Here is a 56156-nt window from a genome sequence, read left to right as displayed (position 1 = left end):
CGCCCGAACCCACCGACGACTGGGGCCAACCACTCAACCGCACGACCTGGGATGAACCACCCACACCCCCGACATGGGCAGAGTCGCCCACACCCTCGACATGGGCAGAGTCGCCCAAGCACACCGACGACCGGGACCAGCGTTACGCCGTTGCCCCTGAACCCGAAGACGACCCCTGGCACCCGCACGCCTGGGGACCAGCCGAACCCCGAGCCGGATGAACCCCCGGCCGGTTGAGCCCGGCCCCGCGCGACGCGGTTGAGTCGGCCCCTGCTGTTGGTTGAGCCGGGCCGTGAGCGCCAGCGAACGCCCGTGTCGAAACCATCGTGACGTTCTGGGTGCCTCTCCAAGGCGCTGTGCTCGGGATTCTGCACCGTGGGTCAGGTGGTACGCCCACGCCTGCTCGCAGAGCTCGCTGGGCGGCTCAACCGGCCGGGGGTCTGAGGCGGCTGCCGCTCGGCCTATCGGTAGCCTGGAAGCCATGACGCAACGCGACGAGGCACTCAGGGCCGCGATGGCGGAGGCGGACCCATCCTCGCTCGGCGCGGGGGAGCGGCTCCGACGGCGGTTCGGCCCGGACGACGCGGCGTGGGCGCTCGGGCAGACCGTCCTGCGGCGGGCGGCAGCATCGAAGTTTTCCCGGCCCGACGAGATGCTGTTCACCCGCGACGGTCTTGAACAGGCCAGTCGGGAATCCGTGGCACGCTGGCGCGCCGCGAGGTTCGTCGAGGCCGGCGTAGAGGAGGTCTGGGATCTGGGGTGTGGGATCGGCTCGGACGCGATGGCGTTCTCGGAGGCAGGCCTCCGGGTGGTGGCGGTCGATGCCGATGCCGAGACCGCAGCCGTGGCCGCACACAACCTCGCGCTCGTCGGCCGCGGCGACGTCCGGGTCGGTCTCGCCGAGGAGTCGGAGCCTCCTCCGGGTGCGGCGATCTTCCTCGACCCGGCCCGGCGCACAGCCAAAGGCCGGACCTGGAACGTAGCCGACTTCACACCGCCTTGGGAGTTCGTCCTCGACCAACTGGCCTCCGACCGCTTCGTTGCGGTCAAGCTGGGGCCAGGCGTGCCGAAGGAACTGATCCCCCAAGGGGTGCTTGCGGGCTGGGTGAGCGAACATGGCGACGTCGTGGAGGCGACCCTCTGGAACCGCCTGGGCCCGGGTACCGAGGCCGTCGTGCTGCCACACGTTCTGCATCCAGGCGCGACGGCACCGCTCGACGTCAGACCCCTCGGCCAGTACCTGATCGAACCCGACGGCGCCGTGATCCGGTCAGGTCTGATCGCGGACGTAGCCCCAGAGGCCGACGTGTGGCTGCTTGACCCGCACACCGCCTACCTGTCCTCGGACGAGCCGGTCGACTCACCTTTCGCCACCACGTTCAAGGTGCTCGATGTGCTCGGTTTCGACGTTCGGGCACTTCGACGCTACGTCGCCGAACACGGCATCGGCACGCTTGAGATCAAGAAGCGTGCCATCGACGTGGACCCGGCGCTCCTACGCAGGCAACTGAAACCCAGGGGACGGGGCTCAGCAACGATCATCCTGGCACGCACGCTCATGGGAACGCGGGCCGTCATCGCCGCTCGGATCTGAGTGGCCCACGCGGCGTACGTCCTGTGGTCGGGGTGGACGGTGTGTCGGTCTATCATGGGACTGATTGATTCCCCAGGGGAACAAGGGAGTGTGCAATGGAACAGTCGGACGGTGCCCCGGCTGAAGCTGCCCTGCTCGCGCGCTGCCGATCTGGCGACCGCGCCGCGTTCGACACCCTGTTTCGTCAGTACTACGCCTCGGGTGTGCGCTTCGCTGCCAGCATCAGCAGTTCGCTCGACCCGGAGGACGTGACCGCCGAGGCGTTCGCCCGGATCTGGTCCGCGTTCCGCGGCGGTGGGGGGCCGGATCGGGCCTTTGCGGCCTACCTGCGCACGAGCATCCGCAACGTTGCGACCAACACCGCCACCCGCAGCCATGAGGCCTCGACAGAGGATGACCACCTCGATCACTGGATGAGGCGCGAGGCCCGGGTGACCGACGACGGCTTCAGCGCCGCGATCGCCGAACACGAACTGGTTGCCGAGGCCCTTGACACGCTGCCCGACAGATGGCGCAACGTGCTCTGGATGGTCGACGTGGAGGGACGGCGCACCGCAGACGTGGCTCGTGACCTGGGCATGACGCCCAACGGCACCACGGCTCTCACGAAGCGCGCCCGCGTTGCGTTGGGTCAAGCCTGGCTTCAAGCCCATGTCGAGACGCGCGGCGGGAACGACGAATGCGACTGGGTGCTGGCACACATGGCGCGGCACACCCGTCGCACCCTGAGCTCGGCCCAGACGGAGCGGCTCGAACGGCACCTGGACGAGTGTGACTCGTGCGAGCGCGCCTCCCACAGGCTCGCGCACCTCGCGGTTTCGTTGCGGATCGTGGCCCTCATCGGCGGCGGGTCAATGGCCGCGGCCGTGGCTGCGTCGGCGCTGGACCCGACCACTGCCGCGGCAGACGGCAGGGCTACCGAGGGTCCCAGCGGGGCGCAGGCCTCGCATCCCGCTCACGTACAAGTGACGGGCAAGAGAAGGGGGAAGCCTTCCAGGAGCGTTCAGGTCGGTGTGGTGGCTGCGGGGGCCGTGGTCGCAGGCGTGGTGATCGCCGTCGCTGCTTCCTCCTCGCCCCCGGACGCGGCAGGGCCACTACCGCAGTCGCTCACCACGTCGATCGGCCCCGGCAGCGGCGGTACTTCCACCAACAGTCCATCCCCAGGCGCCGACGCCACTGCGGGATCGCAGCCTTCGGTATCCGAGACGGAGGCTTCCGTGGCCCCGGTCGGGTCGACACCCACCGCGACGTCGACGGCGACTTCGAACCGCCAGCCGGGCAGCGGGCCTTCCTACCGGCGACCCGGGCAATCCACCACCACCGGTTCCCGACCGTCGGCCACCACAGCACCGACCCTACGACCGGTCGTTCCGATTCCTCCAGCCATCACTGTCACGCCGAGCACCACGCCCACCTCGGATCCCACCCCCACGTCGAACCCCACCCCCACGTCGAACCCCACCCCCACGTCGAACCCCACCCAGGCTTCTCCGACGCCTAGCCTCACGCCGAGCGCGAGGCCAACCCCCGCACCGACGCCTACGCCCACGCCCACGCCGACACCGACACCGACGCCTACGCCTACGCCCACGCCGACGCCAACGCCTACGCCGACGCCGACACCGACGCCGACGCCGACACCGACGCCCACCACCGACCCATCGGCACGGCCCGTGATCGGGGTCACCGTCACCGACAGCCTCGATCCCAGCCGTCCGGGCGCCGTCGTCGTTTCTGTCCGTTTCGGGTCGCCCGCGCAGGTGGCCGGGTTGCGCACCGGGGACGTGATCACGGCCGTGGACGGCGCACCGATCACCGATGCTGCCGGGGCCGTCGCGAGGATCCGGGAAGGTCGGGTCGGTGAATCCATGACCTTGGGCGTGCTGCGCGGCGACGAGGCCCTCACGATCGTGGTCGTCCCCGAGGCCGGCTGACGCCTGATAGGGATGAGAAAAAGAAATTCTGGAAATTTCTCGTCGGTCGCGTCACATTCCGTCAGGTGCCGTGTCTGTTTAGTCAGGTGACCTTGGCAACGTAGATGCAATTGGGGGATCAGCGAGGCAAAGGCACTCAAGAGGAGAGTCGCCGTGACGGCCCGGGGCAGGTGCCCCGGGCCGTCGACCAGTTCCAGCCAAGGAAGTCCACATCAGCGGAAGGGCAGCGGCGCCCGCGTACTATCGTCTGGGCATGCCCTACGCGCCCGAACTCACCACGCTGGCCTACGTCACCTCACCCGACCGTTCGAAGGTCCTGCTCGTGCATCGCATCGCCCGCGACTCAGACGAACAGCTGGGCAAGTACAACGGTCTCGGCGGCAAGGTCGAGCGCGACGAGGACGTGGTGGCCGCCATCCGTCGCGAATTGCGCGAGGAGGCTGGCATCGAGGCGACCGCGCTCACCATGCGAGGCACGCTCTCCTGGCCAGGGTTCAACGGCCGAGACGTGTTCGGTTTCGTTTTCCTTGTCACGGCCTTCACAGGCGACGTCCCGGCATCCAACGACGAGGGGACCCTCGCATGGCACGACGTCACCACCATGATGGAACTGCCGATGTGGGACGGCGACCGTCACTTCCTGCCCCTCGTGTTCGACGAGACGATCGGCCAGTTCCACGCTCTGCTGCCCTACGACGGCGGCCACAACACAGGGTGGCAGGTGAGCGTCCTCTGAGCGGGCTCAGGCCGCCTCTGTGAAGTTTCCGCGACGGTTCGCGCGGCGCAGGATCCGCAGCATCGGCAGCCCGATGACGCACAGGGTCAAGATGGTGGTCAGTGCCCGGCCAAGGTTCCAGCCCATCCCAGTGGCCAGGCTGAACAGCACGAAGCGGTGCAGATTTTCAAGGAACGGGGCGCCCGCCACGTAGCTCAGATCCGTGGCCAGGCCCAGGTTGAACGGCCAGAAGGACAGGTCGACCAGGCTTCCGTACAAGATCGTGGAGACCCCCGCATAGCAGCTGAGCACCGCGATCTCGGCCCAGCCGGTCGCCCGTGGCAGGAACCCGGCCCCCATTGCGACGAAGGACGCCGCCAGGAGCTGATAGGGAAGCCAAGGGCCCACCCCGCCCGTGAGTAGGGCCGAGGTGAACAACGTGGTGCTGCCCAGCAGGAACCCGAAGGTCGGGCCGAACACCCGTCCACCGAGGATCAGCGGCACGAACACAAACTCGATGCCGGCGGTCCCCGCGCCCAACGGCCTGGCCAGCGCGCCGAGCGCGGACAGAACCCCGAGCATCGCCAGGGATTTGACGTCGATGGTGCCGCGGCTCAGTTCGGACACGACGATACCGAGGAGCACAGGAAGCAACACCGCGAAGATGAACGGAGACTGGCTGTTGCCGTCCAGCGTCGCAGCGGGCGCGACGATCAGTGGCCAGATGAAGGCGAGCAGGCCTGCGAGCCCGGCAATCGTCAGCATCGCAACTGAGACCCGGTCGGGTCGACCGTTGTTCACGGCCTGACCGCCTGCAAAGCCAGTGCCTTCTTGACCTCCGCCACCGTCAGCACGTCGTGCGGATAGAACACCTTGGCGACCTGTGGCGAGTTACTGGGGGAGGCACAGCACACCGTCCGGGTCGGTCCGTCGGCGACGACCTCGCCTTCCGCCAGGACGATGCACCGCTCGGTCGTCTGTGCCGCGAACTCGACGTCGTGGGTTGAGATGACGACGCAGGCACCCTGCTCGGCGAGCCGCCTGACGATGCCGGTCAGCTCGGCCTTCATCTGATAGTCGAGGCCACGGGTCGGCTCATCGAGACAGATCACGGCCGGGGAGGCCGCCAGTTGGATGGCTAGCACGAGCGCGAGGCGCTGACCTTCGGACAGGTCGCGCGGGTTCCGGTCATCCGGCAGATCGACGCCGAGGGTGGCCAGGATCGACCTGGTGGTGCCGGGCGCCGCTTCCGATTCCCGGTCCGCCTGGTGCAGTTCCTCGCCGACGGTCGGCAGGTAGAGCAGGTCGGCGGGGGACTGGGGAACCAGGCTGACGAGGCGGCGTGCCTCCGAGTCGGAGGCGGTGCGCGGGTCGACATCCCTGACGGCGAGTCGCCCGGTGCTGGCGACCGCGCCCTGCAACGCCCACATCAACGACGACTTCCCGGACCCGTTGCGCCCCATCAACGCGACGATGCTGCCCGCGTGCAGCTCAAGGTCAACCTCGACGGCCCTGAGGTCGCCGTAGTGGACAGCCAGATCGCCGGCGGTCAACACCGGGGTGAGTCCTTCGGCCCGCCAGGACACCGCCAGCACCGGCAGGTTGGGGAGGTCGAGGTGTGGCCCTTCGGTGGCCACTTTGCGTCGCGCATCGCGCACGCTCGTCTCGACCTTCGGCCAGCCGAGTGCCTCCGAGATCTGGGTGAGTGGGGGCTTCACGTCGGCGATGCCGAGGATCTCTGCGGTGGGCCCGAACACCGCCCGGGCGTCGCCAGGCAGCCAGATCGCCGAATCGGCGGCGTGCATCACCCGCTCAAGTCGGTGCTCGGCCAGCACCACGGTGAGGCCGACGTCGTGGACCAGCGTCGTGATCGCCGCGAGCACGTCCTGCGCGGCGGTGGGGTCGAGCGCCGACGTCGGCTCATCCAGCACCAGCACCCGAGGTTGGGCTGCCAGCACCGCGGCGATCGCGACCCGCTGCTGCTGCCCACCGGACAACTCGACGAGTGCGCGGCGACGCAGATCGGCGATGCCCATCAGATCGAGCGTCTCCTCGACCCTCTTGCGCATGGTGACGGGATCGAGGCCCAGTTGCTCCATCCCGTAGGCGACCTCATCTTCGACGACGTCGGTGCAGAAACCTGAGAGCGGGTTCTGGCCGACGTAGCCGACCAGGTCGGCCAGTTCCCGGGGGCGACGGCCGGTGACGTCCACGCCGCCGATCCGCACCCGACCGGCCATCGTGGCGCCCGTGGTCATCGGGACCAGAGCGTTGATGCAGCCGAGCAGCGTCGACTTTCCCGTGCCCGTGCGGCCGACGACGACGCAGAGGTCCGACTCCCGGATGGTGCCGGTCACGTCGGAGAGCACCGGGCTGGTTGCCTCGGGCTGGGTGATGGACACGTGGTCGAACTCGATCATGGCGACTTCCTGGGGGCTGGGGTGGTGAAGCCGGGGACGACCAGCGCGAGTGCGGCGACGACGGCGAGCGGGGGGAGCGTCGGCCAGCGCACTGGCGTCTGCATCGAGTTCATCTCACCGGGAACCCCGAGGCTGGAGATCAGCCACAAGATGACCAGGAGTGCGACTCCGCCGCATGCGACGGTCACATTCTCCGGCGACCCCCACGGTGCGGGGCGGTAGCGCGTCACGCCCAGCTGTCGACCCGAGACGCGAAGCCCCCAGACCGCGAGCGCCACCGCAGACCCGATCAGGACGACGGCCAGCCAGGCTGCGGTGCTCAACCCTAACCAGCCCGGTGTCGTCCCTGGGACCGCGAGCAGCACGTAGGTGCCGAACAGGACTGCCAACAGCGCGCCGAGCAACTGCCGACGGCCACGCCGCTGCTCGCCCGTTGTGCGGGTGCGACCGTACCCCCGTGCCTCCATGGAGGTGGCAAGCTGCAACGAAGCCTCGACGGCGTCCTCGATGACCGGCAGCACGGTGCCAGGCAGGGCGCTGAGGCCCCGACGCCGCCCACCGCGCAACCGTTGCCCGCGCCGCACGCGGTGGATCGAGGCGATCATCTGCGGTATCAGGGCCAGCGCGATCACCACGGCGGTCGAGATGTCACGCAGCGCGGCCGGCACCGACTTCAAGGCGGTGCGCGGGTTGGCCAGCGAGTTCGCGGCACCAACGCACAGCAGCATGACGGCTATCCGGACGGCGTCGAACAGGGCGACCGCCAGCCCGTCGAGCGTGACTGGGCCACCCAGAGTGATCCCGGCCGCCCAGGCGGGCAACTCGACCGACGGCAGGGTGAAAAGCACGGTGCCGGTGCGTACTCCTCCGATGACGATCTGGAAGAACAGCCTCATCACCACGATCACCAGCGCCAGGAACAGGTAGACCTTGAGGGAACGCGCCCAGGGCGCGTCGGTGCGACGCAGCAGCACCACCACCACGACGGAGGCGGCGATCAGGGCGATCACGATCGGGTTGGTGGTGAGGCTGACGGCGGCGCTCGCGCAGATGGCCCACCCCCACCACGCCCAAGGGTGGAGTTGACGCACCGGCCGGTGTTCCCACTCGTGTGGGACGGCCGGGTCGGCCTGGGCGACGCGCGGAACCAGACGGGGCACGGCTCAGCGGCCGCCCGTGGCCTTCGGGCCGGCGGAGCGGCGCCTGCGCTGCACGACGACGAGGGCGGTGACGACCAGGACGACCGCCACGCCTGTGGTGATCAGGGCCCAGGGGGTCCCGCCTGGAATGCTGACTGCAGCATTCTGCGTGACTGGAAGGTCGGTGACGGTCGTGCCGGTGGGCGGGGCCACCTGCTGGCCACCCTGCACGATGTTCAGTTGAGGGGGGGTGCACTCCTTGGCCTCGGCGGTCGCGAAACACCAGGCCTCGATGGCGCCGCCCTCAGGCTTGGAGGCCTGCGGTCCCAACTCCGAGTAGGTGTACTCCTGCCCGGGCGCACCCTGGAAGTAGGCCCAGTAGGAGCCGTCGAAGGTTGCGGGGCACGTCTCGGGATGATCCGACATGGAGCAGATCATGCGGCCCTTGCCGAACTGCATCCTGATTCCACCGTCGGCCAGCGCCTGCTCCCCGCTCGGGGGATTGCCGACGCACTGGTTGGCGAGGGGCTCGCCCTCTTCGGTGACCACGAGGAGCCACACCTGCCCCTGGGCCAGGCAGGTGCCGATCTCGTTGTCGACGTCGTCGGCCTGGGATGGCGCGGCACCGAGGCCGACGAAGGCCATGAGGGTGAAGGTGATGAGGGCGAGCACTTTGCGCATACCGATTCTCCTTTACAGAACCTGCCAAGAATAAGCGGTGGGCACCGGTTCGGTGCCCACCGCGAGCCGGTGCATCAGTTGAAGCGCACCATGTTGTTGAAGATCTCCTTGGTCGTCCACCTGAAGGCACGACTGCCGTTGGAGGTGGTGTAGGACTCGATGATTCGGGCGGTGGCGAAGCTGCGGCAGCCGTTGGCTCCGGTCAGGGCCGTGTCGCATTCGGTGCGCCACGTGCGGCCGTCGGACGCAGTCCAGCTGATCTTCGCACCCCGCTTGCCATACCCGCCGAGCGGGTTGGTGGTCCAGGCCGAACGGGCCGATGCCTTGTAGGTCAGGTTGTTGAAGGCCCAGCCGGTCGACTGCACGAACCGTCCGTTTACCTGCGAGACGGTGGTCGCCTGGATTTCGGTGCGGCAACGCTCGGTGACCGAGTACTTCTCACACGTGGTGCGCCAGAGGCGACCGTTGTAATTGTGCGTGCCGGGGGTGGTGTAGACGTCGAACGGCTCCGCGGCCTTCGCGACGGTGACCCTGGTGGAGGCACGCACACCCGAACCGTCGGCCGCGGTGGCGGTGACGGTCGCCGTCCCTGCTTTCACGCCGGTGACGGTGCCGTTGGTGTTGACGGTGGCGACGGCGGCGTCGCTGGTGGCCCAGGTCAGGCTCTTGTCGGTGGCGTTGGCGGGGGTCACGGTGGCGGTGAGCGCTTGCGACCTGCCCGCAGTGACGGCCAGCGTCGCCGGGAGGGTGATCCGGGTCACCTTGACGGCCGGACGCAGCTTGGCGGTCGCATAGCCGGTGCCGGTGACGGCGAAGATGGCCTGCACCGTGGCTCGCAGATCGTCTTTGCTGCCCATGCGTGTCGCGGACCAGGCGGACTGGGACCTGGTCGCGGCCTGTTCCCGTTTCATGGCCCGTCGCGGAGATTCGGTGCTGACGCCCGCCTCGTTGAGCGCGGAGGCGAGGATTCCGGTGGAGTTTGACGATGCCCCGTCGGTCCCGTTAGGGCTGGCGATCCAGAAGTGGTCACCCTGGGCGTCGGTGCGACGGTTTGCCGGGTTGGCGGCCCACGCCTTGGCCCCGTCGAGCCGGGACTGCGCCTGTACCTTTACGGTGGATGAGACCTGGTTCGAGCGGGTGAGCAGCAGCATGGCCGAGACCCCGACGCCCGTGTAGTCGGGATCGCCCTTGGCCTGGCCGGACGCCCAGCCGAAGCCCCCGTCACCACTGACGAACATCCGGCTCATCAGGTAGTCCATCCCGGCTGCGCTGACTTCGTCGAGCCGGTCGATGCGGGCCAGCGCGATGACTGAGAGGTAGCCGCCCCATGCCTGGGGGACGTTGCGGGCCTCGATGAGTGCGATGAGTTCGGTGGCCAGGTCGCGCCCGGTGCCGAGGAAGTGGGCCGGGTCGGCGACCCCTGCCATGTCGGCGGTCAGGATAAGTTTGGCGAGCCCCTGGCCACCCTGGCTGGTGACGTAGGCGGGGCCGATCTGCCTGAGGGTGGTGAGCATCTGGTCGATGGTGCCGTGGTGGGAACCCGCCGACGAGAGCGCCATCACGCCGTCGGCCAGAAGCCCGGCGTCGGTGCGGCTGTAGCGGCCGGCGTCCCACTCGCCCGCGATCCAGGTTGCGGCCCGGGTGATGGACTGCTGATCTGAGATGAGGGTGTCGGCCTTGGCGGGGGCAGCGGTGAGGAACGTGCCGAACAGCACGGCGAGCGCCGTGACAAGGGGTATAAGGATGCGTTTCGGAGACACGGGTGGGTGGACCTTTCTGCCTCGGGACTGTGAGAGCCAGGCTGAAGGCCCGGTTCATCCGTAGTCCACGACGGATGAGTAACTGGACAAGGTCAGTTCGGGTTCCCGGCTCCGGCCAGAGGGCCGTCACGGTTGCGGGTCAGCGCTGGATTCTCACCAGATTCCCCGAGAATGACGCGATCACCCTAACACCTGGCTCATCGAAGGCTTGGTCACCAGTTCTTCTCACCATCGGAGGAATCGCTCCTGGTCTGCTCATCGAGAGCCTGCTGGCGCTGTTGTTGTGCCTGGAGTTGGCGCTGGTTCAGCTGGGCGGTTTCGTCGCGCTGCTCCTGCTGCTCGTCAGGTGCCTCGGGAACGGTGGTCGAATCCGACTTGCTCTCGATCCTCTGCCTGGTCTGATTCCACTGCCCCTCAAGCTCGCCGCTCCGACCGGCTTCATCGCCTGCCGCGGCGTCGTCTGCGCCGCACGGGGCGGCCGAGAGGATGAACTGCGCCTGTTGGAGCCGGGCGACCGAACCGATCGGATCGTCCCCGGTGGCGAGGGCATCGGCTGCGGCCTCAAGCGACCAGGCCCAGTTGAGCCGGATGCGGCACTGGGCACTCGACGGGGCGAGTTCTGCTGCGCGTTCGAAACTGCCCGCGGCCGCGTCCCAAAGCCTCAGCCGGTACTGTGCGGTGCCCAGGTCGAACGGCGCGACCCAGCGTTCCACGATGGAAACGCGCTCGGCGAGAGTGAAGCTCTCCGCCGCGGCAGCGTGGTCCTCGGCCGCGCTCTGCCTTAGGCCGACCTGGACGGCTCCGAGTTGCAGGCCGAGCCACGCGGCGGCCACCAGTAGCAGGAGCGCCGGAATGGTCGTGGCCGCCAGCCAGCGGCGGGCCGCCACCTGTCTGGCAGTTCTCACTGTCGGGCCTCCTTTCGGGCGGAGCGGTAGCGTCGGGCGGCGTCGATGGTCGCCAGGCAGACGGGGACGAGCGCCACGGCGGCAGGAACCCAGGCAAGGGAGGCGCCACCGCCGGAATCGCCGAGCACCGCAGGGGCCGGGGCCGGCAGACTGGAGGAGAAGCCGCCAGGTGCGCTGCGGTGCTCGTAGACGCCGCCGACCTGCTCGGCGATGGTGCGCAGGTTCTCTTCGTCGAGGTGTGAAAGCTGCACCGCTCCGTTCCGGGTGACGAGGTCCTCTGAGTCGGGGCTCTGACGCATCTGCCCACCTTCCTCGGTGCCGTAGCCGAGCACGATTGCCGCGGAGAGCTGATCCTGGATGGAGGCGAACGATCCCGGTGGATCGGGCGAGGTCTGTTCGCCGTCGCCCAGGTAGAGAAACAGCCTGCGCGCCTCGGGACGCGCGGAGGCGGAGGCGGTGAGCAGCTCCTGGGCGAGGGGGGCGGCGTCGGCAATGTCGGAGCCGTTCCCGAAGCTCTCCTCCCGCCAGCCTAGGGTCGAGGCCAGCGAAACGACGGCTCTGGCGTCGGTGGTCCAGGGCACGGCGACGGTGGCCACGTTGTCGCTGGTGATCACCGCGAAACGGGCCGGGCCCAGGTCGGACACGAGGGCGGCGAGGTCGGCGGCGACCCCCTCCATCCTTGGGCGGTTCCCGTCATAGTCCTCGGCGCCCATCGAGGTGGTCCGGTCGACCACGATCACCACGTCGAGGCCTGCCGGTGCTTCGGAATCCTCCTCGGCGCTCCGGCCCGGCTGGAGGCTGGAGAGCCCGGTGAGTGCAAGCACGGCCGCCACCGCCCACCAGGCCGAGAGCCGGAGCACCTTCCACGAGGCGCCGAGGACCAGCCAGGCGACGAGCAGCAGGGCCGCGGAGGCGACCAACCACCAGATCGGGTCGATGGTCATCGCCAACCTCCCGCGCGTCGCCCGACGGCCCAGGCCACGCCCCACCCGGAGGCGCCCAACAACATTGCCAAAGCCCCAGGCCAGACGAATGGGGTGGCACCGGGCAGCGCCACGCCCTCCAGCGCCTTGCGCTCCTGGGAAAGGACGCGGTCCTCAATCGTCGAGACAGCCATGTCCGGGCTCAGCAGCAGCACGTCGCCACCGGTCTGGCGGAGGGCATCGGTGAGTTCGGCCGTCACACTCGGCGTGTTGTCGGACGGCACGATCCCGGCCACCAGCACCCCCCTCTCCGAGGCCTTGGCGATCGCCTGGTCGAGCGTGAAAAGCGGCTGCCCGGCGACCTGGTTGTCGGTGGCCAACACGACGGTGCGCGAGCGGTCCTGCTCGGGCACATCGAAGCGGTTGACGCAGGAGGCGAGACCGTCGCCGATCAGGGAGGTGCCCGTCCCGATCTGGGTGCCAGGCACGATGCTGCCGTCCAACAATTCGCGGGCCTGGCCCAACTGATCGGTGATGAAGGCGGCATCGTCGGTGAGCGGGAAGAGGGTGACTGCCGAAGCGTCGAAGACCACGAAACCGATGCGCTCGCCTTTGAGGTTTCCGGCCAGATCGAGATAGGCGTCGATCACCTGACGGTCGACCGGTGCCATCGACCCGGACACGTCGAGGCACAAGACGATGTCGCGGTTGCTCCGTTGCTCAGACGACGGATCGGTTCGGACCGGCAGGGCAAGGAGCCAGGCGATGCCGGTGGTGGTGATCGCCAGGCCAGCGAGCTGCAGCGCCAGAAGCCTCGCCTGGCCGCGGGCAAGGGTCCGGAACCGGGGGAGGACCCGTAGCCTCGCGGCCCCCGCGATCGGAGCGCCGTCACCGGGGCGGGGAAGCCCTCGTAGGAGGCCGAGCGCGAGGGCGGCGAGGCCGATCAGCAGCACGGCCAGGCCAAGGAGGGGATGCGTCAGCGCCATGCGAGGATCACCTCCCGTGCCCGCTCAGCCAAGGCGGCCACCTCGGCCTCGGTGGCGCTCCGGTAGGCGAGCCGGTCGACCGTCGCGGAGATCTCGAACACCTCAACCAGGTCCGGGTCCTTTGCGGCGGCGATGCGCAACTGTGCGGTGGTCTGGTAATCGGCGTCACCGTCGACGGCGACACCCGCGAACCTCCGGACGGCCCGCCCGATGAGCCTTGCCTGCTCCATCGGGTCGCCCTGGTCGGCGGCCGCAATCTCGCCGAGGGCGGCGGCGCGGAGCCGCACGAGCGAGTCGTCAACCGGCGTCTGCTCGACCCTGCTCAGCGTGCGCCAGCGCAGCAACCCAACGACGGCGAGCCCGGCCCCGACCAGGACCAGGCTCGCGAGGACGAGCCACCACCACCAGGCCTGCGGCACGGCCGGGTGCAGTTCGAGCAACTCAGCCGGCATGCCTCAGCCTCCTTGCCACCGACAGCACGTCAGCGGTTACCGAGCCCGGGTCGTTCAGTTCGGTGTGGATGACGCCCAGCCGGTTGAGCGCCTCTGCCCTCGCCTCCGAGCGCGACCGGGTCTCCGCCGCCAACTGGGCGTGCAGCTCGGCGTCGTCGAGCCACCCGGGCAGGTGGGAGCCGGTGGCGAGATCCAGCAGCGGGCCCTCCAGTCCCTCGACGGTCGGGTCGATGTCTGGCACGGTGATCCAGATCACCTGGTGCTGCGCAGCCAGGCGACGGATCCGGGCGACGCTCTGCGGGTCGATGTCCACATCGTCGGCGATCACCGCGACCAGCCCACGCCGTCGAAGCGCGGTGGCCGCGGTGGCCAGCAGGCGGTCGAGGTCGGTCGGCCCGGCCGCCGGGGAGACGACGCCCTCGATCAGGCCGAGTTGTCGCTCGAGCTCGACCAGCCTGGTCGTGGGGCGACCCGACGCGACCGCGCCGTCCTGCCACCACAGGGTGCCCGTGTAGTCGCCGAAACTGGAGGCCAGCACCCCGAGGGTCGCGGCGGCATCGAGCGCCACGTCGAGTTTCCGCGCGCCACCGGGAGCCAGGCCCGCGAGGTCGAGGCCGGTGGCGACCACCAGCAGCAGCACCAGATGTCGCTCGGCGACCTGGCGTTTGACGAGCATGGTGGTGCTTCGTGCGCTGGCGCGCCAGTCGATGTCGGCGACATCGTCTCCTTGCACGTATTCGCGCAGGTCGAAGAAGTCGAGGCTGCGGCCGACGTGCAGGGACGCATGCACGCCGTCGAGCCGTCCGGCGACCTTGTGGCGCACGGCCAACGCGACGGCCTGCCTGATCCTGCGGACGCGTGCGGTCACGGTGTGGGGACCGCCGCGAAGACATCGTCGATGAGGGACTCCGGCGCGACCCGCTCCGCGAGCGCCTCGAACGAGAGCAGCAGCCGGTGCCGAAGCACAGGGTGACGCATCCCGGTCACGTCGTCCGGGATGACGTGGTCGCGGCCGTCGAGGAGCGCCGAGGCCTTCGCCGCCAGCAGGAACGCGATCGCGCCGCGCGGGCTCGAGCCATGCTCGATCCAGCGGGCCTGTCCACTGTCCAGGAAGTCCCCCGGACGGCGGGTAACGTTGACGATCTCGACGATGTAGCGCTTGATCGGGTCGGCGACCCGCACGGCCGCGGCCAGCCTCTGCAGCTTGAGCAGGTCGTCCGTTCCGCACACCGCGGGGCCGGGGTCGGTGATCGCGCCGGTCTCCACGCGGTGCAGCACCTCGATCTCATCGTTGGGGATGGGGTAGTCGATGACCTCCTTCAGCAGGAAACGGTCGAGTTGCGCCTGGGGCAGGACGTAGGTGCCTTCCTCCTCGATCGGGTTCTGGGTGGCGAGCACCACGAACGGGTCAGGCAGCCGGTAGCTGGTGCCGCCGACGGTCGTCTGCCGCTCCTGCATCGCCTCCAACATCGCCGACTGGGTCTTGGCGCTGGACCGGTTGATCTCATCGAGCAGGATGAAGTTCGCGTGAACCGGGCCGAGTTCTGTGACGAATCCCTTGGTCGACGGATCGAAGATCTGGCTTCCGATGATGTCGCTCGGCAGCAGGTCGGGCGTGCACTGGACGCGCGCGAACGAGGCGGAAAACGAACTCGCCAATGTGCTCGCGGCGAGGGTTTTGGCAAGGCCTGGTACCGATTCGAGCAGCACATGCCCAGAGCTGAGCACGGTGGTCAGCAGCGACCTGAGCAGCCGTTCCTGCCCGACGACGACCGAGGAGAAGCGCGTGGCGAGCGCGCCGAGCGTTACCTCTGCCCATTCGAGGTCGGCTGGGCCGAGGACGGGGTTTTCAGTCATCCGGGTCTCCTTGTTTCGGGATCCATAGGTCGGTGATCGAGGCCGAGTCTGTGCGGCGCTGCATGGTTCGCGGCGAGATCCGCCGCGCCGGTGTGACGGCGACCTCGCCGGGAAGATGCCTGGTGTCGAACCCCTGCCGCAACCACCAGAGCATTGGCCCTCCCACGATGGAGAAGACCACCGCGGAACTGATGCCGCGGGTGAGGTCGTAGCCGAACGAGGTTGCCCACGAGTACTGGAGGAGCCGGGTGAGCGCGTCGAGCGGGGGCGCGCCGGAGACGAACGCGCCGACGTCGGCGCCTGTCTCACCGGCCCACCCGGTCAGGTTCAGCAGCAGGCCGCTCAGCACCCCCAGGGGGAGGCAGAGCAGGGCCCCGAGCAGCCAGGCGGTTCGCGTCGACAGTGGGCGCACGGCAGCCCCGGCCAGGCCCCACAACCCCCAGACGAGGACCTGCCCGACCAGCTGCGGCGCGATGGTGCCACCCGCAGCGGCCGAGATGAGCGCGGCGGCAGAGCCGGTCAGGAAGCCGGTGGGGCCACCGAGCAGCGCTCCCGCGACCAACGGGAAGACGAAGGCAAACTCAACACCGCTGGCCCCGGGATGCAGGAAGGCCGACGACGTGACGGCGCAGGCGACGAGCAGCGGCACCGGGGCGTAGGGGCTAAGCGTCCGCCCGGCCTTCAGCCACAAGGTGTAGCCGAGGAGGATGAGCAGGCAGACCTGCGCGCCGAGCAGCCACGGGGCCTCCGCCGAGGCCGTGGCCCGGTCCGCGACGGTTCCCGAAGACCACACCGGCCAGCCCAACCACACCAGGGTGAGTGCGGCGGTGAGGAGCGTCACCAGCCAGCCGGTCACCGCGCCACCGCCAGGGCTTCGATGACGTCGCCCAGCCGGATGGCCGACAACCCGGGGAAGGCGCGCGAGACGAGCGGACGTTCCGGCAGGTGGGGCAGGACGGCCCTTGGCGAGCCGAAGGACACGAGGCGGGCGCCGTCGACGATCAGGATGCGGTGGCAGGAGCGGACGAGGAACTCCACGTCGCGCGTCGTGACGATCCGGATGCCCGACGAGCCGCGGGCCAGCTCGCCCTGGGCACGGATCTGCCCGGCCTGGTCGAGGCCGAGTTGGGGATGGGGCAACCAGAGCGGGAGCGTCGTGTCGTGGGCGAGGAGAAGCCGGAGTGCGGCCACCTCACCGTCGCTGTGGGTCGCGATGGGGCTGCGCGGGCGGATCCCGTCGACCTGGCTGAGCCTCGACCTCGTGTCGGTGCGATGAGCACGGTCCCATTGCAGGCAGAGCGACTCGGGCGTCAACTCCGACGGCAGCAGGCTGGGCACCCGCACCCCTTTCAAGGCCTGCGTCAGCCGTCGGGCCACCGGCTCGGACCTGCCTGCCAGGTTGACCACCCCGACGCTCTCCCCGGGGCGGATGTCCAGCCCGCCGTCGCTCTCGAGCCCCAGCATCTGCAGCGTCACCCGGCGACCCTGCCCGCTGAACCGTGGCTGGCCGATCGGGGTGACTCTTTCGATGTGGGGGAGTGCCCCGATCAGGCTTTCCGGTGTCCGTGGGGCCGGGGGAGCGACCCGGGCCAGCCTGGAGAGGGTGGCCAGCGTCGGCTCACGCACGCTTCCCGGCCTCCAGCCGGCGACGGTGACGGATGCGGTGTCGGGCTCGACGATGGCGTCGGCGAACTCCCACACGCAGTCGAGTCGGTGCTCGGCCCAGAGCACGTGCGCGCCGAGCCGGGCGCGGTCGCGAAGCGCCCTCCCGAGACGTTCCCGCCATTTGGCCGACAAGGCCCCGGCGGGCTGGTCGGCCAGGACGATGGGTCGACTTGGACCGTGTTCCAGGACCGCCACGCCCAGTTGCCCGGCCAGATCGGGGGGCAGGGACGAGACCGGCCAGTCGACGTGGTCGTCGAGCCCGTACCCGACCGCCGACACGCGGTGAGCCGCAAGCACCTCCGCGACGCTCCGGGGGTCTTCGGGGAACTGCGCCACATAGAGTTGCCTGGCCAACACCTCGTCGAGGTTGCCCGTCAGCAGGCTGCGCCCATCCAGCAGCACGTCCCCAGTCGTGCGTGCCCCCGGAGGCAGGCAACGGTTGATCAGACGGAGGAGGGAGGTCGTTCCGGTACCCGACGGCCCGACCAGTGCGGTGACGGTGCCGGCCTCGGATCGGAAACCGGGGTGCCGGTGAGCCACCCCACGCCGCGGCAGCCACACCGACGGATTGCGCAACTCAAGCATCGGCCATCCCCCGCGGTTCGAGCACGGCAGCGACGGGCAGGACCAGCGTGGCCACCACCCAGACATAGGGCACCTCGCCCCAGCCGTCGGCCGGTGACCACGTGAGGCCGATCCCCGGAACCCATGCCCTCGCCGACACGACGGCCAGCAGAGCGAAGCCGATCAAGGTCGTCGACCACTGGCCAGGTGCCTTGGCCTGGGCGGCCACCAGCAGCGGCAGGCAGGCCAGAACCGCTAGGTCGAATGCAGACAACCCGCTGGTCAGCCAGCCGGGGAGCACATCGGTGAGCATCACGACGGGTAGGGCGAGCAGGCAGGTGAGCGTAGCGCCGCGCAGCACCGCGAACGGGGCCGGGCCCTCGTCCCGGTCGACCAGCGCCGCGCCACGGATCGCCCCCGCCCAACGCTCGGCGGGAGTCGAACGTGAGCCCTGGCCCCGCTGGATCCCGGCCCGGAGCCAGGCGGCCTCAAGGGATTCGCCGAGGTGACACCAAGGCGCCACGATCGTTGCACCCCGCCCCAGGAATGAGCGCGCCAGCGTCGTCCACCGGGACGCGGCCACCGCCTGGTAGCCGACGCCGATCAGCCCGATGAAAGCGAAGACCCGTGCTCCCGCGGTGAGGCCGACGATCAGGGCGTCGGTCGTGAGGGGCCCGCCCAACGAGACGCCCGGGGCCGGTTGCCAGCTCGGCCGATCCAGCAGGACGAGGCCTCCCTGCTCGCCGGATAGCACGAGCGCGAGGCAGATTCGGAAGAGCGCGACCAACGTGGCGATCGACAAGAACTCCCGGTGGACGTGGCGTCGTGGCCCGCCGACAAGTTGGCCGGTGACCGCCACCCCGAGGGCGGCCGCAGCGACCACCACCGGGTTGTTGGTCGCGAGCAGGAGCGAACCGAGCCCGGCCAGCAGAGCGGCCCACCCCGCGGCGTTGCCTGAGACGATGTGCTGGACGGTGGGCTCCGCGCGTCGCGCGGCCTGGGTCTCAGTCATCGAGTCGCCCCCTCCGTCGTGCGGCCGGAACGCCGAGCACCACGGTCAGGAGGGCCGCCCCGCCGATGGCTCCGGCGACGGCTTTCACCGCGGTGCTGGGGCGTGGGGAAACCGTGACCGCCCCGCCGACCTGCTTGCCGGGCGGGGCCGGCTCGATCCAGGCCGTGCGCGCCTGCTCCTGCCCGGTGGCGCTGGGGATGGCCTCCCACGTGATCTCCGCCGTGCCCGACGTCAGGTTGCGTAGCCGGAACGTGTACGGCTCGGCACTGAGCCCCCGGGGGATGACGTAGCGCACGATGGCGGCCTCGTCCGGGCGCCTGGCAGGTTCGTTGGCGTCGTCGGCGGCGGTGGCATCGTGCCAGGCGCCCGCGTCGTCCAGATAGTCCACGGCGAACTTCGATCCCGGGATGGTCCCCATGATCGCCAACTCAAGCGTCCTCCCGACGGGCTTCTGGTCCCCGTAGCCGTCACCGAGCAGCGTGGGGATTCGGCTACCGAAGGGAACCCAGCCGCCGACAGCGTCTGGCAGGGTGGCAAGCGTCACGCCGTCGAGGCTGATCAGGGCCCAGCCGCCGGCCAGGTCGTCGTCGACGGGAGGGACCCCGAGACTGGTGCTGACGCTGCCAGCCGAGCCGACGAACACATCATCGCTCAGCCCGATGGGCGTGAGCGCCGTCACCTGGGAGCCCTCCATGGTCGCCGCGTACAGCACCACCTGGACCCGTGCGCCCGGGTTGCCTTTGACGGTGACCGGGAAGGTCGCGCCTTCCCGCATCCAGGAGTCGGAACGGACCGCGCACCCGTCGGGGGCGTTGTCACACAAAGCGGAGACCTGCTCCGGCGGGGCCGCGGCGGCAAGCATTGCAGGACAGAGCAGGAGGATGGCCGCAAGGAGGGCGGTGAGTCGGAGCCTCATTCGTCCTCAATTCCGGCGGGGGCGGGAGGACGCAGGCCCCTCACAGTGAAGCCCACGCCTCCGACGGCGAGCATCGCCAAGGCGGCGATGGTCGCCAGGGGCGACCATCCGGGCACCGCGGCCCCCGACTGATCCTGCGCGCGTGTGCGCGCGGCGTTCTCCTGCCCCCAGACCGGTGAGGGATCGGGCGTCGGGGGCTGGGGGGAAGGCGCGGCGGATACAGGTGGAGGCGTGGCCGTGGCCGGGTCGGGTGTGGGGGCCTGGCTGGGCGACGAGGCCCTGGCCTGGGTCTGGCTGGGTGACGAGGCCCTGGCCTGGGTCTGGCTGGGCGACGAGGCCCTGGCCTGGGTCTGGCTGGGCGACGAGGCCCTGGCCGGAGTCCGCCTCGGCGAGGTGGTACGGGTGGCAGGAGGAGGTCCTGCGGTGGTCGGTACCGAGGTCGGTTCGGACGTGGGCCGAGGCGGGCCCGAGGTCGAGGGACCGCTCGGTGCGGCGGAGGGCGACCCCGGAGCCGTCGCGCTGGCTGATGGGTTCGGCGGGGCCGAACTGCTCGGCGGGGTGGAGGGGGTCGGCGACTGGCTCGGGGACGGGGTCACCGGTGGAAGGAGCTCGGGGTTGGTTCTCGGCTTCGTCAGCTCCGGGTCGGACTCGGGGAAGAAATAGGTCACCCCGAACGCCTTGTCGATGTAGGGCGGCTGGACCATCCAACTGCTGCCCCACAACCCGGTCGTGGCGTCGCCGTCGGTGGTCACCCACCAGGGGTCATCGCCGCCCATTCCGAAGCCCTGGATGCCGTTGATCGTGTCGACGATCGAGGCCCCCGTCGCCTCGATGCCGGCCGAGTTGAGGATCGACGCAATCTCGTTTCCCGGCACGTCCACCGGCAGGGTTTCGCCGTCGCCGGACAGCGGGATGCAACGCACGAGGATGGAATTGCCGTCGGGGGAGTCGATGATGGGGGTGGGGTCGACGGCCGCGGTCCAGTCGAGCACCACGGTCAGGCCCTCGCCCTCATGGCACCACCCGGTACGGGGCCCATCATCGCCTGAGGCGGGGAGCGTCGTCGTGGCGAGCACGGCCAGAAGTGCGCAGGTGACTGCGACGGCCGGTGGCTTCCTCACCCTGCTCTCCCCCCTGCGGAATGCAGGGTGCGACGGCTGCCCGCACCACAGCGCAGTCCGCGACGCCAGTGTTTCTCGAAACTGCTGGTTGAGGTTCCCGGCTCGGCTCACGCCTCACGGTTGCGGGTCAGCGCCGGAATCTCACCGGACTTCCCTCTGGCCAACGAGGCCAAGAGTACCCACTAATCAGGGGCGGAGCAGTGTCGTCGCCAGCCGCAACTCGTCGCGCAGGAACGAGACGACCACATCCACCTCTTCTTCTGTGCAGTCGAGGAGGATCTTCAGCTCGCCGTCGCGCTTGTGGAGGTCGACCGTCGCGGCCACCGCGGCCACCCCGCGCAGCGATGCCGACCCGCGGAAGACGTCGATGCCGGAGCCGTCGCCCCCCGTGGTGCCGTCGAGATAGCCGTAGTCGATCGGGTATTCGGCGTCGGTGAAGCGGGGATGCCGGGTCCCCTTCGGCCGGTCCACCACCATGGCGTGCGAGGCCACCAACTGATTCACGGTGGAAAAGAAGTCCGACATGGACAAAATGATGCCCGCTGACCGCGACTGGTCGCCGCGCTGCCCAGCGATGGGCTCTCCCTTGATTGGAGGGGCTCAATCGGCTACGCAGACGACGACGCCCGCCGCTCGGTCGGGCGGCGGGCGTCGGTTCGGCTGGTCAGCTGAAGCGGACGATGCCGTTGAACAGCCAGCCGTTGCTGGTCACGAACTTCCAGGACCCGTCGGCCTGGCGCTGGGCCCCGACGGTGGTGGCCCAGATGAAGTTGCGGCAGCCGTTGCGGCCGGTCAGGTCGTTGTCGCACTGCGTCGACCACCGGCGCCCCTCAGCGCTGGTCCAGGTGCCCGCGTTGCCGAGCGGGTTGTCCTTCCACAGCTTGCGCGGGGAGGGCAGGTAGGTCTGGTTGTTGAACGCCCAGCCGTTGGTCTGGACGTAGCGCCCGCTCTTCAAGGCAACGGTGGTGGCCCAGATGTCGGTGCGGCACCGCGTGGTCTGCGAGTACTTCTCACAGGTGGTGGACCAGCGTCGACCATTGACGTTGTGAATGCCCGGTGTGGTGTAGACGTCGACCACACCTGGCTGGGTCGGTGTGGCGGTCGGGCTGGGCGTCCTGGTGGGAGTGGGGGCAGGGGTGGTCGGTGTCGGTGTCGGTGTCGGCGTGGGGGTGGGCGTCGGGGTCGGCGTGGGCGTCGGCTTCGGCTGTCCGACGCGGACCTCCGCGACGTGGGAGAAGGAACTGCCTGCGGCGTTGGTGCTAGTCAACCGGTACTCCCCGGTGGTCTCCTCCGTGACGGTGACAGCCAGGGTGGCCGCGGTGGCGCCTTCGACGTCGACCCATTCTCCGTCGGTGAACCGCTGCCACTGGAACGAGTCGGCGCCCGCAACCGCGGAGGTGAGGATTGCGGTGTCGCCGATGGGCTCAGAGACTGAGCCGGGCTGCGCGGTCACCGATGGCGGCTGTGCGCAGGTCAGCGCCGGGCCCCCGCTGGCGTCGGCCTTCCCGTAGCCCTTACCGGCCACCGCGAGGATCCCCTGCGTGGTGGCCATGGCGTTGGACCTGGTGGCGTTGAGCGTGCTGCCCCAGGCGCCGGTGCCGATCAGGGCCTGCTGGGCCAACATGAAGGCCTGTGGCGATTCGACGTTCGTGCCGGCTTCCGCCAGCGCGCTGGCCACCAGGCCGGTGGAGTTGGCCGGTGAGTAGGTCATCCAGAAGTAGTTACCGTCCTGCGTCCGGCGCACATCGTCGCGTGCGGTCCAGGCGATGCCCCGTTCCATGGCTGCCTTGGCGGTGGCCCGGGTCTCTGCCGACTCGACCGGAGAGTCGCCGATCAGGTTGAGCGCCGAGATGGCCATGCCCGTGTCGTCGGGCTGGGCCGTGAAGCCGGCGCCTGTGCCGTAGCCCCAGGCGCCCTCCGCCGATTGGGAGTTGAGGAGCCGGTTCAGCGCGTTGGCGGGGACTGGCTCACCCATCCTGGCGAGGGCGATGGCGACCAGGTGGGGTGCCCAGTAGGTGGTCAGCTTGTCGGCATCCGCGTCGGCGCGCAGTTGCGTTGCCCAGTTGGCCTCGCAGTCGGCCTGGGCGTAGAAGCGGGCGTCCAGGTTCGCCGCGTCGGCGGCGATCATCCGCTTGGCGTTCAGGGCGACGCTGGCGGCTGTCGGGGCGGGCAGCAGCGCGGCGAGTTCGGCCAGTTTCGCCGGTTGGGTGTCGGCTGCGGCGAGGGCGATGAGGGCGTCGGGGCTGTCCGTGCTGGTGTTGTCGGCGATCCACTGCGCTGCGGCGGCGACGCTGTCGGAGCGGGCGTCGGCCGTGGCTGAGAGTGGGAGCGAGGACAGTGTGAGCGCGGCGACGCAGCCGAGGGCTACGAGGGGTTTTCTTGGGTGGACCACGAGGGACCTCTCTGTTTTGAGGTCGGCGCGGCGCAACTCCGGCGTCCCCGCAGACCTCGACGGGTGTGTCATCAGCTTCACGGCGGGTGTTCCGGCTTTGGCCCTGGTGGGCCGTCACGGTTGCGGGTCAGCTCTGGAGTCGAACCAGATTCCCCCGGGTGGTGAAGTCGGGCACGAGGCTATCAGACGGCACGTCCCGGCTGGCCAGACCCGAAAATCCCCCGTCCGGCGCGACGGCGCTCCACAAGCGGTCCGGGGGAATAGAGCCTTGGCCGCCACGCGGATATATCGTTGGGCCATGTGCAGCAATACCGCCCTTTTCGGCGGGAAGGGCGCCAACCTCATCAGGCTCCGGGAGGCAGGGTTTCCCGTGCCGCCGTTCGCGGTGCTGGGGACCTCCGACTACGCCGAGTTCGTCGCCGAGCATCACCTGGAAAGCGAGATCGCGGCCGCGCTCAAGGAAGGCGCCGAGCCGGCCTCGCTCCGCATCAGGGCAGCGTTCCGGCAACCGATCTCCGAGGAACAGAGGGCACGCCTGATCGCCGCCGTCGGCCCGCTGGTGGAGGGGCCGGTCGCCGTCCGAAGCTCCGCGACCGCTGAGGACCTGGTCGACGCGTCCTTCGCCGGGCAGCAGGACACCTTCCTCGACGTGTGCGGGGTCGACGCGGTGCTCGGCGCCATCGTCGAGTGTTGGTCGAGCCTCTGGACCGCGCGTGCCATCACCTACCGGCAGAGCCACAGCGTCGACCCCGGCACGGTGCGCCTCGCGGTCGTCGTCCAGGAGATGGTGCCGGCCGAGGCCTCCGGCGTGCTGTTCACGGTCGACCCGTTGAGCGGGCGCCGCGACACCACCGTCATCGACGCGGTCCTTGGCCTCGGCGAGCAACTCGTTTCCGGGCAGGTGATCCCCGACCACTTCGAGGTCGATGGCCGAGGTGTGGTCACGAAGTGGCAGGTGCAGGGGGAGCGGGCGGCGCTGACCCGGCCGCAGGCATTGGAGCTGGCCGCCCTCGGCCGACGGGTCGAGGCCGCCATGGGCGCACCGCAAGACATCGAATGGACCAGGGTCGGCGACGTGCTGCAAGTGGTTCAGGCACGCCCAGTCACCAGCCTGTTCCCGTTGCCAGACGGCCCCTCGACGGCGATCTGGTTCAACTTCGGCGCCTTCCAAGGCATGTTGGAGCCGCTGACCCCACTCGGGCAGGACGCTCTGAGGTCGATCGTGAGCGGTGCGGGCACGTTGTTCGGCGGATCGGGCGACTTCCGTCGAAATGCCTACGTCAAGCCCGCGGCGGAGCGGTTGTGGATCCGACTCGACGGCGTGCTACGCACCCGTGTCGGGCGGCGGCTGGCCCCGACCCTTCTGAAGGCCGGTGACCCCAACGCCGCCGCTGCCCTGGCGGAGTTGGGCGGTGAAGGGGAGACGCCCCCCAGATCGCGTGGCAAAGCAAGCTTCCTGCGCCGGGTCGGGGGTTTCGCCCGGCGGGCGACCCCCAACCTGGTTCTGGCCGCCAGACGGCCGCAGGCGTTGCGCCGTCGAATCGATGAGGCCGGAGAGGTGCTGCTCGCCAGCCTGGACCACGACCTCCTGCGCGCCGCGAACTTACCCGATCGGGAGGGCCGCCTGCGCGGCCGGGTCGCCGCGCTCGAGGCGTTTGCTCGGGCCGCGCTCCCGACGCTGCTCCCGCTCTTCGCCCCGGTGATGGCCTTCGGAGCACTCGGCACCTTGAGGGTCCGGGCATTGGCCCGACGCTCGGGTCTGGCAGACCCGGACCAGGTGGCGCTCGGAGCGTTCCGGGCGCTGCCTGGCAATGTGACCACCGAGATGGATCTGGCGCTCTGGAAGGTCGCCGCGGTCGTGAAGTCGGACCTGGAATCGGCTCGCGCCTTCGCCGCGGAGACCCCGGCTGCGTTGGCCGACCTCTGCCGGGAGGGGCGGCTGCCGACGGCCGCGCAGCGGGCCCTGGACGCCTTCCTGAGCCGCTACGGCATGCGCGGTGTCGGTGAGATCGACCTCGGCGTACCGCGTTGGAGGGACCGGCCGGAGGGCCTGCTGAAGAGCGTCGTCGGGTATCTGGAACTCCCTGCCGAGGCCGGACCTGACGTCGTGTACGAGAGGTCGAGGCGCAGTGCCGAGGCCGACCTTGATCGACTCGCCCTGGCGGTCGGCCCGCTGCACGCCTGGCAGGTGCGGTTCCTGGGCGGGCGGGTGCGTCAGCTCTTCGGTGCCAGGGAGACGCCGAAGTTCGTCCTGGTCAGGGGACTGGGGCTCTGCCGGGAGGCGCTCCTGGCAAGCGGCGTCGACCTTGCCGGGCAGGGCATCATCCAGGCGGCAGAGGAGATCTTCCTACTGCACCTCGACGAACTCCGGGGCGCCTTCGAAGGGCCACCTCGGGTCGACGAGGTGCGCCAGCGGGCCGCGGTGAGGGAGCGCGAGCAGCGCCGCGTCCGACTCCCGATCATGGTCATGGGTGACGGCCGCGCCCGCTACGAGGGTCATGCCGGTACCGACCTGGTCGGAATGGGCGTCTCCCCAGGGGTGGTGGAGGGGATCGCGCGGGTCGTCGACCACCCGGACAACTCCGGCTTGCTGCCAGGCGAGATCCTCGTCTGCCGGGGGACCGACCCCGCATGGACACCACTGTTCCTGACGGCGGTAGGCCTCATCACCGAGGTCGGCGGGCTGATGACGCACGGCTCGGTCGTGGCACGCGAGTACGGGTTGCCCGCCGTGGTCGGCGTGGTTGGCGCGACCGGCAGGATCGCGACCGGACGCCGCATCCGGCTGGACGGCAGCACGGGCAGCGTCGAGTTGCTGTGACCTTGGGCGGAGCGTCGGCGGTGCAGGGTTCGACCTCGCGCAGATCCGTTGGCACTCGGCTTGATTGAGTGCTAACAGCGCGATAAGTTTAGGGCATTGGCACTCGACCACCTCGGGTGCTAACCGGCTGGGCGGCACCCGCGACGACGCCCAACCACCCGAAAACGAATTGGAACCGGGTAACCGGAACTTGAAAGAAAGGTGTTTGACGTGGCAACCACGATCAAGCCGCTCGAGGACCGTATCCTCATTCAGCCCCTCGAGGCCGTTCAGACCACCGCCTCCGGCCTCGTCATTCCTGACACCGCCAAGGAGAAGCCCCAGGAGGGCAAGGTCATCGCCACCGGCCCCGGCCGCATCGACGACAAGGGCAACCGCGTCCCGCTCGACGTCGCCGAGGGAGACGTCGTCATCTTCTCGAAGTACGGCGGCACCGAGGTCAAGTACGACGGCCAGGAGTACCTCCTGCTGAACGCCCGCGACATCCTCGCCGTCGTCAGCAAGTAAGGACCCTCAATGCCTAAGATTCTCGCATTCGACGAGGAAGCCCGCCGCGCGCTTGAGCGCGGTGTCGACGCCCTCGCCAACACCGTCAAGGTGACGCTCGGCCCCAAGGGTCGCTACGTCGTCCTCGACCAGAAGTGGGGCGCGCCGACCATCACCAACGACGGCGTCACCGTCGCCAAGGAGGTCGACCTGGAGGATCCTTACGAGGATCTCGGCGCCCAGTTGGCCAAGGAGGTCGCCACCAAGACCAACGATGTCGCCGGTGACGGCACCACCACCGCAACCGTGCTGGCCCAGGCCATGGTCCACACGGGTCTTCGTGCCGTGGCCGCCGGTGCCAACCCGATCGGCCTCAAGCGTGGCATCGACCAGGCCGTCCAGGCCGTCGAGGCCAAGCTGCTCGAAATCGCCCGCCCCGTCGACACCACCGCCGACATGGCGTCCGTCGCCACCATCTCCTCGCGCGACGAGCAGATCGGCGACCTGATCGCCGAGGCCTTCGACAAGGTCGGCAAGGACGGCGTCATCACCGTCGACGAGTCCAACACCTTCGGCACCGAACTCGAGTTCACCGAGGGCATGCAGTTCGACAAGGGCTACCTCAGCCCCTACTTCGTCACCGACGCCGACCGCATGGAAGCCGTCCTCGAAGACCCGTACATCCTGATCCACAGCGGCAAGATCTCGTCGATGAACGAGCTTCTCCCGCTGCTGGAGAAGGTCATCGCGGCCAAGGGCACGTTGTTCATCGTGGCCGAGGACGTCGACGGCGAGGCCCTCTCGACGCTCGTGGTCAACAAGATCCGCGGCACCTTCACCTCGGTCGCCGTCAAGGCTCCCGCGTTCGGTGACCGCCGCAAGGCCATGCTGGAAGACATCGCCATCCTCACCGGTGGCCAGGTCGTCGCTCCCGAGGTCGGCCTCAAGCTCGACCAGGTCGGCCTCGAGGTACTCGGTCGCGCCCGTCGCATCGTCGTCACCAAGGACAACACCACCATCGTCGACGGTGCGGGCGAGTCCTCTGAGGTGCACGGCCGCGTCGCGCAGCTTCGCGCCGAGATCGAGCGCACCGACTCCGACTGGGACCGCGAGAAGCTCCAGGAGCGGGTCGCGAAGCTGGCCGGCGGCGTCTGCGTCATCAAGGTCGGCGCCGCCACCGAGGTGGAGCTGAAGGAGAAGAAGCACCGCATCGAAGACGCAGTCTCCGCGACGCGCGCCGCGATCGAGGAGGGCATCGTCGCCGGTGGCGGCTCGGCCCTAATCCATGCCGGTGCCGTCCTGAAGGACAACCTCGGCCTCACCGGTGACGAAGCCGCCGGTGTGCAGGTCGTCGCCAAGTCGCTGGTCGAGCCTCTGCGCTGGATCGCCGAGAACGGCGGCCAGGCGGGCTACGTCATCACGACGAAGGTCGCCGAGCTGGAGGTCGGTTTCGGCTACAACGCCCGGACCGACGAGTACCAGAACCTCATCGAGAACGGTGTCATCGACCCCGTCAAGGTGACCCGTTCGGCGCTCGCCAATGCCGCCTCGATCGCCTCGCTGCTGCTCACCACCGAGACCCTCGTGGTGGACAAGCGCGAGGACGAGGACGACAAGTGATCCTCTGATCCGCCGAGAGGCCCCGGACCTGGTGGTCCGGGGCCTCTTCGCTTCTGGTCGAAGGCGGCTCGCGGCTCCAATGCGATGTCGGCACCTTCATGTAATATCGAACGCATGCTCGACACAGTGACCGCGGACCTTGACGACGCTCAGCGGGAGGCGGTCGACCACGACGCAGGGCCGCTGGTCATCGCGGCCGGCGCAGGCACGGGCAAGACCCGCACCCTCACCGCCCGGGTGGCGCGGCTGATCGATTCGGGCGTCGCCCCGGAAGAGATCCTGCTGTTGACCTTCACCAGGCGGGCCGCCGCAGCCATGACGAGCCGGGCCGCCGCCCTGTGCGCGAACCCCGCCGTGACGCAGCGGATGTGGAGCGGCACCTTCCACGCGGTGGCTCACCGGATCGTCGCCGAGTACTCGCAGCACCTCGGGCTGGAGGACGTCACCGTCCTCGATCCGGGCGACGTCACCGACCTGCTTGACCTCCTCCGAGAGGAGCACGGCCTGACAGGCACGCAGCAACGGTTGCCTACGTCCCAGACGCTCGCCGACATCTGCTCCCGCGCGGTCAACACCGGCGTCCCCACGCGCAAGGTGATGGCCGACCAGTTCCCCTGGTGCCTGGAGCACGCCGACCGCATCAACGAGCTGCTGAAGGCCTATGTCACCCGCAAGCGCGACCGGGGGCTGCTCGACTTCGACGACCTCCTGATCTACTGGCGGGCACTCCTGGCCGACCCGTTGGTCGGCGACCGGCTGCGTGCGCGGTGGAACTGGGTGCTCGTCGACGAGTACCAGGACGTCAACCAGATCCAGGTCGACATCGTCAGGCTGCTCCGCCCGGACGGTTCCGGGCTCACGGTCGTCGGCGATGACGCCCAGGCCGTCTACGGCTTCCGCGGCGCCACCGCGGAACACCTGTTGCGGCTACACGAGGACCTCGGTGGCTCGACGCTGGTGCGGCTGACCCGCAACTTCCGCTCGAGCCAGCAGATCCTCGACCTGGCCAATGTGGTGCGGCCCGGTGAGCTCCGGCTCGACCTGGTCGCCGACCGCGGCCCCTGCGGACCGCTGCCGGTCCACGTGCAGTGCGCCAACGCCGACGACGAGGCCCGGCAGGTCGCCGACGCGGTGCTGGCCGCCCACCAGGACGGCATGGATCTGCGTGACCAGGCCGTCCTCTTCCGAACCGGCACGCACAGCAACCAGTTGGAGATCGAGCTCCGGGTGCGAGGCGTCCCCTTCCACAAGTACGGCGGGATCGGCTACCTCGAGACCGCCCACGTCCGCGACCTCATCGCGGCCTTCCGTGTGAGCCTCAACCCGATCGACGAGATCTCCTGGTATCGCCTCCTGACGCGCCACCGCGCGCTCGGCAAGGTTTCGGCACGCGTGCTCGCGGCCCGCCTGGTGGAGGGCACCGACCATGGCGACATCGTCGCAGAAGCCCCACCGAAGGCCAGAACCGCGCTCGCCAACACCCTCGACCTGATCCGCGCCGCCGCTGCCACCCGGATCCCGGCGGTACAGGTGGAGGCCTGTCTGAAGGCGGTCGAGCCGTTGCTGCGGCAGCACTACGTCGACTGGCCGAGGCGCGCCGCCGACGTCGACGGTGTCGCCCGGGCCGCCGCCGGGCAACGGGATCTCCGCTCCTTCATCGCGGAGGCCACGATCGACCCGACGTCGGTGTCGGGGGATTGGGCGAAGAAGCCACACCTCGACGAGGACCACCTGACCCTGTCGACGATCCACGCGGCCAAGGGACTCGAATGGCGCTCGGTGCATCTGCTCAGGGCATCCGACGGCGCCCTGCCGTCCGACATGGCGCTATCCACCGCAGAGGGTTTGGCCGAGGAGCAGCGGCTCTTCTACGTAGCCACCACCAGGGCGCGTGACCGGTTGACCATCTACTCGCCCATGCGGCTGCCGGTGCATCCCACGAGCCTCCACTCGCGGCACGTGTTGGCAAAGCCGAGCCGGTTCCTCACTGACAAGGTGCTCAAGGCGATGGAGTCGACTCTGTCGCCCGGTGTTCAGGCACCCGCATCCGCCGGTGCGTCGGGGGGTTCGGTGGCTCCAACGGTAGCCGTCCCTGATCTGGGCGAGCTGTTCGGGTGAGCCTGCCGTGGTCGACCCGGTGTGACACTGACTGCCTCGGTGTTACACTTGCGGTATGCCGACCACCAAGCCCCGCCATGCGCTGACCGAGACCAGCGAGGTTTCCGCGGCGCTTGAAGCTGCAGCCCGTCGGTGGCCCGAGGATCGTGGTGAACCCAACCGGCTGCTCAGGCACCTCATCGAGGAGGGACGGCGCAGCATCGAGGCGGAGGCGGCGAGCGAGCAGTCGGACCGGCTGGCCGTCCTGGCGCGCGTGCGAGGCGCCTACACGGGGATGTATGAACCGGGCTACCTGGCCGAGTTGCGTGAGGAATGGCCCGAATGATCGTCGTCGACGCCGGGGTGTTGATCGCCCTTCTCGATGCCGCGGATGCACACCACGAGGCCGCAGCCCTGATGTTCACGTCGCACATAGGTGATGAGATCGTGATCGGTCCCATCAACCTCGCCGAGGTGCTCGTCCGTCCGGCACGCAACGGCCGGGATGAGGCGGTGCTGTCCGACATCCAGGCTCTGGGGGTGCGGGTCCTACCTCTGCCGGGCGACGCGCCGCTACGACTGGCACGCCTCCGCGCCGAGACGGGGGCGAAGATGCCAGACTGCTGCGTCCTGCTGACGGCCGAGCAGGCAGGGGCAGCGGTGGCCTCCTTCGACGAACGCGTGCGAAGTGCGGCGACATCGCGTGGAATGACTGTCGTCTGAGCCGGGTCGTCCCTTCCTGGGAGAGGTAGACTGAAGGGTCCACTCAGGGGCGCCCCGACGAAGAGGCGCCAGAAAGTTGGGAGGGACCATGAACGACGCACGATTCGAGCGGATGGGCAAGGGTAAGGGATTCATCGCAGCCCTCGACCAGAGCGGGGGCAGCACCCCCGGGGCCCTGAAGAGATACGGCATTGCCGAGGACCGCTACTCAACCGATGAAGAGATGTTCGACCTGGTGCACGCCATGCGCGAGCGCATCGTGGTCAGCCCGTCCTTCACAGGCGAACACATCCTCGGCTCGATCCTCTTCGAGAAGACGATGGACCGCACCTTCGCAGGGGTTCCCGCAGGCGATTACCTCTGGGAGCAGAAGTCCATCCTGCCGATCCTCAAGGTGGACAAGGGGCTGAGGGAAGAGGCCGATGGCGTGCGCCTCATGAAGCCGATCGCGGACCTAGACGGCCTCCTGGTCCGTGCCAAGGCGGCCGGCATGTTTGCCACGAAGATGCGCTCGGTCATCCAGGCAGCCGGGCCTGCGGGCATCGTCGCGAACGTGGCGCAGCAGTTCGACATCGGGCGCCGCATCGCCGCGACCGGGCTGGTGCCGATCCTGGAGCCGGAGATCGACATCCATTCACCTGACAAGGCCGAGTGCGAACGGATCCTGCTCGAGGAACTCCTGCGCAAGCTGGATGAGGGTGGCTTCGAGGCGCCGCTCATGTTCAAGCTCACCCCGCCGGAAGTCGACGACTTCTACCGTCCCGTCATCGAGCATCCCGCCGTCCTGCGCGTCGTCGCACTGTCCGGCGGGTACTCGCGTGAAGATGCCAACAAGATCCTTGCCCGCAACCACGGCCTTATCGCGAGCTTCTCCCGGGCGCTCACCGAGGGGTTGGCCGAGTCGATGAGCGCCGAGGAGTTCGACCAGACGTTGCTCGACTCGATCCGGTCGATCTACGACGCGTCCATCACCTGACGGGTTCAGGCGTTCGCCGCCACCGGGGTGCCTGCGCCGCGGGCCCTCGGTGTCGTCGCCGGGAGGTGGCCAGCCTCGCCCCTGGGCCCCGCGCCCCAGATCGTGAAGCCCAGGTCGGCGATCATGGCCAGGTCTTGCCCGCCTGGCTGGCCCTCGCTGGTGAGGTAGTCGCCGAGGAAGAGCGAGTTGCAGATCTCCAGAGACAGCGGCTGCAGCGAGCGCAGGTGCTGCTCCCGGCCACCGGCGACCCGGACGTCGGCCGCGGGATGCACGAACCGCACCATCGCCAGGATCCTGAGGCACTGCATCGGGGTGAGTTCCTCATGCCCCGCCAGCGGGGTGCCGTCGAAGGGCATCAGGAAGTTCACCGGCACGGAGTCCGCGCCGACGGCGCGCAGCGCGAAGGCGACCTCAACCAGCTGCCCCGGCGTCTCACCCATGCCCGCGATCAGCCCGGAGCAGGCGCTCATGCCGTGTTCCCTGGCGTGCTGCACCGTCTCGCGGCGCTGTTCGTAATCGTGGGTCGTGCAGATGTTGGCGTAGTGGGATTCGGCCGTGTTGAGGTTGTGGTTGTACGCGTCGGTGCCGCGGTCGGCCAGAGTCTCGGCCTGGCCTGCGCTCAAGATGCCGAGGCACGCGCACACCTCGACCCCGGGATGGTCCTGTTTGAGTGTCGAGACGATTTCTCCCACACGGGCGACGTCACGGTTGCTCGGGCCTCGCCCGGATGCGACGAGGCATACCCGTCGCGCGCCCGCCGCGATACCAGCTTCGGCCGCCGCGAGCGCCTCCTCGTTGCTCAACCACGGGTAGCGCAGGATTTCGGCCATGGAGCCGAGGCGCTGCGAGCAGTAGAAGCAGTCCTCCGGACACTTCCCGGACAACAGGTTGACCAGGTAGTTCACCTTGACCTGTGTGCCGTGGAAGTGTCGACGGATCCGCCCGGCCGCAGCGACGAGCGGAAACAGGAGGGCGTCGTCGACCTCCAGTATCCGGTGGGCTTCCTCGGTGGTCAGGTCGCCTCCGGTCAGGATCCTGTCGGCCAGCGAATCAAACCAGTGAAACATCGAAACTCCCTAGTGTTTTGAACAGTGTTCAAAACACTAGGGCATGGTGTCGGATGACGCCCGGCCGGGGTCCGGATCGTGGCTGGTGCAGCTTCAGACGATCCGGGTGGTCCAGCCGTGAACATCCTCGACGCGGCCGTATTGGATGTCGGTCAGTTGCTGACGAAGTCTGAGGGTGGTCCCGCCCGGCGATCCGTCGCCGACGACGTGGCCACCGTCGGCGTCCTTGAGCATCCCGACGGGTGTGATGATCGCCGCGGTGCCGCATGCGAACACCTCGGTGAACCGCCCGGTGTCGATGCCGTCGAACAACTCGTCCAGCGTTATCCGACGCTCCTCGATGGTGAGGCCGGACGCGGCCGCCAGCTTGAGGATCGCGGATCGGGTTACCCCCTCGAGGATGGTGTCGGTCAGCGCGGGGGTGATCACCCGGTCGTCGGCGGTGACGACGAACAGGTTCATCCCACCGAGTTCCTCGACAAAACGGTGCTCCACCGCGTCCAGGAAGCCAACCTGGCTGCAGCCCGCAGCCTCGGCCTCCAGCTGGGCGACCATCGAGGCGGCGTAGTTGCCTCCGCACTTGGCGAACCCCGTCCCACCGGGGGCTGCCCGCGTGTAGTCGCGGGTGAACCAGATGTCGACCGGCTGCACACCGGTGCCCCCGAAGTAGGCGCCCGACGGGCTCGCGATGACGGCGTAGGTGACCTGAGTGGAGGGCTTGACCGCCAGGATCGGCGATCGCGCGAACATGAAGGGCCTGAGGTACAGGCTCTGCTCCTGCCCGGTCGGCACCCAGTCTCGCTCAAGCGTGACTAGTTGGTCGATGCTCGCCAGGAAGTCCTCAACCGGAAGCTCGGGAAGGCCGAGCCTGCGGCAGGACCGCTGAAACCGGTCGGCGTTGACCTCGGCGCGAAACCGCCAGATGGACCCGTCACTGTGGGCGTAGGCCTTCAGGCCCTCGAACGCCTCCTGGGCGTAGTGCAGCACCGCCGACGCCGGGTCGAGTTCGAAAGGCCCGTAGCCGACGATGCGATGGCCGTGCCAGCCGAGTTCCGCCGTCCAGTCGACCAGTGCCATGTGGTCGCTGAATGTGGCGCCGAAGCCGGGGTCGGTCAATGCCGAAGCCCTCATCTCTGGAGTGGTGATCTGGGCCGGATGCACGGTGAACTGGGTCATGGCCTACCTGGGTCTGTTGGATTGGTTGATCAGAGTCTGCCGCCGCCGGCGACGTCGATACACGCCCCGCTGAGGTAACTGGCCCTGTCGCTGGCGAGGAACGCGACGATGCCGGCCACCTCTTCCGGCTCGCCGAAGCGGCCGAGCGGGATGGTTGCGGACTGTTCGGCGAAGAACTGGGCCTCGGGTAGATCCGGAGCTTGCCGCGCGTGGATGTTGGCCCACTGGGGAGTCCGCACGCTGCCGATGTTGACGGCGTTGACCAGGATCGCGTACCGAGCCAACTCCTGGGCGAGGGTCTTTGTGAGGTTCTGCCCTGCAGCCCGGTTTACCGACGTGGAGAAGAATCTGTAATCGGGGGCCTCGGCGAAAACGGACCCGATGTTGATCACGCGTGCGGCCCCGGAGCGCTTGAGCCAGGGGAGCGCGTACTTGATGGCGCGAAACCAGCTGAGCACCTTGACGTTGAAGTCGGCGACGAGGGCCTCCTCGGTCAGCGTCTCGAACGTTCCTGGGTGTGCGCCGCCGGCGTTGTTGACCAGGACGTCGAGGCCGCCCATGTCATCGGCCGCCCACTCCACGAAGTCGGCGAGCTGGTCCGCCTCGCGCACGTCGACGGCCCGGCCGGCAGCGGACGGGCCGAACTGAGCGGCAGCCTCGGCGATCTCCGGTTCGCTGCGGGCGCAGATCCTGACGGTCGCACCCTCGGCCACAAACTCTCGGGCGATGGCCAGACCGATGCCCTTCGACGCGCCCGTCACGATGACGCGGCGCCCGGAGAGTCCGAGTTCCATGGCGTGCTCCTTCGCCGTAGATCCGCAGGCCAGTTCCGCCTGTGTTGCAAGGGTGTTGCCTGTTCCGACTTTAGCGTCGACTGTCCCCCGCGGAGGCAGCGGAGGCAGCGGAGGGTGTCTCACCGCCTGAACGTGGTTTTCTTCAGGGCGGATCATGAGTTAGGGTGTCCTCAGTCGCAATACTGAAACGAATGTGTTGCGTAAACTCGTGGTTGGCCACGGGGACGGAGGGAGTGCCGGATGACCATGTCGTTCGAGATGCCGACGGTCGACTTGCCGCAGCGGGCGAACGCGCTTGCGCACAGGTTGCTCGGGGGAGCGGGGGCCGCTTCGCTGGACGCTTACCGGTTGGGCGAGTGCCTGTCCTTCGTCGCGCATGGTGTGGCCGGGGACGGCTCCCTGGTGGTCGCCGCCCGGTCAGATGGGGCGCTGGGTGCGGTCGAGCCGGACGTGGCCGTCGATGTCCGGCTCGACATCGTCAAGCAGGCCCCCGACCCGAGCGTCCCCATCGTGGCCGCATCCCTGCACCTTCTGGGCTCGCTGACTTGGGTCACCGAAGTCGAGGCTGGGTGGATCGACGGCTTGCCCCCACTGGTGTCGGCGATGACGGCCCTCCCCGGGGTCCGGCTCGGGGTCATCGATATCGAGCGCGTCGTCTTGCATGACATGTCGGGTGCGACCCCGATCGAACTGGACCAGTTGAGCTGCGCCCCGGCGGCGGTCGGTGACGAGTATGCCGGGTTTGAACTCGTGAGCCGACACGACCAAGCGACGCTCAAGGACCTGTGCTGGTCCGTCATGGTCGGGGCCACGCCCGGGATCGTGGTCAGCAAGGCGGCTCTGCCCAACGTGTGCCCGCACAATGCGGACAAGGTGTTCTGTGTCGACGTTGACGCCCTCGGTGTGACGCTGATGCTGGTTGGCAGCAGTGAGACGCTGGTTGTGTTCGCGGCCTTCGGTGCCCCGGCCGAATCGGCTGAGGGCCTTCGTGGGTGCGTCAGCGACCTGATGTATTCGGCCGCTCTGGCCGCCTGAACCGGAAGATGAAACGCGCCCGAACCTGATGGTTCGAGCGCGTTTCAATGCCTCTGGGGCGACCTGTCGGTCGGGGTCAGCGCACCTCGTACGATGTGCAGGCCGCGGTGTCGGAGATGTCGATTCCTTCTGCGCCGCACATCAGGTTTGAGTTGTGCATGCATTCCAGGCGCTGGCAGGCGCCGACCTGGCCGTGCGCGACCGGCAGGCCGCCGCGGGCGTCAAGGGTGATGAAAGTGGCGCAGGTGGCGCTGTCTGTGCCTGCGATGGTGACGGCGAACGCCGTGCAGCCGCCGTCGTTGTAGGCGCACGATGTGGTGGCGCAGGATTTCACTGCGGTAATGGTGCTCATGGCTACCCTCCTGGTGGCTGGAATGTCTCGAATTAGGAAACATCCTAGGTGTCGCGCGCGCGTTCCGCAAGTGAATATTGCGCGGTATTGGCAGGCGATTTCAGGCGTGGCGAGCGCGAATTGGCGTCGGTTTGCATTGTCAAAATCAATGTTGCGTAAATAGTGCGGTCCGGGCGAGCTTGTGTCGGCTTTCTGTGAGTCGTCAGCGAGCAGGGCCTCTGCCGCTTCTCCTGTCCGGGCGACCGGCGGGTGAGCATTGGGGCGCGCGCGTGCCGCCGGGCTAGACTTATGGTCGCGAACCCGTCCCTGAGCGAGAGGTGTCAAGTGCACGACGAGTTGACCGGGGCCGGGGTGCCCGCGCCTTTTGCCGCGATGGGGCTGACCTTCGACGATGTACTGCTGCAGCCCAACCAGTCCGACGTGATCCCTTCGCAGGCGGATACGGGCACGCAACTCAGCCGACGCATCCGTCTGAACATCCCGCTGGCCTCGGCCGCGATGGACACGGTCACCGAATCGCGGATGGCCATCGCCATGGCCCGCGAAGGTGGCATCGGTGTCCTGCACCGCAACCTGAGCATCGAAGACCAGGCCCACATGGTCGACCAGGTGAAACGTTCCGAGGCCGGCATGGTCAGCGAACCCGTCACCGTAGGCCCCGACGCGACCCTCGCAGAGGTCGACGAGTTGTGCGCCACTTACCGCATCTCTGGGGCACCCGTCGTCGATGAGGGCGGCATCCTGCTCGGCATCATCACCAACCGTGACATGCGCTTCGAGGATGTCGGCAGCCGCCCTGTCCGCGAGGTGATGACCCGCATGCCGCTGGTCACCGCCCCCGTCGGTGTCTCCAACGACGACGCGCTGGGGCTCATGGCCCAGCACAAGATCGAGAAACTCCCGATCGTCGACGGCTCAGGACGGTTGAAGGGGCTGATCACCCTCAAGGACTTCGTCAAGGCCGACAAGTACCCCAACGCTGCCAAGGACGACCAGGGCAGGCTCCGTGTCGGCGCCGGCGTCGGTTTCTTCGGCGACTCCTGGGAACGTGCCATGGCGCTCGTGGCAGAGGGGGTCGACTGCATCGTCGTCGACACGGCCCACGGGCACAGCCGTGGCGTCGTCGACATGATCAAGCGGCTGAAGGCCGAACCGTCGGCCGCGCATGTCGACATCATCGGGGGCAATGTCGCAACCTATTCGGGCGCCAAGGCCCTCGTGGAGGCCGGTGCCGACGCCGTCAAGGTCGGGGTGGGCCCTGGTTCCATCTGTACCACGCGGATCGTCGCCGGTGTCGGTGTCCCGCAGGTGACCGCAATCTACGACGCTTCCCGGGCTGCTCGTCCCGCCGGGGTGCCGGTCATCGGCGACGGTGGCCTGCAGTACTCCGGCGACATCGCGAAGGCGATCGTGGCCGGTGCCTCTACGGTGATGCTCGGGTCGCTCCTGGCTGGTTGCTCCGAGAGCCCCGGCGATCTCGTTTTCATCAACGGCAAGCAGTTCAAGAGCTACCGTGGCATGGGCTCGCTCGGTGCGATGGCCGCCCGCGGACGCAAGGCCTCCTACTCGAAGGACCGCTACTTCCAGGGCGACGTCACCTCCGACGACAAACTCGTGCCCGAGGGCATCGAGGGTCAGGTCGCGTTCCGGGGCCCGTTGGCTGCGGTCGCCTACCAGCTGGTCGGCGGGTTGCGTCAGTCCATGTTCTACTCCGGCGCGGCCACGGTGGCAGAACTTCAGGAACGGGGCCGCTTCGTGCGCATCACCAGTGCTGGTCTGCGCGAGTCGCATCCCCATGACATTCAGCTGACAGCCGAAGCGCCCAACTACTGGGAGCGGTGAGGAATCCGATGTACGAACTTGAACGCAGCAAGCGCGCCTCAAAGGCCTACAGCTTTGACGACGTGGCCATCGCGCCCACCCGTCGCACCCGCAGCGTGAGCGAGGTCGATCTGAGTTGGAAGATCGACGCCGTCACGTTCGACATCCCGATCGTCGCAGCCCCGATGGATTCGGTGATGTCGCCGTCCACAGCGGTGCAGATGGGAGAGATCGGCGGGCTCGGCGTGCTCGACCTCGCCGGTCTGTGGACCCGTTACGAGGACCCGCAGCCGCAGTACGAGCTGATCACGCAGGACTGCGACCAGGTGACGGCCACGCGCCGTCTTCAGGAGATCTATGCCGAACCGGTCAAGGGGGAACTGATCCGCGACCGGTTGGCCGAGTTGCGCAAGGCCGGGGTCCCTGTCGCAGGGTCCCTCTCGCCGGCTCTGACGCAGGAGTTCGCCCCCGTCCTGGAACAGGCCGGGATGGACTTCTTCGTGGTCCGAGGTACGACGGTGTCGGCCGAGCATGTCGGTGGTGAGGACACGCTCAACCTCAAGGAGTTCATCTACCGCTTCGACACTCCGGTGCTGGTGGGGGGAGTCGCGACGTATCGTGCGGCGCTGCACCTGATGCGTGCCGGGGCGGCGGGGGTGCTTGTGGGCTTCGGCGGCGGCGCCACCCACACCACGGCCGACGTGCTCGGAATCGAGGTGCCGATGGCCTCCGCAATCGCCGACGTGGCCGAGGCCCGCCGCGACTACCTCGAGGAGTCGGGAGGCCGCTACGCCCACATCATCGCCGACGGTGCGGTAGGTACTTCTGGGGCGATCGCCAAGGCGATCGCGTCGGGAGCCGACGCCGTCATGGTCGGCTCGCCACTGGCTCGGGCCACTGAGGCCCCAGGCCGCGGCTGGCATTGGGGAGCCGGTGCCTGGCACGCGACGCTCCCGCGGGGCGAGCGCTCCTTCTTCGACCAGGTCGGCACGCTGGAAGAGGTCGTCCTGGGTCCTTCACACGTTCCCGACGGCACCATGAACCTGGCCGGCGGACTGCGGAAGGCCATGGCCTTGACGGGTTACACCGACGTCAAGTCGTTCCAACGCATCGACCTGATCCTCCGCTGATGTGTCCGCAGGACGAGGCCCGTGCTGAGCTTCTCAGGTTGAGGGGAAGCATCGACAACATGGACTCCGCCCTGGTTCACCTGCTCGCGGAGCGGTTCAAGGTGACCAAGCGGGTGGGTGAGCTGAAGGCTGCGGCCGGACTGCCACCGGCGGACACCGAGCGTGAGGCGCAGCAGATCGCGCGGTTGCGCGCGCTCGCCGTCGACGCAGACCTGGACCCGGAGTTTGCGGAGAAGTTCCTCACGTTCATCGTCACCGAGGTCGTCCGGCACCACGAGCGGTTGGTAGCCGAACAGAGGGAGTAGCGCCTCGCGCCACCAGCGGTTTACGCTCGTCACCAACCTTCTTCGCTCATTACCAACCTTCTTCGCTCGTTACCAGCGTTATGGCTGGTTACCAGGGGTGTTTCGCTGGTGTCGCGCCATAGTGTTGGTGTCAACGGCATTTCGCCGGTGTCGGGAATCGTCCGCGGGGGCGGGTTGTCAAGTCAATTGAGACGACGTTCGAAAAGGTCGTGGCCATTTGTGGGCGAGCCAGGCGTCGTCGACGATGGTTGTCTGGCTCGGACGTCGTTGGCGGTGCCGTAGTGGACTGGATTGAGTCGAACCGGTTGGTTGCTAACTACTTGACCGTGATCGGGTTATCGCTACTTGATCGTGATCCGGTCACCGGCGGTGACGTTGCGGAGGAAGGTCTTCATGTTTTCGGCGGTCACCGAGACACATCCGGCGGTGGTTCCTTTGCCGTGGACGTGGAGGAAGATCGCTCCGCCCTTGCCTTGCACAGCGGGCCAGCGGTTGTAGTCGATGACCGCGGCGTAGGCGTACTGGCCTGGGAAGTCGACCAGACGCTCGGAGTCGCCCTTCTGGAACCCTCCCGAGCTGCCCTCGCGCCACTGGTTGTAGAAGGGCGACTGGGGGTCCAGCACCCAGTAGGAATCACTGGTGGGTCGCCGGTACGGCAGTGACGTGCCCGGGTCGGGAGCCAGCCCAAAACCCTCGGAGATCGTGAACGTTCCTTGCGGGGTGGTGCCGGTGGACTGCTTTCGCGACGATGCTGGCACTGCGCCGCCGTAGCCGATCCAGCCCGACGAGTCGGTGAACACGGTCTCGACGTCACAGGAGCCTGGGGCGGCGCGTTTCACCATCGTCACCACCGCACGGGTGCCGCTGGTCTTGACGACGGTGGCGGTCGTTTGGGCTGGCTGAAGATCCACCTTAATGCCCTCAACCGCCAGCTGACACGGCTTGGGCGGGGCGACGCTCGATGGGCCGAAGCGGACGATGTTGTTGAACACCCACGTCGACACTGTGGTGTACCCGGCAGAGGTGCGCGTAGCGACGCTCGTCCAGGCATAGCTGCGGCAGCCGTTGCTGCCGGTGGTTGTGGTGTCGCATTCGGTGCGCCAGCGTCGGCCGTCGGGGCCGGTCCAGGCGGCGGTGCCGCCGACACGGCCTCCAGCAGCCAATGGGTTGTTCGCCCAGGTTGCGCGTGGGGCCGGCAGGTAGGTGAGATTGTTGAACACCCAGCCCTGCTTGGTTTCGTACTGACCGGCCTTGGTGCGCGCGATCTGGGATGCCCAGATGTTCGTGCGGCACCGATACACCGACGACGAGTAGGGCTCGCAGCTGGTCGTCCACTGCCGACCATTCACAAAGTGCGTGCCCGGGGTGGTGTAGACGTCGACCCGCGCGGGTGGCGCGGCCACGGCCTGCGCAACTGGAACCACCGGCATGACGGTCAAGAGGATGGCCAAGGCGTATCGAAGTGGTTTCATCTCTCAGATCTCGTCGACGGCCCTCAGCGCGACGACGCACCACAAGTCGGTGCAGGCGTAGGCGCCGAAGGCGGTGTTGTACGAGCTGACGATCTCGATCGGTCGGAAGTTGTCAAGTCGAGTGAGACGTCTTGGGGCGTAGCCATTTGTGGGGTGGTGGCGCCTCATTGGATCCCGTCCTCTCGTCCTGGTCCCAGCTGGATCCGATCAGCCCGGGCATCTCACGCCAATCTGTCGGATAGGGGGTTGCCAGCTTCCTTTGCTCGTTACCAACCTTCTTCGCTCGATACCAGCGTTGTGGCTGGTTACCAGCGGTGTTTCGCTGGTGTCTGGCCATACCGCTGGTGTCGGGCACCGTCCGCGGGGGTTGCCAACGGTCTTCGCTCGATACCAGCGTTGTGGCTGGTTACCAGCGGTGTTTCGCTGGTGTCTGGCCATACCGCTGGTGTCGGGCACCGTCCGCGGGGGTTGCCAACGGTTTGCGCTCGTTACCAGCGCTGTGGCTCGTCACCAACCTTCTTCGCTCGATACCAGCGTTGTGGCTGGTTACCAGCGGTATTTCGCTGGTGTCGCGCCATACTGCTGGTGTCGACGTCATATCGCTGGTATCGAGCCGTGTGACGGCGGCAGGGTCTGGTGTCGACGCCGTGGCTGAGGTATCGTGCTCCCATCGTGATACCGGTAACACGATGGGATGCGGCTACGCTGCCGCCGCCTGATCCCCGACCGTGCCGCTCAAGGATGAGGAATACATGTCACAAGTACATCGCCGTGCGTTAGCGGCGACGATCGCCGCCGCCACGTTGGCGACCTTCGGAGCCGTCCAGCCGACGGCGGTCGCCGACGAGGCACCAGCCCCAACAGCCCACTACGACATGAGCCACACCGGCTCGACGCTCCTGGACGTGTCGGGCAATGCCCGCCATGCGTCGCTGACCGGGTTCACCGACGCCTCGTTCGTCGCAGCCGGGGCAGACGACGTGCTCCGGTTCCGGAACGACGGTTACGCCACCCTCCCGAAGGGGCTGGTGACCGGCACCGACAACGACTTCGCCGTCGAGTTCACCGTAACCACCCAGACCGCCGCCAACCAGTTCGGCTGGGTCATCGGCGACGGCGTTGGCGCCTGGAACACGACCGCGCTCGGCAACCACGTCTTCGTCAACCCCCGCACCGGCGAGAGTGCCTACTCCAACCAGGTGCTGTCGGGAATTCGGGTCAAGACCGGTACCGGCAATGGCGAGGTGCGCCTCCCCGCTGGCGGTGGCCTCAACCCGGGCATGACCACGTTGACCCTTGTCGGCGAGGGTAACCGGCTGACGCTCTACCGCGACGGTGCCCAGATCTCGACCAACACCCACACCTACTCGATGGCCTCGATCATCCCCGCAGGAGACCGCCTCGGCTACCTCGGACGCTCGCTCTACACGGGCGACGCGCTGCTTACGGGCGACGTCACGGACGTCAAATTCTGGGATCAGGCGCTCACCGCCGAACAGGTCGGCGCCGCCATGCCGACCGGGCAGGAGAAGGCGGCCGCCACCGAGGCGCTCGTCCGCCTCGACCTCGAGCCTCGGATGCTCGGAAGCAACCCCTCCCTCGATGAGGTGCGAACCGACCTCTCCTTCCCGGCAAGCATCTCGGGGATCGGTGTCACCTGGACCACGTCCAACCCGGCCGTTGTCTCCGCCACCGGCACCGTGTCGCGCCAGGCGGCCGACACCGCCGTCACGGTGACGGCCACCCTGAGCAACGGAACCGTCGTGCCCTTCGAGGTGGTCGTGAAGGCTTCAAGCGCCATCGACGACCTCGACTCGATCGCCCTGCTGTCGCGTACCACCGAGAATCTGCCGCTGATCACCGCCGGTGCGACCGGTGCCACCATCGTGTGGACCTCCTCCGATGAAATCCTGGTCACCGGCACCGATCCTGACTACGCCGCGCCAGCAGCAGGCGGCTCGGATCCGTTCCGCGGCGGCGGCATCATCACCCGACCGGCCTACGGCTCGGGCGATGCCCAGGTCAGCCTCACTGCCACCGCCACCCTCCACGGCGTCAGCGAGCAGCGCACGTTCGAGGTGACCATCGCCGAACAGGGTCGCAGCGCGCCGGACGCCGGCTACGCGGCCGCCTACTTCAAGTCTGATTCGGACGAGAAGATCTACCAGGCAGCCACCACCGGCAACGACTTCTTCACGTTCCAGTCGGTCAACGGCGGCCGCCCGGTCATCGCCTCGACGGTGGACGCCAAGGGTCTGCGCGACCCATACATCCTGCGCTCCGCGCAGGGCGACAAGTACTACATGGTCGCCACCGACCTGTGCATCGGGTGTGGCACCGGATGGGGCCCTGCACAGTCTGCCGGTTCCTTGAAGATCCATGTCTGGGAGTCGGCCGACCTCGTCAACTGGACCCGCACCAACGGCGAGGACGCAGGAATCACCGTCAACCAACCGGAGGCGGGCATGACCTGGGCTCCCGAGGTCTACTGGGACGACGACCTGCAGAGCTACGTCGTGTTCTTCTCGTCGCGCCTCTACTCGGACGCTTCGCACAGCAACAGCGACAACCTGTACGCACGGGTCTTCTACGTGTTGACCCGCGACTTCCGGACGTTCACCTATCCGCCTGTGAAGTGGCAGGACACCGGCTACGCGCGTATCGACTCGACCATCCAGAAGATCGGCGACTACTACTACCGCTTCACCAAGAACGAGGAGAGCGGCGCGGCAGGCATCCTCGAGGCGGGCAAGGACATCTTCCTTGAGCGCTCGAAGGTGCTCACCTCCGTCACGACTCAGTCCAATTGGAATGCCGACCCGGAGAGTACCTGGCAACTCACCGACACCCGGATGACCAGCCTCGAGACCGGCCAGTCCGGCGAGGGTCCGCAGATCGTCAAGCTAAATGAGGGTGACCCGAACAACGACGTCGGCAACGACGGGTACGTGTTCCTCGTGGACAACTATGCGGCCGGTGGCTATCGCGCATTCGTCACGAGCGGCGACGAGATCGCCTCCAGCAGCCAGGCCGACCGGCTCTCCAAGCGGGCCGACTGGAACGTCCGGCCGGTGGGAGGGCTCCCGAGTAGCCCGCGCCACGGCGCGTTCGTCAGTGTCTCGCAGGCGGTGCTCGACGCGATGCACTCCTGGACGGCGCTTTCGGCAGTCGACTCCTCCACGACCCTGTCCATCGACGGGCGCACGGCCACTGCGACGGTGATCGCCGAAGACGAAGGCGACGTCGTCGGCACCGTCACCTTCTCGGGCGGAGATTGGAGTGAAACCGTCGCCCTGGTGGACGGCGCGGCCAGCGTCGAGGTGCCCAGCGGGGTGGCCGACCTGGTCGCGAGCTACGACGGCTATTCCGACGGCCTGGTCTCGCCCTCAACCTCCGAGACGCTGAGCCTGCAGGTCGGATTCACGGCCCAGGTTGCGACCCGCTGCGTGGCAGGCAAGGTCGTCCAGGTCGTGACGGTGAAGGCCGAAAAGCCGCTGACCGGCGCAACCGTCACCTCCGCGTACGGCAGCAAGTCGCTCGGCGGCCTCGTCGAGGGGCGCAGCGGCAGCGCCGCGTTCAGCACCCGACTCGCCGCCATCCCGGCGGGCCAGGTTGGCGTCACCGCGACCGTTGGCGGGATAGATGTGACGGTCTCGGCTGGATCGCCCGCAGCGACCTGCGGATGATCTGTTGTAGTTCCTGACGACGAACGGGCGGCACCCACGCGGGCGCCGCCCGTTCGTCGCCTGCTGTGGTCCGCTGATCCCAGGCGACCCAGGGGTTATACGAACGTATGAAAGTTGATACGCTCGTATCATGACGGATGATCGGACGACCCCAGCGCGGCTGCGCGACGCTGCGATTGCCCTCGTGGCCGAGGGCGGGACCAAGGCGTTGACGGCGAGGGCGGTGGCGGAGCGCGCCGGATTGTCGCAAGGGCTCATCAGGCACCACTTCGGCTCGATGGCGGGGCTTCTCGGTGCCTGTGACGAGCACGTCGCCGCGGAGGTCCGCGCAGGCAAGAGCGAGGCGATCATCCAGTCGCCGGGATTCGATCCACTGGCTTCCCTCAAGGTCGAGGGCCGGGAATGGATAGTCGGCTACCTCGCCGCCCGGCTCACCGAGGACAGCGAGGGCATCGACGACCTCGTCGACGCCCTGATCGGCGACGCGGAGGAGTACCTGCGCGCCGGTGTCGAGGCCGGGATGCTCGCGCCGACGCGCGACGAGCGCCTGCGGGCGGCGATCCTCACGATCTTCTCGCTCGGCTCGGTGGCAATGCACCGGCACCTGACGCGCCACCTCGGCGTGGACCTTCGTTCGCCGGACTTCGCGTCGCAGCCGGGATACGCCGACTACGTGCGGATCCAGTTCGAGGCATTCGAGTCGCTCTTCACCCCGGCCGTGGTCGAACAGTACCGCGGCCTCTTCGCGTCCCTGGAGGAAGAATGAACCCCATCGTCGCCCGATCGCTGAGCAAGAACTACGGCCGGTTCCCGGCCCTGAAGGATCTCGACCTCGATGTGGCCCCCGGCGAGGTGTTCGGCTTCCTCGGACCAAACGGGGCAGGCAAGTCGACCACGATCCGGCTGCTGCTCGGAGAACTGAACCCGACGGCAGGCTCGGCCGCGGTCCTCGGGGCCGACCCGCGGCGAGTCGAGCATCGCCGTCGACTCGGCTACCTGCCAGCCGACCTGGCGCTCTGGCCTGCGATGACCGGTGCCCAGACCCTTGCGTTCCTCGCCAACCTGCGCGGTGGTCTCGGCAGGGGCGAGATTGAATCGCTTGCCGAGCGACTCGACGCGGACCTCACGAAACGGGTCGGTGAACTCTCAAGCGGAAACCGGCAGAAGATCGGGCTGATCTCCGCCTTCATGCACCGCCCCGATCTGCTGATCCTGGATGAGCCCAGTGCCGGGCTCGACCCGCTCGTCCAGCACGAGTTCTGGGCCATGATGAGGGAGGCGGCCGACGAGGGACGCAGCGTCTTCCTGTCCAGCCACACGCTCTCCGAGGTCGAACGGGTCGCCGACCGTGTCGGCATCATCCGCAGGGGTGAGTTGATCGCCGTAGAGGAGGTCGCCGCGCTGCGGCACAAGCGGATGCGCCACCTCGAACTCGAGGTCGACGGCGCAATCACCGCCGACGCGTTGGCAGCGGTCGACGGGGTCCGCGACCTGGTCGTCATGCCCGGGCGGGTGGAGTTGAACTTCGACGGCGACATGTCGGCCCTCCTCGCTGCCGTCGCCGCCGTGGCCACGCTGAGAGACATCCACACTTCCGAGGCCGAGTTGGAAGACATCTTCCTCACCTATTACCGGGATGAGTCGTGAGCGCGGCGATCCTCGCCCGCGGCCTAGCCGAGCACCGGCGGGGGATGCTGGTCACCGCCGGGTCGGTGGGCGCCATGCTGTTCCTCGGGCTGTACATGTATCAGGGCATCGACCTCAGCTTCTATGATGCGCTGCCCGAGGCGGTCCGGTCGTTGCTCGGGGTGCCACCCCACGCGGACGCTTCCGTGATGGCCTACAACGAGATGCTCGCCTCGATCGGTGCACTGGCGTTCACCGGGGTGGCGGTGGCCATGGGGGCAGGGTGCGTCGCCGCGGATGAGACGGCCGGGCGGGTCTCGCTGATCCTCTCCGCACCGGTCTCGCGGACGAGGCTGGCGCTGAGCAGGGCGGCAGCGCTGGTGCTCTCCCTCGTGGCGTCGGGGGTGTTGCTCTGGGGCATCGCGGAGGTTGCGCCGCTAATCCTCGGAATCGAAACCGGCGATGCCCACCTGCTTGCCCTCATGGTGCACCTGGTCGCGAACGCGCTGTTCCATGGTGCCCTGGCGTTCGCCGTCGCGACCGCAACCGGTCGGCGGTCGCTGGGCGCCGGTGTCGCGGCGACGGTGTTGGTGGGTGGGTGGCTTGCCAACGGGCTGCTCCCGATCTGGAAGCAGGGCGCGGCCGACTGGGTGCCCTGGCACTGGTTCAACGGGTCCCTGCCTCTGGTGGGTGGCCTCGACGCCCGCGACGTCGCGCTGCTGCTATGTGGGGCCTTGGCGTTCTTCGCACTCGGCGTGCTCGGCTTCGCCCGGCGGGAACTGCGCACCGCGGCCGTCGGCCCCGGTGTCGTCGATCGACTGCGGTCGATTCCCGGCGTCGGTGGGCTGTTGCGCCCGACGGGGCGGGGCGCGTCGCTCCTGGCGATCCGGGTTGCGGCCCAGAAGGTGCTGGTGAGCTATGTGACTCTGCTGCTGGCGCTTGGAATGGGGTTGGCGATGCCACCGATGTATGTCGGGTTGGCGGACGCGCTGGCCGATTTCGGCATGTCGTTTCCGCAGTCGATGGTCGACATGTTCGGCGGTGGCAACCTCGACACGGCAGCAGGCTTCCTACACCTTGAGACATTCGGCATGATCGCCCCGATCTGCATAATCCTCGTCGTTACGACTGCGGCCGCTTCCGGGATCGCGGGGGAGGAGCGGGCCGGCAGGATGTCGGTGCTGCTGGCCCAGCCGCTCTCGCGCGCCCGGGTCTACCTGACGGTGGCATTGACGGCAGCGCTCTACTCCGCCGTGGTCGCTGGCGCGCTGTTCCTGGGGGTTTGGGGTGGTGTGGCGCTGTCAGGCGTTGACGTGTCGGTAGTGAACCTTGCCTGGGCGTGTCTCCTGCTCCTGCTGCTCGGCTGGTTCTTCGGTGCCCTGGCGCTGCTGCTCTCGTCCGCCACCGGACGGCCATCGGTCGCGGTCTGGGGGACGACGGCCGTCGCGGTGGCCTCATACTTCGGCTACACGCTGCTTCTTGCTGCGGGTCGCACCGAGTGGGGGCTCTGGTCGCCGTTCGCGCCGTACCTGTACGGCCCGGCGCTGATGCAGGGGATCGAATGGTGGCAACCCGTCTGGCTCGGGGCGGGGACGCTAGCCCTGCTCCTGATCGGCCTGGCCCTCTGGCGCCATCGGGATCTGGCCCCGGTCCGTGGCTGAGGCCGCCTGCCGCGCCTCAATCTCGGTCTGCACCTCGGTTACCGGAACGGTCAACGCCCCGGAGTAGAAGTGGCGGGTCGTCCTCCCAGGGTGGGAGAGCACGATGACCTGCTGCTTGACCACGTCCTTCACCTCGACCACGGTTCCGGTCAGGGGCCAGGTCTCCGCAGGGTCGTCGAACGACTCCGGGAAATGGATGCCGGTATCTCCAACAGACAGCGGGTAGTTTCCCTGCATGGAGACGGTTCCTCCCTTGGCCCTGGCCAGCCCGCGGCGGTTGGTGTCTGCCCTGCGGAAGGTCATCACCGCGGCGCCGCTCAACACAATCAGCCCGGCCAGGAGCTGCCGCTGCAGTGGCTCCGTCCCGATCAGTACGACCAGACAGATGACCGCCAGCAAGGCGAGCAACCCGGTCATCGCGTAGCCCACCTGCATGACGCGCCGCAACTCGTCGTGAGTCTTCGTGGGGGTGGACTTCACCCAGTCGCGGTATTCGAACACCCGTTGTCCCATACGGCCAAGATTAGCGATCGCCAAAGGTGCGGCCTCCCGGGGCACCCTTCATGGTGGCGGAGCCGCTAACCTGGTCGATGCCTTCCTGGACCGTGGGGTTGTCTCCCCGCGGCGATTCAACCCGCGACTCATCGTCAACGACGGACGCGACACCATGCTCCGCGCGATCAGGTGCGAGCTCGCGCAAAGTGACAGCTTCGTCTTCTCCGTCGCTTTCATCACCCCTTGTGCGCTCGCTGCTCTGAAGCAGCCGTTGAGTGACTTCGGGGGCGAGCGCAGATCGTCACGTCGACCTACCTGGGTTTCAACTCGCCGCGCGTGTTCGAGGAACTCCTCAACCTGCCCGGGGTCGATGTCTGGCTGCTCGAGGACCCCGCTGAGGGTTTCCACGCGAAGGGGTATTTGTTCCGGCAGGCGGGTGGGGCCACGGCGATCGTCGGCAACTCGAACCTCCGGCGGCGACATAGACCATGCCTGACGGAGCGGGCGGCACGGTTCCGGTCGTGACGATGCGGCTGGAGTTCGAGACCCCGATCGAACGGGGCCTCTTCGACTATCTGACCGAGACTCCCGGGTTGGGTGGGCCGATGCCGGGAGCGACTGATGTGTCATGGGAGCAGCCGGGGCTCCCCGTTGAGGCAATCGGACAGGAAGGGCCCGAACGCGGCAGCGGCGGCCCAGGACTCCGGGCCGCCGCTGACACGAACTCACACCGTCAGGCGTCGAGGAGGCCCTCGAACAGGACGGTCGACAGGTAACGCTCACCGAAGTCGGGGACGACCACCACGATGGTCTTCCCGGCGTTCTCCGGGCGTGCCGCGACCTCGGCGGCAGCCGAGAGGGCGGCACCGGAGGAGATCCCGACAAGCAGGCCCTCGTCGGTGGCGGCCTTGCGGGCGAACTCGATCGATTGGTCGATGTTGCGGGGGAGCACCTCGTCGATCACGCTGCGGTCGAGGATCTCCGGAATGAAGTTGGCGCCAAGGCCCTGGATCTTGTGTGGGCCGGGCTGCCCGCCGCTCAGCAGGGGTGACTCGGCAGGCTCGACGGCGACGATCCGCACCTCGGGCTTGCGCTCCTTCAGAACCTGGCCGACACCGGAGACGGTGCCTCCGGTGCCGACGCCGGCGACGACGATGTCGACCTGGCCGTCGGTGTCGTTCCAGATCTCCTCCGCGGTGGTGCGACGGTGGATCTCGACGTTGGCCTGGTTGGCGAACTGGCGGGCGAGGATGCCGCCGCGCTCTTCGGCGATCTCCTTGGCACGCTCGACCGCCCCACGCATTCCGCCGGGGCCCGGGGTCAGGACCAGTTCGGCGCCGAAGGCACGCAGCAGTGCACGCCGCTCCAACGACATGGTCTCGGGCATTGTCAGCACGACCTTGTAGCCGCGGGCGGCGCCGACCATGGCCAGCGCGATGCCGGTGTTGCCGGAGGTGCCCTCGACGATGGTGCCACCCGGCTTCAACTCGCCGGAGGCCTCAGCAGCATCGATGATGGCGACGCCAAGGCGGTCCTTCACCGAGTTCGCGGGGTTGTAGAACTCGAGCTTGGCGGCGACGGTGGCGTTGTCTCCGGCGATGCGGTTCAGCTTGACGAGAGGAGTGCGACCGATCAGGGCAGTCACGTCTGGGAAAATGCTCATGTCAGCGGCAACCACGCCTCAGCGGGGCTTATTCCCGGTTGCCCGGACTTTTTATGCACGGTCACGCCCGCATGTGGTCTTTTGCGGCGAAATCAATAGACTCCTCGCATGACTGCCCATCAGACGGTTCTCGTCGTCGACTTCGGTGCCCAGTACGCGCAGCTGATCGCCCGCCGCGTGCGTGAGGCTTCTGTCTACTCTGAGATCGTCACTTCGAAGATGCCTATCGCGGAGATGCTGGCCAAGGAGCCCGCCGCCATCATCCTCTCAGGCGGCCCCTCTTCTGTGTACGAGGAAGGTGCGCCTCAGCTCGATCCGGCACTGTTCACGGCCGGGGTGCCGGTGCTCGGAATCTGCTACGGCTTCCAGGTGATGGCACAGTCGCTCGGGGGCACCGTCAACAAGACGGGTAAGCGGGAGTTCGGCCGCACGTCGCTTTCGATCAACGACGGTGGCGCGCTGCTGGCCAGCATGCCCAACACCTTGAACGTCTGGATGAGCCACGGCGACGCCGTCTGCCGAGCCCCAAAGGGATTCCAGGTTCTCGGGCGGACCGCGGGGGCACCGGTCGCCGCGTTCGAGGACCGGAACCGCAAGCTGGCCGGTGTGCAGTGGCACCCCGAGGTGCTTCACACGCAGTGGGGCCAGCAGGTCATCGAGCAGTTCCTGTTCGACATCGCGGGACTGGCCCCGAGCTGGACGCCGGAGAACATGGTCACGGAGGCCATCGACGCGATCCGGGCAAAGGTGGGCGACCGTCGGGTCCTCTGCGCCCTTTCCGGAGGTGTCGACTCGGCAGTCGCCGCGGCGCTCGTGCAACAGGCCATCGGCCCCCAGCTCACCTGCGTGTTCGTCGACCATGGGCTACTCCGCCAAGGTGAGGCCGAGCAGGTTCGCGACGACTTCGTGCGCATCACCGGTGTCGACCTCGTCGTCGCCGATGAGACCGAGCGGTTCCTCACCGCGCTCAAGGGCGTGAGCGACCCGGAGGAGAAGCGCAAGATCATCGGCCGCGAGTTCATCCGCACATTCGAGGCGACGGCGCGGGACCTTGCGGGGGATCGTGGCATCGATTTCCTGGTCCAGGGCACCCTCTACCCGGACGTCGTCGAATCCGGCGGGGGTGAGGGGGCAGCCAACATCAAGAGCCACCACAACGTGGGCGGGCTGCCAGACGACCTGCAGTTCACGCTGATCGAGCCGCTGCGCCACATGTTCAAGGACGAGGTCCGGGCCGTGGGCCTGCAACTCGGCCTTCCCGAGGAGATGGTGTGGCGCCACCCGTTCCCCGGCCCAGGCCTGGCGATCCGCATTGTCGGCGAGGTCACGGCCGACCGGCTGGACACGTTGCGCCGCGCCGACGCGATCGCACGCCACGAGCTGACGGCCGCCCGCCTCGACCGCGAGATCTGGCAGTTCCCGGTGGTCCTGCTCGCAGATGTCCGCTCTGTCGGAGTGCAGGGCGACGGACGCACCTACGGGCACCCGATCGTGCTTCGGCCGGTCACCTCCGACGACGCCATGACGGCCGACTGGGCCCGCCTGCCCTACGAGGTGCTTGAGAAGATCTCCAACCGGATCACGAACGAGGTCCCGGAGATCAACCGGGTGACCGTGGACATCACGAGCAAGCCGCCGGGCACCATCGAGTGGGAGTGATCGGCGTTCGGCCCCCGCGAGGACTGTTCCTCGCGGGGGCCGAATCGTTTACCGGGATCAGTGGCCGTCGCCGCCCTTTCGGCCGTCGTACCAATCGCGTGCCTTGTGCAGGCCCTCCTCGGCGAGTGTCGAGTCCTCCCCCTCCTTGGGGATCACGATCCAGAGGATGCCGTAGATGAGGAGGCCACCGCCAGCGAAGAGGGAGATGAGGACGAACGCGATCCTGATGATGGTGGGATCGAGCTTAAGGTATGCGGCGATGCCTGCGGCGACGCCGCCGATCATGCCGTTGCGGCTGCGGGACAGTTTCATGACAGTTCCTTATCTGTTCTTCTTCTTGGATTTTCGGCCGGTGGTCAGTATGAGTCCGATCGTGCCTGCTGCGGCCAAGGCCAGGGCAAGGGTCGGTTGGATCAAGGGTTGGGGGATGAGCGGCGCGAACAGCAGTACCACGCCGAACCCGATGGTGGCCAGCCCCAACGAGATGGTAGCCACGTCGACAGGAGGTTTCACGAGGCGGCCTCCTCAATCGTGACGTCAGAGGCGGTGGCGTCGATCGTGAGGCGCACGCCGGGCCAGATGCGATCGCCGGTGAGGCCGCTCTCGACGTGGCTGAACCGTTGGGTGGTCGTGATGCCGCCTTCGGGGGTTCCAGGGACGATGATCTCCACGCTCGCCGCCACCGCGATCACCTCTATGTGGTCGACATCCGCCAGGCCCGTCAGGTCGATCTTCGTGTCGGTCGCCACAGCCCGCACGACATGGGCCCCGTCGGTCGGCTCCTCTGCGAGGGGGGCGCTGCTGCTGAGCCAGCCGGATGCCACCAGGGCGACGACACAAACCGCCAGGAATGGACGGGGGACACGCCTAGTCCGTGACACCGCGGCGAAGATGGTCAGCGCGACGCCCAGCACGATGCAGGCGATGGCCACGGATACCGGGGTGGTCAACCCCAGTACCAGAGCGCACAGCACGCTGACGGCAGAGGCTCCGCCGAGGAACAGCGTGCCCATCAGCCACGCACTCCGCGGGCGGGGCGCGGCGACAGCCGGTGGCCTCGTCTGAGGCAGGAGGGGAAGATCGGTAGGCAGGAACGGGGCCGCGTCGTTCGTCCCGGCCGCGAAGGACATCCTGCGTCGCCAGTCGTCGATCAGCTCGTCCTGGTCGGCGGATTCGGGCAGCGTCGACACGTCGGCGCCTGAGTGGCCCCGGTTGCGCCTCAGCAACAAGGCCAGGAGCCCGACCGCCAGGAGGGCCATCCCCCAGGGCAGCGACGTGACGCTGCCGACGGTAGCGACCACGGCTATGGAGGTGGCGATGATCAGGGCCAGTTGCCCGCCCGTCGACCACGAGCGGAACGAGTCGATCAGCGAGTCGATCGGGCGGGTTCCTCTGGGGCCGATGGTGAGCAGTGTGCCCCAGCAGTAGAGGGCCACTCCCAAACCGGCGCAGAAGGTCAGCACCACGAATGCGACCCGGACGATGACGACATCGACACCCAGTTGTGCCGCGATCGCCCTGCTCAGCCCCGAACCAAGCCCGGACGCGTTGCGGCGGCGCACCGGGGCGAGGCTCTCGGTGAGCCAGTTCCTGTCCAGGTCGCGTGCCATGCCATCAAGTTTGGCGGCGCGCGGCGCCGCGGACCATCAGGATGGTCCCTGAAGCACCCCTGGTGTTGCTGGCCATGGCTGGTCAGTGTCGGATGGTCGTGTCAGGCTTGGAGCATGGGTCAGTTGCCGGTGGGTACAGAGGTGCACGTGCGCGTGCCCCTTCGGCGACCCACCCAGGGGCGCATGATCGCCGGGGTCTCGGGTGCCCTGGCCCGTCACCTCGAAATCAGCCCTGGCCTGATCCGGATGGCATTTGTCATCGCGGCACTCTTCTCAGGTATCGGCATCCTCGCCTACGGGGCACTCTGGGTGCTCGTCCCGCGTGAAACGGCCGACAACGTCGAGGCCCCTGGGTTGGAGACTGCCACCCGGCGCGGCATGAGGCCGACCACCCAGTCGTTCGGAAGGCCAGACGACGGCGTTCTCATCTCCGGCGGCCTTCTCCTGGTCGGCCTGCTCTGGCTGTTCGTTTCGGGCGGCACCATCCCCACCGGTGTCTTCTGGCCGGCGGTGATCGGTGGGGCCGGGGTGATCATCATCTGGCTGCAGGTGGATGAGGGCACCGGCTCCGGCCCGGCGGCCAGCGCCGGCATCTGGCAGCGGATCACGCGCGGCGGGGGCGCGATGAGTGTGCTCCGGCTGGTGGGCGGCCTCGTCCTCGTCGTCACCGGCACCAGCCTCATCCTCGCCACGCAGGTTGGGATCACGCAGTTGCCGGTCGTGCTGGGCGCGTCGGCCGTGCTCATAGCGGGGCTGCTCGTCGTCACGGCCCCCTGGCTCTACCAACAGAGGGCAAGGATCCGTCGCGCGGAGGCCGATCGGCTCCGGGCGGAGGCGAGGGCCGACATGGCGGCTCACCTGCACGACTCCGTGCTCCAGACCCTTGCCCTGATCCAGCGTCAGGCCGACGATTCGGCCACTGTCGCGACCCTCGCCCGCAGGCAGGAGCGTGAGTTGCGCACGTGGCTCTACGGTGAGACCACCAGAGCTGCATCGCTGCGGTCCGCGCTCCGGGAGGTCGCCAGCGACGTCGAAGCCCGTTTCGAGGTCGAAGTCGAGGTCGTCTGCGTGGGCGACGCGCAGGTCGACGACGCCTTGCAGGCGCTGATCCAGGCCACAGGTGAGGCGATCACGAACGCGGCCAAGCACTCCGGCGCGTCCAGGATCGACGTGTTCGCAGAGGCGGAGGACGGCCACATCGAGGTGTTCGTGCGTGACCGAGGGAAGGGGTTCGACCCCGCGGCTGTTCCCGATGGGCGGATGGGCGTGAGAGAATCGATCACGGCCCGGATGGAGCGACACGGGGGGCGCGCGACGATCCGATCCGAGCCGGGTACCGGCACCGAGGTGAGATTGGAGATCGGCTGATGAGTGAGGATGCCCTCGACCTGGCGACGCTGCGCGTCGTGATCGTTGACGACCACGCGATGTTCCGGGCGGGTGTCCGGCACGAGATCGGCCAGCACTGCACGGTCGTCGGCGAGGGCGAGGACGTGGCCAGCGCCGTGGCCGCCATCGTAGAGACCGAACCAGACGTCGTCCTGCTCGACGTGCACCTCCCCGGCGGTGGGGGAGCCGAGGTGATCAAACAGGTGCTCCGGGTGAAGCCCGATGTGAAGTTCCTTGCGCTCTCCGTCTCGGACGCGGCACAAGACGTGATCGGGGTGATCAGGGCAGGAGCGCGAGGATACGTGACCAAGTCCATCAGTTCGGAGGAACTGGTTGAGGGCATGGCCCGTGTGGCAGGTGGCGACGCCGTTTTCTCTCCCCGTCTCGCGGGGTTCGTGCTCGACGCTTTCTCCGGCTCGGTCGACGTGTCTTCCATAGACGAGGATCTGGACAAACTGAGCGCCCGCGAGCGTGAGGTGCTCAAGCTGATCGCCCGCGGCTACTCCTACAAGGAGGTCGCGAAGGAGCTGTTCATCTCGATCAAGACCGTCGAGACCCACGTCTCAAGCGTGCTTCGCAAGTTGCAGTTGTCGAACCGGCATCAACTGACCAAGTGGGCCACCGACCGGCACCTCGTCTGACGGCGTGGCAAACGGCACCCACCTGAGGTGGGCGCCGTTCTGGGGCCTGTGGAGGCTGTCAGGCCTTCTTCTTGTTTACGAGCCCGTAGACGAAGAGGACCAGCAGCGCACCGGCGACCGAGAAGATCAGCCCCTTGATGGAGAAGATGGCTCCGTAGCTGACGCCCAACAGTGCGCCGCCGAGGAAGCCGCCCACCAGCGCGCCGACGATGCCGAGCAGCATCGTCTTGAACCAGCCGCCGCCCTGCTCACCCGGCATGATGGCCTTGGCGATGGCGCCTCCGAGGAGGCCGATGACGATGTAACCGATGATTGTTCCCATGGCATCAACTGTGCCGCGCGATCTGGGCGAAGTAAACATGGGCGTGCACGTAAAGAACCCTGGTCTGACGGGCGGCGATGCTCAGGGCATACCCCGATCGGACCATCCGGCCCCGCCAAACAACTTCAACTGTGCACCGCCGGTGGGCGCAGGCTGCACCAGCTGGCCGACGCACGGTAGCGTATGGGCATGGATTTCGTGATAAACCTCCTTGTCCTTCTGCATTTGGTCGGGTTCGCGGCGCTGTTCGGCGGTGCGTTCGTCCAGATGAAGGGCCCAACCCGTGTCATCAACCCAGCCATCTTCCACGGCGCCCTCACACAGTTCGTCACCGGCTTGCTGCTGGTCGGCCTTCGGGAGATGGGCGGCGGAGACCTGAACCACATCAAGATCGCGGTCAAACTTGTCGTCCTGATTGTCATCTTCGTCCTGGTCATGGTCAACCGGAAGAAGGGCAACGTGGCGCCCGGCCAGTTCTGGGGCATCTTCGGCC

The 56156-nt window shown here is 68.1% G+C and carries 54 protein-coding genes and 1 riboswitch; of the genes, 24 read left to right on the top strand and 30 right to left on the bottom strand.

The features are described from left to right. From BUC15_RS20355 to BUC15_RS07270, 4 genes are all read left to right on the top strand, one after another. Positions 1 to 221: hypothetical protein (locus tag BUC15_RS20355; RefSeq protein WP_217652146.1), on the top strand; the 221-nt coding region annotated here is incomplete at its 5' end. Between the two features lie 260 nt (positions 222 to 481). Then, positions 482 to 1594: a THUMP-like domain-containing protein gene (locus tag BUC15_RS07290; protein ID WP_073186871.1), complete on the top strand. Its 1113-nt coding sequence runs from the start codon at positions 482 to 484 to the stop codon at positions 1592 to 1594. Positions 1595 to 1689: 95 nt separating this feature from the next. Then, entirely contained in the window at positions 1690 to 3528 is a 1839-nt protein-coding gene (locus BUC15_RS19020) for a sigma-70 family RNA polymerase sigma factor (protein WP_084189430.1), read from the top strand. Between the two features lie 253 nt (positions 3529 to 3781). Then, complete coding sequence (locus BUC15_RS07270) at positions 3782 to 4264, top strand: NUDIX hydrolase (protein ID WP_073186870.1); 483 nt, start codon at positions 3782 to 3784, stop codon at positions 4262 to 4264. 6 nt (positions 4265 to 4270) lie between these two features. Here BUC15_RS07270 and BUC15_RS07265 read toward each other — a convergent pair whose 3' ends face one another. The 18 genes from BUC15_RS07265 to BUC15_RS19385 form a co-directional block, all read right to left on the bottom strand. Then, positions 4271 to 5008, bottom strand: a complete 738-nt coding sequence (locus BUC15_RS07265) for an ECF transporter S component (RefSeq protein WP_073186873.1) — start codon at positions 5006 to 5008, stop codon at positions 4271 to 4273. Between the two features lie 32 nt (positions 5009 to 5040). Continuing rightward, positions 5041 to 6663 (bottom strand): ABC transporter ATP-binding protein, encoded by a 1623-nt coding sequence (locus BUC15_RS07260; RefSeq protein ID WP_073186869.1) that lies wholly within the window; start codon positions 6661 to 6663, stop codon positions 5041 to 5043. Further along, positions 6660 to 7823, bottom strand: coding sequence for a CbiQ family ECF transporter T component (locus tag BUC15_RS07255; RefSeq protein ID WP_073186868.1), 1164 nt, complete (start codon positions 7821 to 7823; stop codon positions 6660 to 6662). Before BUC15_RS07255 ends, BUC15_RS07260 begins: the two co-directional genes overlap by 4 nt. A 3-nt stretch (positions 7824 to 7826) precedes the next feature. Beyond that, positions 7827 to 8483 carry a hypothetical protein gene (locus BUC15_RS07250; RefSeq protein ID WP_073186867.1) on the bottom strand — a complete coding sequence of 219 codons (657 nt, stop codon included), beginning with the start codon at positions 8481 to 8483 and terminating at the stop codon, positions 7827 to 7829. Positions 8484 to 8557: 74 nt separating this feature from the next. After that, entirely contained in the window at positions 8558 to 10243 is a 1686-nt protein-coding gene (locus BUC15_RS20350) for an Ig-like domain-containing protein (RefSeq protein ID WP_073186866.1), read from the bottom strand. Positions 10244 to 10455: 212 nt separating this feature from the next. Then, positions 10456 to 11148 (bottom strand): hypothetical protein, encoded by a 693-nt coding sequence (locus tag BUC15_RS07240; protein ID WP_139280138.1) that lies wholly within the window; start codon positions 11146 to 11148, stop codon positions 10456 to 10458. Further along, the gene (locus tag BUC15_RS07235; RefSeq protein WP_073186864.1) at positions 11145 to 12092 is read right to left on the bottom strand and encodes a vWA domain-containing protein; all 948 of its coding nucleotides are present in this window, start codon (positions 12090 to 12092) and stop codon (positions 11145 to 11147) included. The genes BUC15_RS07240 and BUC15_RS07235 overlap by 4 nt, the downstream gene beginning before the upstream one ends. Next, on the bottom strand, positions 12089 to 13057 hold the full coding sequence (locus BUC15_RS07230; RefSeq protein ID WP_073186863.1) for a VWA domain-containing protein: 969 nt from the start codon (positions 13055 to 13057) through the stop codon (positions 12089 to 12091). Before BUC15_RS07230 ends, BUC15_RS07235 begins: the two co-directional genes overlap by 4 nt. Further along, positions 13048 to 13509: a DUF4381 family protein gene (locus BUC15_RS07225; protein WP_073186862.1), complete on the bottom strand. Its 462-nt coding sequence runs from the start codon at positions 13507 to 13509 to the stop codon at positions 13048 to 13050. The genes BUC15_RS07230 and BUC15_RS07225 overlap by 10 nt, the downstream gene beginning before the upstream one ends. Continuing rightward, positions 13499 to 14377 carry a DUF58 domain-containing protein gene (locus BUC15_RS07220; RefSeq protein WP_073186861.1) on the bottom strand — a complete coding sequence of 293 codons (879 nt, stop codon included), beginning with the start codon at positions 14375 to 14377 and terminating at the stop codon, positions 13499 to 13501. The genes BUC15_RS07225 and BUC15_RS07220 overlap by 11 nt, the downstream gene beginning before the upstream one ends. Next, positions 14374 to 15366, bottom strand: a complete 993-nt coding sequence (locus BUC15_RS07215) for an AAA family ATPase (RefSeq protein ID WP_139280137.1) — start codon at positions 15364 to 15366, stop codon at positions 14374 to 14376. The genes BUC15_RS07220 and BUC15_RS07215 overlap by 4 nt, the downstream gene beginning before the upstream one ends. Next, entirely contained in the window at positions 15359 to 16222 is an 864-nt protein-coding gene (locus BUC15_RS19395) for a hypothetical protein (RefSeq protein ID WP_139280136.1), read from the bottom strand. Before BUC15_RS19395 ends, BUC15_RS07215 begins: the two co-directional genes overlap by 8 nt. Next, positions 16219 to 17616: an ATP-binding cassette domain-containing protein gene (locus BUC15_RS07210; RefSeq protein ID WP_073186860.1), complete on the bottom strand. Its 1398-nt coding sequence runs from the start codon at positions 17614 to 17616 to the stop codon at positions 16219 to 16221. The genes BUC15_RS19395 and BUC15_RS07210 overlap by 4 nt, the downstream gene beginning before the upstream one ends. Further along, on the bottom strand, positions 17609 to 18607 hold the full coding sequence (locus BUC15_RS07205) for a hypothetical protein (protein WP_073186859.1): 999 nt from the start codon (positions 18605 to 18607) through the stop codon (positions 17609 to 17611). The genes BUC15_RS07210 and BUC15_RS07205 overlap by 8 nt, the downstream gene beginning before the upstream one ends. After that, positions 18600 to 19523 carry a hypothetical protein gene (locus tag BUC15_RS07200; RefSeq protein ID WP_073186858.1) on the bottom strand — a complete coding sequence of 308 codons (924 nt, stop codon included), beginning with the start codon at positions 19521 to 19523 and terminating at the stop codon, positions 18600 to 18602. Before BUC15_RS07200 ends, BUC15_RS07205 begins: the two co-directional genes overlap by 8 nt. Beyond that, on the bottom strand, positions 19520 to 20644 hold the full coding sequence (locus BUC15_RS19390; protein WP_139280135.1) for a hypothetical protein: 1125 nt from the start codon (positions 20642 to 20644) through the stop codon (positions 19520 to 19522). The genes BUC15_RS07200 and BUC15_RS19390 overlap by 4 nt, the downstream gene beginning before the upstream one ends. A gap of 69 nt (positions 20645 to 20713) precedes the next feature. Then, positions 20714 to 20833: riboswitch (cobalamin riboswitch) on the bottom strand. After that, complete coding sequence (locus BUC15_RS07190) at positions 20831 to 21169, bottom strand: inorganic pyrophosphatase (RefSeq protein ID WP_073186856.1); 339 nt, start codon at positions 21167 to 21169, stop codon at positions 20831 to 20833. Its footprint overlaps the riboswitch before it by 3 nt. A 139-nt stretch (positions 21170 to 21308) precedes the next feature. Next, a complete protein-coding gene (locus BUC15_RS19385) occupies positions 21309 to 23036 on the bottom strand; it encodes a hypothetical protein (RefSeq protein WP_139280134.1) in 1728 nt (575 codons plus the stop codon). A 298-nt stretch (positions 23037 to 23334) separates the two neighbouring features. Between BUC15_RS19385 and BUC15_RS07175 the strand changes: the two genes are divergently transcribed. From BUC15_RS07175 to BUC15_RS07145, 7 genes are all read left to right on the top strand, one after another. Beyond that, complete coding sequence (locus BUC15_RS07175) at positions 23335 to 25857, top strand: PEP/pyruvate-binding domain-containing protein (RefSeq protein WP_073186853.1); 2523 nt, start codon at positions 23335 to 23337, stop codon at positions 25855 to 25857. Between the two features lie 210 nt (positions 25858 to 26067). Next, positions 26068 to 26364 (top strand): co-chaperone GroES, encoded by a 297-nt coding sequence (gene groES / locus BUC15_RS07170; protein WP_068750747.1) that lies wholly within the window; start codon positions 26068 to 26070, stop codon positions 26362 to 26364. Positions 26365 to 26373: 9 nt separating this feature from the next. Next, on the top strand, positions 26374 to 27963 hold the full coding sequence (gene groL / locus BUC15_RS07165; RefSeq protein WP_073186852.1) for a chaperonin GroEL: 1590 nt from the start codon (positions 26374 to 26376) through the stop codon (positions 27961 to 27963). Positions 27964 to 28077: 114 nt separating this feature from the next. Beyond that, positions 28078 to 30081 carry an ATP-dependent helicase gene (locus tag BUC15_RS07160; RefSeq protein ID WP_175558266.1) on the top strand — a complete coding sequence of 668 codons (2004 nt, stop codon included), beginning with the start codon at positions 28078 to 28080 and terminating at the stop codon, positions 30079 to 30081. Between the two features lie 55 nt (positions 30082 to 30136). Continuing rightward, positions 30137 to 30406 carry a hypothetical protein gene (locus BUC15_RS07155; protein ID WP_073186850.1) on the top strand — a complete coding sequence of 90 codons (270 nt, stop codon included), beginning with the start codon at positions 30137 to 30139 and terminating at the stop codon, positions 30404 to 30406. Continuing rightward, the gene (locus BUC15_RS07150) at positions 30403 to 30783 is read left to right on the top strand and encodes a type II toxin-antitoxin system VapC family toxin (protein WP_073186849.1); all 381 of its coding nucleotides are present in this window, start codon (positions 30403 to 30405) and stop codon (positions 30781 to 30783) included. The genes BUC15_RS07155 and BUC15_RS07150 overlap by 4 nt, the downstream gene beginning before the upstream one ends. Positions 30784 to 30871: 88 nt before the next feature. After that, complete coding sequence (locus BUC15_RS07145) at positions 30872 to 31759, top strand: fructose bisphosphate aldolase (RefSeq protein WP_073186848.1); 888 nt, start codon at positions 30872 to 30874, stop codon at positions 31757 to 31759. 5 nt (positions 31760 to 31764) lie between these two features. Here the strand turns inward: BUC15_RS07145 and bioB are convergent, their stop codons facing one another. The 3 genes from bioB to BUC15_RS07130 all read right to left on the bottom strand — a co-directional run bounded on the left by bioB (position 31765) and on the right by BUC15_RS07130 (position 34796). Beyond that, positions 31765 to 32826: a biotin synthase BioB gene (gene bioB / locus BUC15_RS07140; protein ID WP_073186847.1), complete on the bottom strand. Its 1062-nt coding sequence runs from the start codon at positions 32824 to 32826 to the stop codon at positions 31765 to 31767. Positions 32827 to 32919: 93 nt separating this feature from the next. Next, a complete protein-coding gene (locus BUC15_RS07135; protein WP_073186846.1) occupies positions 32920 to 34002 on the bottom strand; it encodes a branched-chain amino acid aminotransferase in 1083 nt (360 codons plus the stop codon). Positions 34003 to 34031: 29 nt separating this feature from the next. Continuing rightward, entirely contained in the window at positions 34032 to 34796 is a 765-nt protein-coding gene (locus tag BUC15_RS07130) for an SDR family NAD(P)-dependent oxidoreductase (protein ID WP_073186845.1), read from the bottom strand. 240 nt (positions 34797 to 35036) lie between these two features. Between BUC15_RS07130 and BUC15_RS07125 the strand changes: the two genes are divergently transcribed. Next, on the top strand, positions 35037 to 35831 hold the full coding sequence (locus BUC15_RS07125) for a hypothetical protein (protein ID WP_073186844.1): 795 nt from the start codon (positions 35037 to 35039) through the stop codon (positions 35829 to 35831). A gap of 76 nt (positions 35832 to 35907) precedes the next feature. Here BUC15_RS07125 and BUC15_RS07120 read toward each other — a convergent pair whose 3' ends face one another. Further along, on the bottom strand, positions 35908 to 36183 hold the full coding sequence (locus tag BUC15_RS07120; RefSeq protein ID WP_073186843.1) for a DUF1540 domain-containing protein: 276 nt from the start codon (positions 36181 to 36183) through the stop codon (positions 35908 to 35910). A gap of 372 nt (positions 36184 to 36555) precedes the next feature. Between BUC15_RS07120 and guaB the strand changes: the two genes are divergently transcribed. The 3 genes from guaB to BUC15_RS07105 are packed head-to-tail and all read left to right on the top strand — an operon-like array spanning position 36556 to position 39439. After that, positions 36556 to 38025, top strand: a complete 1470-nt coding sequence (gene guaB / locus BUC15_RS07115; RefSeq protein ID WP_073186872.1) for an IMP dehydrogenase — start codon at positions 36556 to 36558, stop codon at positions 38023 to 38025. 8 nt (positions 38026 to 38033) lie between these two features. Next, positions 38034 to 39134, top strand: a complete 1101-nt coding sequence (locus BUC15_RS07110; RefSeq protein WP_073186842.1) for a GuaB3 family IMP dehydrogenase-related protein — start codon at positions 38034 to 38036, stop codon at positions 39132 to 39134. Continuing rightward, entirely contained in the window at positions 39134 to 39439 is a 306-nt protein-coding gene (locus BUC15_RS07105) for a chorismate mutase (protein WP_073186841.1), read from the top strand. Before BUC15_RS07110 ends, BUC15_RS07105 begins: the two co-directional genes overlap by 1 nt. A gap of 341 nt (positions 39440 to 39780) precedes the next feature. Here the strand turns inward: BUC15_RS07105 and BUC15_RS07100 are convergent, their stop codons facing one another. After that, positions 39781 to 40911, bottom strand: coding sequence for a L,D-transpeptidase family protein (locus tag BUC15_RS07100; protein ID WP_073186840.1), 1131 nt, complete (start codon positions 40909 to 40911; stop codon positions 39781 to 39783). Between the two features lie 3 nt (positions 40912 to 40914). Continuing rightward, positions 40915 to 41079: a hypothetical protein gene (locus tag BUC15_RS19855; protein WP_175558265.1), complete on the bottom strand. Its 165-nt coding sequence runs from the start codon at positions 41077 to 41079 to the stop codon at positions 40915 to 40917. 584 nt (positions 41080 to 41663) lie between these two features. On the opposite strand from BUC15_RS19855, the gene BUC15_RS07095 reads away from it, so the two are divergent. From BUC15_RS07095 to BUC15_RS07080, 4 genes are all read left to right on the top strand, one after another. Next, on the top strand, positions 41664 to 44597 hold the full coding sequence (locus BUC15_RS07095; protein WP_073186839.1) for an immunoglobulin-like domain-containing protein: 2934 nt from the start codon (positions 41664 to 41666) through the stop codon (positions 44595 to 44597). Positions 44598 to 44727: 130 nt separating this feature from the next. Next, a complete protein-coding gene (locus BUC15_RS07090) occupies positions 44728 to 45363 on the top strand; it encodes a TetR/AcrR family transcriptional regulator (RefSeq protein ID WP_073186838.1) in 636 nt (211 codons plus the stop codon). Beyond that, the gene (locus BUC15_RS07085; protein WP_073186837.1) at positions 45360 to 46244 is read left to right on the top strand and encodes an ABC transporter ATP-binding protein; all 885 of its coding nucleotides are present in this window, start codon (positions 45360 to 45362) and stop codon (positions 46242 to 46244) included. Before BUC15_RS07090 ends, BUC15_RS07085 begins: the two co-directional genes overlap by 4 nt. Further along, positions 46241 to 47884, top strand: coding sequence for an ABC transporter permease subunit (locus BUC15_RS07080; protein ID WP_073186836.1), 1644 nt, complete (start codon positions 46241 to 46243; stop codon positions 47882 to 47884). The genes BUC15_RS07085 and BUC15_RS07080 overlap by 4 nt, the downstream gene beginning before the upstream one ends. Here the strand turns inward: BUC15_RS07080 and BUC15_RS07075 are convergent. Beyond that, the gene (locus BUC15_RS07075; RefSeq protein WP_073186835.1) at positions 47819 to 48397 is read right to left on the bottom strand and encodes a hypothetical protein; all 579 of its coding nucleotides are present in this window, start codon (positions 48395 to 48397) and stop codon (positions 47819 to 47821) included. The genes BUC15_RS07080 and BUC15_RS07075 overlap by 66 nt on opposite strands. A gap of 318 nt (positions 48398 to 48715) precedes the next feature. Here BUC15_RS07075 and BUC15_RS07070 point away from each other — a divergent pair, with 318 nt between their 5' ends. Beyond that, positions 48716 to 48904 (top strand): phospholipase D-like domain-containing protein, encoded by a 189-nt coding sequence (locus BUC15_RS07070; RefSeq protein WP_073186834.1) that lies wholly within the window; start codon positions 48716 to 48718, stop codon positions 48902 to 48904. Positions 48905 to 49112: 208 nt separating this feature from the next. On the opposite strand, the gene cysK is transcribed toward BUC15_RS07070, so the two are convergent. Continuing rightward, complete coding sequence (gene cysK / locus BUC15_RS07065) at positions 49113 to 50042, bottom strand: cysteine synthase A (RefSeq protein ID WP_073186833.1); 930 nt, start codon at positions 50040 to 50042, stop codon at positions 49113 to 49115. Between the two features lie 108 nt (positions 50043 to 50150). On the opposite strand from cysK, the gene guaA reads away from it, so the two are divergent. Beyond that, entirely contained in the window at positions 50151 to 51701 is a 1551-nt protein-coding gene (guaA, locus tag BUC15_RS07060; RefSeq protein WP_073186832.1) for a glutamine-hydrolyzing GMP synthase, read from the top strand. Positions 51702 to 51758: 57 nt separating this feature from the next. On the opposite strand, the gene BUC15_RS07055 is transcribed toward guaA, so the two are convergent. From BUC15_RS07055 to BUC15_RS07045, 3 genes are read right to left on the bottom strand one after another with little or no spacing between them, the layout of a single operon-like run. Next, positions 51759 to 52013, bottom strand: coding sequence for a PspC domain-containing protein (locus BUC15_RS07055; protein ID WP_073186831.1), 255 nt, complete (start codon positions 52011 to 52013; stop codon positions 51759 to 51761). A 9-nt stretch (positions 52014 to 52022) separates the two neighbouring features. Beyond that, positions 52023 to 52214, bottom strand: coding sequence for a hypothetical protein (locus BUC15_RS07050; RefSeq protein ID WP_073186830.1), 192 nt, complete (start codon positions 52212 to 52214; stop codon positions 52023 to 52025). Beyond that, on the bottom strand, positions 52211 to 53311 hold the full coding sequence (locus BUC15_RS07045; protein ID WP_073186829.1) for a PspC domain-containing protein: 1101 nt from the start codon (positions 53309 to 53311) through the stop codon (positions 52211 to 52213). Before BUC15_RS07045 ends, BUC15_RS07050 begins: the two co-directional genes overlap by 4 nt. A gap of 114 nt (positions 53312 to 53425) precedes the next feature. Here BUC15_RS07045 and BUC15_RS07040 point away from each other — a divergent pair, with 114 nt between their 5' ends. Then, complete coding sequence (locus tag BUC15_RS07040) at positions 53426 to 54679, top strand: ATP-binding protein (protein WP_073186828.1); 1254 nt, start codon at positions 53426 to 53428, stop codon at positions 54677 to 54679. Continuing rightward, a complete protein-coding gene (locus tag BUC15_RS07035; RefSeq protein ID WP_073186827.1) occupies positions 54679 to 55341 on the top strand; it encodes a response regulator in 663 nt (220 codons plus the stop codon). Before BUC15_RS07040 ends, BUC15_RS07035 begins: the two co-directional genes overlap by 1 nt. Positions 55342 to 55399: 58 nt before the next feature. On the opposite strand, the gene BUC15_RS07030 is transcribed toward BUC15_RS07035, so the two are convergent. Further along, positions 55400 to 55663 (bottom strand): GlsB/YeaQ/YmgE family stress response membrane protein, encoded by a 264-nt coding sequence (locus BUC15_RS07030; RefSeq protein WP_073186826.1) that lies wholly within the window; start codon positions 55661 to 55663, stop codon positions 55400 to 55402. Positions 55664 to 55852: 189 nt separating this feature from the next. On the opposite strand from BUC15_RS07030, the gene BUC15_RS07025 reads away from it, so the two are divergent. After that, positions 55853 to 56156, top strand: a 304-nt coding sequence (locus tag BUC15_RS07025; protein WP_084189431.1) for a hypothetical protein, incomplete at its 3' end; no start/stop codon positions are given.

The sequence above is a fragment of the Tessaracoccus bendigoensis DSM 12906 genome (assembly GCF_900141915.1).
GTDB classification, from domain to species: Bacteria; Actinomycetota; Actinomycetes; order Propionibacteriales; family Propionibacteriaceae; genus Arachnia; species Arachnia bendigoensis.
The sequence above is the reverse complement of the archived record's forward strand: the minus strand, read 5'-3'. Positions and strand labels throughout refer to the sequence as shown.

Excerpts from the sequence above, each read along its gene's own strand:
- BUC15_RS07290 (WP_073186871.1), top strand. The coding sequence starts at position 482 with ATGACGCAACGCGACGAGGCACTCAGGGCCGCGATGGCGGAGGCGGAC.
- BUC15_RS19020 (WP_084189430.1), top strand. The coding sequence starts at position 1,690 with ATGGAACAGTCGGACGGTGCCCCGGCTGAAGCTGCCCTGCTCGCGCGC.
- BUC15_RS07270 (WP_073186870.1), top strand. The coding sequence starts at position 3,782 with ATGCCCTACGCGCCCGAACTCACCACGCTGGCCTACGTCACCTCACCC.
- BUC15_RS07265 (WP_073186873.1), bottom strand. The coding sequence starts at position 5,008 with ATGCTGACGATTGCCGGGCTCGCAGGCCTGCTCGCCTTCATCTGGCCA.
- BUC15_RS07260 (WP_073186869.1), bottom strand. The coding sequence starts at position 6,663 with ATGATCGAGTTCGACCACGTGTCCATCACCCAGCCCGAGGCAACCAGC.
- BUC15_RS07250 (WP_073186867.1), bottom strand. The coding sequence starts at position 8,483 with ATGCGCAAAGTGCTCGCCCTCATCACCTTCACCCTCATGGCCTTCGTC.
- BUC15_RS07235 (WP_073186864.1), bottom strand. The coding sequence starts at position 12,092 with ATGACCATCGACCCGATCTGGTGGTTGGTCGCCTCCGCGGCCCTGCTG.
- BUC15_RS07230 (WP_073186863.1), bottom strand. The coding sequence starts at position 13,057 with ATGGCGCTGACGCATCCCCTCCTTGGCCTGGCCGTGCTGCTGATCGGC.
- BUC15_RS07225 (WP_073186862.1), bottom strand. The coding sequence starts at position 13,509 with ATGCCGGCTGAGTTGCTCGAACTGCACCCGGCCGTGCCGCAGGCCTGG.
- BUC15_RS07215 (WP_139280137.1), bottom strand. The coding sequence starts at position 15,366 with ATGACTGAAAACCCCGTCCTCGGCCCAGCCGACCTCGAATGGGCAGAG.
- BUC15_RS07210 (WP_073186860.1), bottom strand. The coding sequence starts at position 17,616 with ATGCTTGAGTTGCGCAATCCGTCGGTGTGGCTGCCGCGGCGTGGGGTG.
- BUC15_RS07205 (WP_073186859.1), bottom strand. The coding sequence starts at position 18,607 with ATGACTGAGACCCAGGCCGCGCGACGCGCGGAGCCCACCGTCCAGCAC.
- BUC15_RS07200 (WP_073186858.1), bottom strand. The coding sequence starts at position 19,523 with ATGAGGCTCCGACTCACCGCCCTCCTTGCGGCCATCCTCCTGCTCTGT.
- BUC15_RS07190 (WP_073186856.1), bottom strand. The coding sequence starts at position 21,169 with ATGTCGGACTTCTTTTCCACCGTGAATCAGTTGGTGGCCTCGCACGCC.
- BUC15_RS07175 (WP_073186853.1), top strand. The coding sequence starts at position 23,335 with ATGTGCAGCAATACCGCCCTTTTCGGCGGGAAGGGCGCCAACCTCATC.
- groL (WP_073186852.1), top strand. The coding sequence starts at position 26,374 with ATGCCTAAGATTCTCGCATTCGACGAGGAAGCCCGCCGCGCGCTTGAG.
- BUC15_RS07160 (WP_175558266.1), top strand. The coding sequence starts at position 28,078 with ATGCTCGACACAGTGACCGCGGACCTTGACGACGCTCAGCGGGAGGCG.
- BUC15_RS07155 (WP_073186850.1), top strand. The coding sequence starts at position 30,137 with ATGCCGACCACCAAGCCCCGCCATGCGCTGACCGAGACCAGCGAGGTT.
- BUC15_RS07150 (WP_073186849.1), top strand. The coding sequence starts at position 30,403 with ATGATCGTCGTCGACGCCGGGGTGTTGATCGCCCTTCTCGATGCCGCG.
- BUC15_RS07145 (WP_073186848.1), top strand. The coding sequence starts at position 30,872 with ATGAACGACGCACGATTCGAGCGGATGGGCAAGGGTAAGGGATTCATC.
- bioB (WP_073186847.1), bottom strand. The coding sequence starts at position 32,826 with ATGTTTCACTGGTTTGATTCGCTGGCCGACAGGATCCTGACCGGAGGC.
- BUC15_RS07135 (WP_073186846.1), bottom strand. The coding sequence starts at position 34,002 with ATGACCCAGTTCACCGTGCATCCGGCCCAGATCACCACTCCAGAGATG.
- BUC15_RS07130 (WP_073186845.1), bottom strand. The coding sequence starts at position 34,796 with ATGGAACTCGGACTCTCCGGGCGCCGCGTCATCGTGACGGGCGCGTCG.
- BUC15_RS07125 (WP_073186844.1), top strand. The coding sequence starts at position 35,037 with ATGACCATGTCGTTCGAGATGCCGACGGTCGACTTGCCGCAGCGGGCG.
- BUC15_RS07120 (WP_073186843.1), bottom strand. The coding sequence starts at position 36,183 with ATGAGCACCATTACCGCAGTGAAATCCTGCGCCACCACATCGTGCGCC.
- guaB (WP_073186872.1), top strand. The coding sequence starts at position 36,556 with ATGGGGCTGACCTTCGACGATGTACTGCTGCAGCCCAACCAGTCCGAC.
- BUC15_RS07110 (WP_073186842.1), top strand. The coding sequence starts at position 38,034 with ATGTACGAACTTGAACGCAGCAAGCGCGCCTCAAAGGCCTACAGCTTT.
- BUC15_RS07105 (WP_073186841.1), top strand. The coding sequence starts at position 39,134 with ATGTGTCCGCAGGACGAGGCCCGTGCTGAGCTTCTCAGGTTGAGGGGA.
- BUC15_RS07100 (WP_073186840.1), bottom strand. The coding sequence starts at position 40,911 with ATGAAACCACTTCGATACGCCTTGGCCATCCTCTTGACCGTCATGCCG.
- BUC15_RS19855 (WP_175558265.1), bottom strand. The coding sequence starts at position 41,079 with ATGAGGCGCCACCACCCCACAAATGGCTACGCCCCAAGACGTCTCACT.
- BUC15_RS07095 (WP_073186839.1), top strand. The coding sequence starts at position 41,664 with ATGTCACAAGTACATCGCCGTGCGTTAGCGGCGACGATCGCCGCCGCC.
- BUC15_RS07090 (WP_073186838.1), top strand. The coding sequence starts at position 44,728 with ATGACGGATGATCGGACGACCCCAGCGCGGCTGCGCGACGCTGCGATT.
- BUC15_RS07085 (WP_073186837.1), top strand. The coding sequence starts at position 45,360 with ATGAACCCCATCGTCGCCCGATCGCTGAGCAAGAACTACGGCCGGTTC.
- BUC15_RS07075 (WP_073186835.1), bottom strand. The coding sequence starts at position 48,397 with ATGGGACAACGGGTGTTCGAATACCGCGACTGGGTGAAGTCCACCCCC.
- cysK (WP_073186833.1), bottom strand. The coding sequence starts at position 50,042 with ATGAGCATTTTCCCAGACGTGACTGCCCTGATCGGTCGCACTCCTCTC.
- guaA (WP_073186832.1), top strand. The coding sequence starts at position 50,151 with ATGACTGCCCATCAGACGGTTCTCGTCGTCGACTTCGGTGCCCAGTAC.
- BUC15_RS07055 (WP_073186831.1), bottom strand. The coding sequence starts at position 52,013 with ATGAAACTGTCCCGCAGCCGCAACGGCATGATCGGCGGCGTCGCCGCA.
- BUC15_RS07045 (WP_073186829.1), bottom strand. The coding sequence starts at position 53,311 with ATGGCACGCGACCTGGACAGGAACTGGCTCACCGAGAGCCTCGCCCCG.
- BUC15_RS07040 (WP_073186828.1), top strand. The coding sequence starts at position 53,426 with ATGGGTCAGTTGCCGGTGGGTACAGAGGTGCACGTGCGCGTGCCCCTT.
- BUC15_RS07035 (WP_073186827.1), top strand. The coding sequence starts at position 54,679 with ATGAGTGAGGATGCCCTCGACCTGGCGACGCTGCGCGTCGTGATCGTT.
- BUC15_RS07030 (WP_073186826.1), bottom strand. The coding sequence starts at position 55,663 with ATGGGAACAATCATCGGTTACATCGTCATCGGCCTCCTCGGAGGCGCC.